The 54,252-nt window shown below is 59.7% G+C and carries 62 protein-coding genes, 3 tRNA genes and 1 pseudogene (1 of these 66 only partly in view); 36 read left to right on the forward strand and 30 right to left on the reverse strand.

From position 1 onward, the window contains the following. Positions 1-331: 331 nt before the first annotated feature. Positions 332-421: transfer RNA gene (locus tag AC1DYF_RS25805), tRNA-Ser, on the forward strand. A gap of 228 nt (positions 422-649) precedes the next feature. On the opposite strand, the gene AC1DYF_RS25810 is transcribed toward AC1DYF_RS25805, so the two are convergent. Then, complete coding sequence (locus tag AC1DYF_RS25810; RefSeq protein WP_477879808.1) at positions 650-853, reverse strand: hypothetical protein; 204 nt, start codon at positions 851-853, stop codon at positions 650-652. A gap of 181 nt (positions 854-1,034) precedes the next feature. On the opposite strand from AC1DYF_RS25810, the gene AC1DYF_RS25815 reads away from it, so the two are divergent. From AC1DYF_RS25815 to AC1DYF_RS25830, 4 genes are all read left to right on the forward strand, one after another. Beyond that, positions 1,035-1,760: a helix-turn-helix transcriptional regulator gene (locus AC1DYF_RS25815; protein WP_477879810.1), complete on the forward strand. Its 726-nt coding sequence runs from the start codon at positions 1,035-1,037 to the stop codon at positions 1,758-1,760. Between the two features lie 107 nt (positions 1,761-1,867). Continuing rightward, positions 1,868-2,533 (forward strand): acyl-homoserine-lactone synthase, encoded by a 666-nt coding sequence (locus AC1DYF_RS25820; protein WP_477879812.1) that lies wholly within the window; start codon positions 1,868-1,870, stop codon positions 2,531-2,533. A 21-nt stretch (positions 2,534-2,554) separates the two neighbouring features. Then, entirely contained in the window at positions 2,555-2,740 is a 186-nt protein-coding gene (locus AC1DYF_RS25825; protein ID WP_477879813.1) for a hypothetical protein, read from the forward strand. A 106-nt stretch (positions 2,741-2,846) separates the two neighbouring features. Next, on the forward strand, positions 2,847-3,248 hold the full coding sequence (locus tag AC1DYF_RS25830; RefSeq protein ID WP_477879814.1) for a helix-turn-helix domain-containing protein: 402 nt from the start codon (positions 2,847-2,849) through the stop codon (positions 3,246-3,248). A 55-nt stretch (positions 3,249-3,303) separates the two neighbouring features. Here AC1DYF_RS25830 and AC1DYF_RS25835 read toward each other — a convergent pair whose 3' ends face one another. From AC1DYF_RS25835 to AC1DYF_RS25865, 7 genes are all read right to left on the reverse strand, one after another. Then, positions 3,304-4,983, reverse strand: coding sequence for an ABC transporter ATP-binding protein (locus tag AC1DYF_RS25835; protein WP_477879816.1), 1,680 nt, complete (start codon positions 4,981-4,983; stop codon positions 3,304-3,306). Further along, positions 4,980-5,924 (reverse strand): acetamidase/formamidase family protein, encoded by a 945-nt coding sequence (locus AC1DYF_RS25840; RefSeq protein ID WP_477879817.1) that lies wholly within the window; start codon positions 5,922-5,924, stop codon positions 4,980-4,982. Before AC1DYF_RS25840 ends, AC1DYF_RS25835 begins: the two co-directional genes overlap by 4 nt. A gap of 229 nt (positions 5,925-6,153) precedes the next feature. Beyond that, entirely contained in the window at positions 6,154-7,782 is a 1,629-nt protein-coding gene (locus AC1DYF_RS25845; protein ID WP_477879819.1) for an ABC transporter substrate-binding protein, read from the reverse strand. 17 nt (positions 7,783-7,799) lie between these two features. Beyond that, a complete protein-coding gene (locus AC1DYF_RS25850) occupies positions 7,800-8,720 on the reverse strand; it encodes an ABC transporter permease (RefSeq protein WP_477879821.1) in 921 nt (306 codons plus the stop codon). Beyond that, a complete protein-coding gene (locus AC1DYF_RS25855) occupies positions 8,720-9,568 on the reverse strand; it encodes an ABC transporter permease (protein ID WP_477879823.1) in 849 nt (282 codons plus the stop codon). The genes AC1DYF_RS25850 and AC1DYF_RS25855 overlap by 1 nt, the downstream gene beginning before the upstream one ends. After that, positions 9,568-10,149: an ANTAR domain-containing response regulator gene (locus AC1DYF_RS25860; protein WP_477879968.1), complete on the reverse strand. Its 582-nt coding sequence runs from the start codon at positions 10,147-10,149 to the stop codon at positions 9,568-9,570. Before AC1DYF_RS25860 ends, AC1DYF_RS25855 begins: the two co-directional genes overlap by 1 nt. Further along, complete coding sequence (locus tag AC1DYF_RS25865; RefSeq protein ID WP_477879825.1) at positions 10,149-11,285, reverse strand: transporter substrate-binding protein; 1,137 nt, start codon at positions 11,283-11,285, stop codon at positions 10,149-10,151. Before AC1DYF_RS25865 ends, AC1DYF_RS25860 begins: the two co-directional genes overlap by 1 nt. 445 nt (positions 11,286-11,730) lie before the next feature. On the opposite strand from AC1DYF_RS25865, the gene AC1DYF_RS25870 reads away from it, so the two are divergent. From AC1DYF_RS25870 to AC1DYF_RS25885, 4 genes are all read left to right on the forward strand, one after another. Continuing rightward, positions 11,731-12,744, forward strand: coding sequence for a septal ring lytic transglycosylase RlpA family protein (locus AC1DYF_RS25870; protein ID WP_477879970.1), 1,014 nt, complete (start codon positions 11,731-11,733; stop codon positions 12,742-12,744). Positions 12,745-12,845: 101 nt separating this feature from the next. After that, a complete protein-coding gene (locus tag AC1DYF_RS25875) occupies positions 12,846-14,018 on the forward strand; it encodes a D-alanyl-D-alanine carboxypeptidase family protein (protein ID WP_477879827.1) in 1,173 nt (390 codons plus the stop codon). 48 nt (positions 14,019-14,066) lie between these two features. Further along, the gene (gene tmk, locus AC1DYF_RS25880; RefSeq protein WP_477879828.1) at positions 14,067-14,753 is read left to right on the forward strand and encodes a dTMP kinase; all 687 of its coding nucleotides are present in this window, start codon (positions 14,067-14,069) and stop codon (positions 14,751-14,753) included. Next, on the forward strand, positions 14,750-15,784 hold the full coding sequence (locus AC1DYF_RS25885; RefSeq protein ID WP_477879830.1) for a DNA polymerase III subunit delta': 1,035 nt from the start codon (positions 14,750-14,752) through the stop codon (positions 15,782-15,784). Before tmk ends, AC1DYF_RS25885 begins: the two co-directional genes overlap by 4 nt. 6 nt (positions 15,785-15,790) lie before the next feature. Here the strand turns inward: AC1DYF_RS25885 and AC1DYF_RS25890 are convergent, their stop codons facing one another. Further along, positions 15,791-16,588 carry a sulfite exporter TauE/SafE family protein gene (locus AC1DYF_RS25890; RefSeq protein WP_477879832.1) on the reverse strand — a complete coding sequence of 266 codons (798 nt, stop codon included), beginning with the start codon at positions 16,586-16,588 and terminating at the stop codon, positions 15,791-15,793. Between the two features lie 258 nt (positions 16,589-16,846). Between AC1DYF_RS25890 and metG the strand changes: the two genes are divergently transcribed. The 3 genes from metG to AC1DYF_RS25905 are packed head-to-tail and all read left to right on the forward strand — an operon-like array spanning position 16,847 to position 19,993. Further along, a complete protein-coding gene (gene metG, locus AC1DYF_RS25895; protein WP_477879833.1) occupies positions 16,847-18,394 on the forward strand; it encodes a methionine--tRNA ligase in 1,548 nt (515 codons plus the stop codon). A 4-nt stretch (positions 18,395-18,398) separates the two neighbouring features. Beyond that, positions 18,399-19,184, forward strand: a complete 786-nt coding sequence (locus AC1DYF_RS25900) for a TatD family hydrolase (RefSeq protein ID WP_477879834.1) — start codon at positions 18,399-18,401, stop codon at positions 19,182-19,184. After that, positions 19,184-19,993: an MBL fold metallo-hydrolase gene (locus tag AC1DYF_RS25905; protein ID WP_477879835.1), complete on the forward strand. Its 810-nt coding sequence runs from the start codon at positions 19,184-19,186 to the stop codon at positions 19,991-19,993. The genes AC1DYF_RS25900 and AC1DYF_RS25905 overlap by 1 nt, the downstream gene beginning before the upstream one ends. 96 nt (positions 19,994-20,089) lie before the next feature. Here the strand turns inward: AC1DYF_RS25905 and AC1DYF_RS25910 are convergent, their stop codons facing one another. Continuing rightward, complete coding sequence (locus AC1DYF_RS25910) at positions 20,090-20,731, reverse strand: KTSC domain-containing protein (protein ID WP_477879836.1); 642 nt, start codon at positions 20,729-20,731, stop codon at positions 20,090-20,092. A gap of 214 nt (positions 20,732-20,945) precedes the next feature. Then, complete coding sequence (locus AC1DYF_RS25915) at positions 20,946-21,239, reverse strand: hypothetical protein (protein WP_477879837.1); 294 nt, start codon at positions 21,237-21,239, stop codon at positions 20,946-20,948. Between the two features lie 257 nt (positions 21,240-21,496). Here AC1DYF_RS25915 and AC1DYF_RS25920 point away from each other — a divergent pair, with 257 nt between their 5' ends. After that, a complete protein-coding gene (locus AC1DYF_RS25920) occupies positions 21,497-21,745 on the forward strand; it encodes a hypothetical protein (protein WP_477879838.1) in 249 nt (82 codons plus the stop codon). A gap of 92 nt (positions 21,746-21,837) precedes the next feature. Here the strand turns inward: AC1DYF_RS25920 and AC1DYF_RS25925 are convergent, their stop codons facing one another. From AC1DYF_RS25925 to AC1DYF_RS25950, 6 genes are all read right to left on the reverse strand, one after another. Then, positions 21,838-22,056: a hypothetical protein gene (locus tag AC1DYF_RS25925; protein WP_477879839.1), complete on the reverse strand. Its 219-nt coding sequence runs from the start codon at positions 22,054-22,056 to the stop codon at positions 21,838-21,840. 170 nt (positions 22,057-22,226) lie between these two features. Continuing rightward, the gene (locus tag AC1DYF_RS25930; protein WP_477879840.1) at positions 22,227-22,448 is read right to left on the reverse strand and encodes a hypothetical protein; all 222 of its coding nucleotides are present in this window, start codon (positions 22,446-22,448) and stop codon (positions 22,227-22,229) included. Positions 22,449-22,771: 323 nt separating this feature from the next. Beyond that, the gene (locus AC1DYF_RS25935; RefSeq protein WP_477879841.1) at positions 22,772-25,423 is read right to left on the reverse strand and encodes an FtsX-like permease family protein; all 2,652 of its coding nucleotides are present in this window, start codon (positions 25,421-25,423) and stop codon (positions 22,772-22,774) included. Then, entirely contained in the window at positions 25,420-26,100 is a 681-nt protein-coding gene (locus AC1DYF_RS25940) for an ABC transporter ATP-binding protein (RefSeq protein WP_477879842.1), read from the reverse strand. The genes AC1DYF_RS25935 and AC1DYF_RS25940 overlap by 4 nt, the downstream gene beginning before the upstream one ends. After that, the gene (locus tag AC1DYF_RS25945; protein ID WP_477879844.1) at positions 26,093-26,752 is read right to left on the reverse strand and encodes an ABC transporter ATP-binding protein; all 660 of its coding nucleotides are present in this window, start codon (positions 26,750-26,752) and stop codon (positions 26,093-26,095) included. Before AC1DYF_RS25945 ends, AC1DYF_RS25940 begins: the two co-directional genes overlap by 8 nt. 3 nt (positions 26,753-26,755) lie before the next feature. Then, positions 26,756-27,358 carry a hypothetical protein gene (locus AC1DYF_RS25950; RefSeq protein WP_477879846.1) on the reverse strand — a complete coding sequence of 201 codons (603 nt, stop codon included), beginning with the start codon at positions 27,356-27,358 and terminating at the stop codon, positions 26,756-26,758. 425 nt (positions 27,359-27,783) lie between these two features. Here AC1DYF_RS25950 and AC1DYF_RS25955 point away from each other — a divergent pair, with 425 nt between their 5' ends. Continuing rightward, the gene (locus tag AC1DYF_RS25955; protein ID WP_477879848.1) at positions 27,784-28,038 is read left to right on the forward strand and encodes a DUF1344 domain-containing protein; all 255 of its coding nucleotides are present in this window, start codon (positions 27,784-27,786) and stop codon (positions 28,036-28,038) included. Positions 28,039-28,084: 46 nt separating this feature from the next. On the opposite strand, the gene AC1DYF_RS25960 is transcribed toward AC1DYF_RS25955, so the two are convergent. Further along, positions 28,085-28,663 (reverse strand): GNAT family N-acetyltransferase, encoded by a 579-nt coding sequence (locus tag AC1DYF_RS25960; protein ID WP_477879850.1) that lies wholly within the window; start codon positions 28,661-28,663, stop codon positions 28,085-28,087. 167 nt (positions 28,664-28,830) lie between these two features. Here AC1DYF_RS25960 and AC1DYF_RS25965 point away from each other — a divergent pair, with 167 nt between their 5' ends. Further along, a complete protein-coding gene (locus AC1DYF_RS25965) occupies positions 28,831-29,787 on the forward strand; it encodes a hypothetical protein (protein WP_477879852.1) in 957 nt (318 codons plus the stop codon). Between the two features lie 307 nt (positions 29,788-30,094). Here the strand turns inward: AC1DYF_RS25965 and AC1DYF_RS25970 are convergent, their stop codons facing one another. From AC1DYF_RS25970 to AC1DYF_RS25995, 6 genes are all read right to left on the reverse strand, one after another. Then, positions 30,095-30,406, reverse strand: a complete 312-nt coding sequence (locus tag AC1DYF_RS25970; RefSeq protein ID WP_477879854.1) for a YrhB domain-containing protein — start codon at positions 30,404-30,406, stop codon at positions 30,095-30,097. A gap of 114 nt (positions 30,407-30,520) precedes the next feature. Next, a tRNA-Arg gene (locus AC1DYF_RS25975) sits at positions 30,521-30,597 on the reverse strand. Between the two features lie 42 nt (positions 30,598-30,639). Further along, the gene (locus AC1DYF_RS25980; protein ID WP_477879972.1) at positions 30,640-30,945 is read right to left on the reverse strand and encodes an ETC complex I subunit; all 306 of its coding nucleotides are present in this window, start codon (positions 30,943-30,945) and stop codon (positions 30,640-30,642) included. A gap of 300 nt (positions 30,946-31,245) precedes the next feature. Beyond that, positions 31,246-31,908, reverse strand: a complete 663-nt coding sequence (locus tag AC1DYF_RS25985) for a protein-L-isoaspartate(D-aspartate) O-methyltransferase (RefSeq protein ID WP_477879856.1) — start codon at positions 31,906-31,908, stop codon at positions 31,246-31,248. A gap of 130 nt (positions 31,909-32,038) precedes the next feature. Continuing rightward, entirely contained in the window at positions 32,039-33,892 is a 1,854-nt protein-coding gene (locus tag AC1DYF_RS25990; protein WP_477879858.1) for a hybrid sensor histidine kinase/response regulator, read from the reverse strand. Between the two features lie 501 nt (positions 33,893-34,393). Beyond that, the gene (locus AC1DYF_RS25995) at positions 34,394-34,726 is read right to left on the reverse strand and encodes a hypothetical protein (RefSeq protein WP_477879860.1); all 333 of its coding nucleotides are present in this window, start codon (positions 34,724-34,726) and stop codon (positions 34,394-34,396) included. A gap of 651 nt (positions 34,727-35,377) precedes the next feature. Here AC1DYF_RS25995 and AC1DYF_RS26000 point away from each other — a divergent pair. Together AC1DYF_RS26000 and AC1DYF_RS26005 are read left to right on the forward strand one after the other, a co-directional pair. After that, positions 35,378-35,770 (forward strand): OmpA family protein, encoded by a 393-nt coding sequence (locus AC1DYF_RS26000; protein ID WP_477879862.1) that lies wholly within the window; start codon positions 35,378-35,380, stop codon positions 35,768-35,770. Positions 35,771-35,802: 32 nt separating this feature from the next. Beyond that, the gene (locus tag AC1DYF_RS26005; RefSeq protein ID WP_477879864.1) at positions 35,803-37,389 is read left to right on the forward strand and encodes a caspase family protein; all 1,587 of its coding nucleotides are present in this window, start codon (positions 35,803-35,805) and stop codon (positions 37,387-37,389) included. Between the two features lie 285 nt (positions 37,390-37,674). Here the strand turns inward: AC1DYF_RS26005 and AC1DYF_RS26010 are convergent. Beyond that, positions 37,675-37,998, reverse strand: a pseudogene (locus AC1DYF_RS26010) (IS701 family transposase); the annotation flags it as partial. Between the two features lie 459 nt (positions 37,999-38,457). Between AC1DYF_RS26010 and AC1DYF_RS26015 the strand changes: the two are divergent. The 16 genes from AC1DYF_RS26015 to AC1DYF_RS26090 all read left to right on the forward strand — a co-directional run bounded on the left by AC1DYF_RS26015 (position 38,458) and on the right by AC1DYF_RS26090 (position 49,320). Further along, the gene (locus AC1DYF_RS26015) at positions 38,458-39,699 is read left to right on the forward strand and encodes a tyrosine-type recombinase/integrase (protein WP_477879866.1); all 1,242 of its coding nucleotides are present in this window, start codon (positions 38,458-38,460) and stop codon (positions 39,697-39,699) included. A gap of 3 nt (positions 39,700-39,702) precedes the next feature. Continuing rightward, complete coding sequence (locus tag AC1DYF_RS26020) at positions 39,703-40,254, forward strand: hypothetical protein (protein ID WP_477879868.1); 552 nt, start codon at positions 39,703-39,705, stop codon at positions 40,252-40,254. 99 nt (positions 40,255-40,353) lie between these two features. Continuing rightward, complete coding sequence (locus AC1DYF_RS26025; protein WP_477879870.1) at positions 40,354-40,560, forward strand: helix-turn-helix domain-containing protein; 207 nt, start codon at positions 40,354-40,356, stop codon at positions 40,558-40,560. Continuing rightward, complete coding sequence (locus tag AC1DYF_RS26030; protein ID WP_477879872.1) at positions 40,560-40,760, forward strand: hypothetical protein; 201 nt, start codon at positions 40,560-40,562, stop codon at positions 40,758-40,760. Before AC1DYF_RS26025 ends, AC1DYF_RS26030 begins: the two co-directional genes overlap by 1 nt. Beyond that, positions 40,757-41,701, forward strand: a complete 945-nt coding sequence (locus tag AC1DYF_RS26035) for a hypothetical protein (RefSeq protein WP_477879873.1) — start codon at positions 40,757-40,759, stop codon at positions 41,699-41,701. Before AC1DYF_RS26030 ends, AC1DYF_RS26035 begins: the two co-directional genes overlap by 4 nt. Beyond that, positions 41,698-42,378 (forward strand): YdaU family protein, encoded by a 681-nt coding sequence (locus tag AC1DYF_RS26040; RefSeq protein ID WP_477879875.1) that lies wholly within the window; start codon positions 41,698-41,700, stop codon positions 42,376-42,378. The genes AC1DYF_RS26035 and AC1DYF_RS26040 overlap by 4 nt, the downstream gene beginning before the upstream one ends. Further along, positions 42,375-42,635, forward strand: a complete 261-nt coding sequence (locus AC1DYF_RS26045; protein ID WP_477879877.1) for a hypothetical protein — start codon at positions 42,375-42,377, stop codon at positions 42,633-42,635. The genes AC1DYF_RS26040 and AC1DYF_RS26045 overlap by 4 nt, the downstream gene beginning before the upstream one ends. Before the next feature lie 121 nt (positions 42,636-42,756). Further along, positions 42,757-43,146, forward strand: a complete 390-nt coding sequence (locus AC1DYF_RS26050; protein WP_477879879.1) for a hypothetical protein — start codon at positions 42,757-42,759, stop codon at positions 43,144-43,146. After that, positions 43,143-43,388, forward strand: coding sequence for a hypothetical protein (locus tag AC1DYF_RS26055; RefSeq protein ID WP_477879881.1), 246 nt, complete (start codon positions 43,143-43,145; stop codon positions 43,386-43,388). The genes AC1DYF_RS26050 and AC1DYF_RS26055 overlap by 4 nt, the downstream gene beginning before the upstream one ends. Next, positions 43,385-44,857, forward strand: coding sequence for a terminase large subunit domain-containing protein (locus tag AC1DYF_RS26060; RefSeq protein ID WP_477879974.1), 1,473 nt, complete (start codon positions 43,385-43,387; stop codon positions 44,855-44,857). Before AC1DYF_RS26055 ends, AC1DYF_RS26060 begins: the two co-directional genes overlap by 4 nt. Before the next feature lie 16 nt (positions 44,858-44,873). After that, complete coding sequence (locus AC1DYF_RS26065) at positions 44,874-45,629, forward strand: hypothetical protein (protein ID WP_477879883.1); 756 nt, start codon at positions 44,874-44,876, stop codon at positions 45,627-45,629. A gap of 26 nt (positions 45,630-45,655) precedes the next feature. Beyond that, positions 45,656-46,312: a hypothetical protein gene (locus tag AC1DYF_RS26070; protein ID WP_477879885.1), complete on the forward strand. Its 657-nt coding sequence runs from the start codon at positions 45,656-45,658 to the stop codon at positions 46,310-46,312. A 121-nt stretch (positions 46,313-46,433) separates the two neighbouring features. Next, entirely contained in the window at positions 46,434-47,003 is a 570-nt protein-coding gene (locus AC1DYF_RS26075; protein WP_477879887.1) for an HK97 gp10 family phage protein, read from the forward strand. 1 nt (position 47,004) lies between these two features. After that, positions 47,005-48,024 (forward strand): hypothetical protein, encoded by a 1,020-nt coding sequence (locus tag AC1DYF_RS26080; RefSeq protein WP_477879889.1) that lies wholly within the window; start codon positions 47,005-47,007, stop codon positions 48,022-48,024. Between the two features lies 1 nt (position 48,025). After that, entirely contained in the window at positions 48,026-48,742 is a 717-nt protein-coding gene (locus AC1DYF_RS26085; protein WP_477879891.1) for a hypothetical protein, read from the forward strand. A gap of 59 nt (positions 48,743-48,801) precedes the next feature. Then, a complete protein-coding gene (locus AC1DYF_RS26090; RefSeq protein WP_477879893.1) occupies positions 48,802-49,320 on the forward strand; it encodes a DUF3102 domain-containing protein in 519 nt (172 codons plus the stop codon). A 58-nt stretch (positions 49,321-49,378) separates the two neighbouring features. Here AC1DYF_RS26090 and AC1DYF_RS26095 read toward each other — a convergent pair whose 3' ends face one another. The 4 genes from AC1DYF_RS26095 to AC1DYF_RS26110 all read right to left on the reverse strand — a co-directional run bounded on the left by AC1DYF_RS26095 (position 49,379) and on the right by AC1DYF_RS26110 (position 51,682). Beyond that, positions 49,379-49,714, reverse strand: coding sequence for a hypothetical protein (locus tag AC1DYF_RS26095; RefSeq protein WP_477879895.1), 336 nt, complete (start codon positions 49,712-49,714; stop codon positions 49,379-49,381). 222 nt (positions 49,715-49,936) lie between these two features. After that, positions 49,937-50,683, reverse strand: coding sequence for a calcium-binding protein (locus AC1DYF_RS26100; RefSeq protein WP_477879897.1), 747 nt, complete (start codon positions 50,681-50,683; stop codon positions 49,937-49,939). A gap of 13 nt (positions 50,684-50,696) precedes the next feature. After that, on the reverse strand, positions 50,697-51,062 hold the full coding sequence (locus tag AC1DYF_RS26105; RefSeq protein WP_477879899.1) for a hypothetical protein: 366 nt from the start codon (positions 51,060-51,062) through the stop codon (positions 50,697-50,699). Next, positions 51,059-51,682: a hypothetical protein gene (locus tag AC1DYF_RS26110; protein WP_477879901.1), complete on the reverse strand. Its 624-nt coding sequence runs from the start codon at positions 51,680-51,682 to the stop codon at positions 51,059-51,061. Before AC1DYF_RS26110 ends, AC1DYF_RS26105 begins: the two co-directional genes overlap by 4 nt. 449 nt (positions 51,683-52,131) lie before the next feature. Here AC1DYF_RS26110 and AC1DYF_RS26115 point away from each other — a divergent pair, with 449 nt between their 5' ends. Together AC1DYF_RS26115 and AC1DYF_RS26120 are read left to right on the forward strand one after the other, a co-directional pair. After that, positions 52,132-52,467, forward strand: a complete 336-nt coding sequence (locus tag AC1DYF_RS26115) for a hypothetical protein (RefSeq protein ID WP_477879903.1) — start codon at positions 52,132-52,134, stop codon at positions 52,465-52,467. Continuing rightward, the gene (locus tag AC1DYF_RS26120; RefSeq protein WP_477879905.1) at positions 52,467-53,231 is read left to right on the forward strand and encodes a hypothetical protein; all 765 of its coding nucleotides are present in this window, start codon (positions 52,467-52,469) and stop codon (positions 53,229-53,231) included. The genes AC1DYF_RS26115 and AC1DYF_RS26120 overlap by 1 nt, the downstream gene beginning before the upstream one ends. A 178-nt stretch (positions 53,232-53,409) precedes the next feature. On the opposite strand, the gene AC1DYF_RS26125 is transcribed toward AC1DYF_RS26120, so the two are convergent. Beyond that, positions 53,410-53,485 (reverse strand) — tRNA-Lys (locus tag AC1DYF_RS26125). A 183-nt stretch (positions 53,486-53,668) separates the two neighbouring features. On the opposite strand from AC1DYF_RS26125, the gene AC1DYF_RS26130 reads away from it, so the two are divergent. Continuing rightward, a protein-coding gene (locus AC1DYF_RS26130) for a cytochrome c biogenesis CcdA family protein (RefSeq protein WP_477879976.1) crosses the window boundary here: on the forward strand, positions 53,669-54,252 show its 5' portion. 166 nt of this gene lie beyond the right edge of the window; the window shows 584 of its 750 coding nt (coding positions 1-584); the start codon lies at positions 53,669-53,671; the stop codon falls past the right edge of the window.

Raw genomic sequence — 54,252 nt, forward strand, 5'->3', positions numbered from 1 at the left:
CTTATTATTCGGCAACAAAGGCGCGATAATATTCCATTCCAAATCAGTCAGCTCATGGCGGCGACGGGTCATCATTAGGCTCCCAAATCAATGGCAGCCTTGAATCACCGTCAAACCCAAAGGGGAAGCCCGTTTATGAGTTTACGGCCTAGCCCGAACGAGTATCCGAACGTTCGGACCGCCGCGCTGCCAACCTAGACCGCCGCGCCATTCGTGGCAGGCGTATTGACGCCACAATCAAAGCTGCTAAGAAGCCGGTAGTGAATTCGGTAGCAAACGCCAACTTTCGGCTTTTGCTTTACGTCTAAAATGCCAACGAATTCAACTGTTTGGATGGGTGTCCGAGTGGTTTAAGGAACCGGTCTTGAAAACCGGCGTGCGGGAAACTGTACCGTGGGTTCGAATCCCACCCCATCCGCCAAGTATTTGATATTGTTTTTGTAATTTACGGCGCCTCATTGTTTTCTGCATGATGTCTGCAGAGCTGTAATCACGGTTATCGCTAAACAACGCGGCAAGACAAAAATACCCACAGACTCCACCGCTACCGAGTCGTTCTCCGTGATCGATGGATGTCGCGACCGGACTGGTTTTGTTACCCGAAGCCATGCGCAGCGTCGCAGGGATCACGGATAGGAGCAAGACGGCATCAAATCCTGACGATCTCGGCTGGAATGCCTTCTTCGTACCGGCAGATGCGGACATACACCTCGCACCACATCTGCGCTTCCTCGCGTTCGCCGGCGCGCTCCTTGATCATCGCGCGCGTCAATGCCTCAGCGGCTGCCATGTCGCTGTAAATCTCGATCAGAGTGTCACAGGCCTGATTTCTCAGTTCGTCGGCAACATCCATGTCGGCAACACGTCCACGATTTGATTCCGCTGCTCTCACTGGGATTTCACTCGGAGCAGCAGTTCATCTCCCCAGCCTACCAGCCATCGCAATTCCGGTCGATACCCTCTAAAGGGGGTATCGGCACTTGCAAAGTTGAGAAAAAAAGCGTCTGATAACTTGCAATCGTCTGGGGGCATCGATGGTTGACGATATAGGGATTGAAGTGTTTCGGCAGGCTTTCAAGTTGATTGAAGCCAGCGCTAATGTTGATAAGGCAATACATCTATTTAAGGAAAAGTATGGTGTTGCCAACGTTACCTATCATCTGGCGCAAACGATTTCAGGCAATGTCGACGCACCGTTCGTTCGCACGACCTACCGCGATGAATGGGTGGCGCGATACTTGCTCCGGGACTATGTGAAGATTGATCCCATTGTAAAAGAAGGTTTTGCGCGCCAGCTTCCTTTCGATTGGTCGGAGGTCGAGGTATCGCCCGCTGCCTACGAATTGATGGTTGACGCAATCCAGCACGGCGTTGGACCGGCGGGATATTCCATTCCGGTGACCGACCGCCATGGCAGACGGGCGCTGTTTTCCATCAACAGCGCAGTTGCCGGCGACGATTGGAACCGCGTGGTGCAGGCGCATCGCGAGAATTGGGCGGAACTGGCCAATCTCATTCATCGCAAGGCAATCTACGAATTGCACGGTGAGAACGATCCGTTGCCGCAACTCGGCCGCCGTGAACTCGAATGCCTCACCTGGACGGCGCGGGGCAAGGAGGCGAAGGAGATTGCCCGGCTCCTCGATCTCTCCGAACATACGACAAAGGCTTACCTAAAGTCTGCGCGGCACAAGCTCGTCTGCAGCACCATTGCGGAAGCCGTGACCAAGGCGATCAAGCTCAGGATGATCAATCCGTGATACCCACTTAAGAGGGTACCCAAAAGGGCTAGCCAATCGTGGGGAATTTCAGAAAGCACTAAAAAAGCGCATGTTTTCCTCGGCAACCAGAGCCGAGGGGAACGAAAATGTTTATTACGATTCAATCACATGAGTATGCCAAGCATGCGGGGCTGATCGATCAATTGTTCCGTCTTCGCAAGCGCGTCTTCGCCGACCAGCTTCAGTGGAATGTCCCTGTCGTCGGCGATTACGAGCGCGACGCATATGATGAGTACAGGCCGGTCTACCTGGTCTGGTGCGACGAAAAGGCGGAGGTGCTCTACGGCGGCCTGCGTCTCATGCCGACCACCGGACCAACGCTGCTTTATGACGTGTTTCGGCGCACCTTCTCCGACGACGTCAATCTGATCGCGCCGGGGATCTGGGAAGGAACGCGCATGTGCGTGGACGAGGCGCTTGTCGCGCGGACCTTTCCATCGATCGATGCGGGTCGGGCTTTCTGTCTGATGCTTCTCGCGCTCTGCGAATGCGCGCTTGCCCATGGCATCCACACGATGATTTCCAACTATGAACCCCAGCTCAAGCGCGTCTATCGCCGGGCCGGCGCCGACGTCGAAGAGCTCGGCCGCGCCGATGGATACGGCAAGCATCCTGTTTGCTGCGGGGCTTTCGAGGTGTCTGACAGAGTGCTGGTCAGGATGCGTGCCGCTCTCGGTGTCGATCTGCCGCTCTATCGCAGGATGATGCCGGCCGTCTCGGTCACGACACACATGGTCGCGGAAGCAGCATAAGCAGAAGGGAGAGATGAATCCATGTCCGGGGAAATCGAAGACTACAAGTTGGTTTATTCTCATACGCTCCTGGCCTTTCAACTGGCCCAGCAGACTGGTGACGAGTTCGTGGAGTACCTGCTGAGTGTCGTGCTGCAGGAGCTCAGCGAGAAGCTGGATTCCAAGCGTGGCGGAAGGGCGAGAAAAAAGCTGGCAGCGACAGCGTAGCGCACGCCAATCAGTTGCTTGAATGCGGTCGCTCCGCTATAGGTTGATGCGTGCAGGACTGTATCTTGCAAGTGCAGCCGTGGTGTTTCTAGAGGAGCGACCGCCTATGCCCGAACCCGTCGATATTCTTGTTGGCCAGAAAATTCGCAGCCTCCGGATCGAGCGAGACATTTCACAAAGCCAACTGGCGACAGGTATCGGGGTGACGTTTCAGCAGGTTCAAAAATACGAAAAGGGAACCAACCGCGTCAGCGCAAGCCGTTTGGTGCAGATCGCCAACATTCTCGGCGCCGACGTCCGCATCTTCTTCGATGGCACCCAGTCTCCCGCATCAATCAACGACAATTTTCAACCGAAGATATTGATGACCCGTCAGGGTCACGCGCTCTCGAAAGCGTTTCACTCTATTCCAGATGCTAAAATTCGTGGGCATTTACTCAGCCTTGTCCAATCCATCGCCAGGCGCGAGGCAAATGTCGAATTTGAAGAAGACCGAGAGGCGGATTGAACCTCCACGGCATCGCTACGCCCGGCTCGATCGACAGCTGGCCCGTTCCGGGCGTTCACGCCGTAGCGCGTAGACGATAGCGGCGAGGATCGGGGATTGGCACCGCCTGCATCAGGTCCTTGGTGTAGCTATCCCCCGGCTGTTCGAAGACCTCCCGGCGTGTGCCCATTTCGACGATCTGGCCGCTGCGCATCACCGCCACGTGATGGGACATTTTCTCGATCACCGCCATGTCGTGCGAGATGAACAGGTAGGAGAGCCCCATCTGCTCCTGCAGTTCCAGCATCAGGTCGAGCACCCGGGCGCGGACGGAGACGTCGAGGGCCGCAACGCTTTCATCGGCGACGATCAGCTTCGGTTCGAGCGTTAGTGCGCGGGCAATGCAAATGCGCTGCCGTTGGCCGCCGGAGAATTCGTGCGGGTAACGGCTGGCGGCATCGGCGGTCAGCCCGACACGCTGGAGAAGGGCTGCCACGCGATCCTGCCGTTCCCCGGCATTGCCGATGCCATGGATGACCATGGGTTCGGCGATCGCCTTGCCGACGCTCATGCGCGGATCGAGCGAGGCATAGGGATCCTGGAAGATCATCTGTGCAGAACGGCGGATCGGCCGCATGGCTGTCTGGCCGAGCCCGCCGATCTCGGCGCCATCAAGCCTGACGCTGCCGGAGAAGGGGATGAGATTGAGCACGGCCTTGCCGGTCGTCGACTTGCCGGAGCCGCTTTCACCGACCAAGCCGAGAGTCTGCCCCGCCTGGATCGAGAAGGAAATGGACTTGACTGTCGGCTGCGCCGTCTTCGACATTCCGAACCAGCCGGATTTTGTGCCATAGGTGACGGTCAGATCCTTGACTTCGAGCACCGATTTCGGCTCCCGCGGCTCTGCCGGCTTGGCGCAAACCGTCGGCGGGCCATCGGTGCCGGCATAGGCGCCGAGCCTCGGCACGGCCGCCAGCAATTGGCGTGTGTAGAGCTCCCTCGGGTGCTCGAAAATATCGATGACATTGCCGAGTTCGACAATACGGCCGTTTTGCATGATGGCGACCCGGTCGGCCATTTCGGCGACCACGCCCATGTCATGGGTGATCATCAGGATCGACGTGCCGAATTCGCGGCGCAACTCGCGCATCAGCRTCAGGATCTGCGCCTGGACGGTGACGTCGAGCGCCGTGGTCGGTTCGTCGGCGATCAGCACTTTCGGCCGGCAGGAAAGCGCCATGGCGATCATCACGCGCTGGCGCATGCCGCCCGAAAGCTCATGCGGATATTGGGTCAGGCGCCGCGCCGGTTCGGTCATATGTACCGCTTCCAGCATCTGCCGTGCGATCGCCTCGGCATTGCTGGCATCTTGGTGCTCGCGGATCGCCTCGGTCAGTTGCTTGCCGATCGTCATCACCGGGTTGAGCGACGTCATTGGCTCCTGGAAGACCATGGCGATGTCGCCGCCACGAACATGCCGCATGGCGCGGTTGGAGAGTTTTGTCAGTTCGCGCTCGCCCAGCTTGATGCTGCCGGCGGTGACCCTGAGCGAGGTCTTGGGGAGGAGGCCCATGATCGACAGCGAGGTCACCGACTTGCCCGAGCCGGATTCGCCGGCCAGGCACAGAGTCTCGCCGGCGTCGAGCGAAAAGCTCACGTCCTGGAGCACGGGCTTCAGCCCTTGCGGCGTGCGGGCGTCGACGCTGAGATTTTCAACGCTCAGCACCGGCGCGCCGGCATTCTTGGCTTCAATCACGCGAACACGATCCTCGGGAAGTAGAACGAGACGACCCAATTGGGCATGTCGACGATTTCGCTGATCCTGAGATCGCCGCAGACCGAGCAGAGCAGATAAGCGTCGACGGCGCTATAGCCGTGCTCGGCGGTGAGCAGGTCGATCATGCGGGCCACTGCTTCCTTGGCGCCTGTCATCAGGTCGGGGCCGACACCGGTGGTCACCTCGTAGCCGGCAGCATCGAGATGGCGAGTGACCGGCTCGGTGGTGGTGAAGCGCGGGCTCTTGAGGCGCGCATCCTTGACCAGCTCGATCGTCGCCTCGACCTCCATCTGGCTTTCGATGGCCGTGCCGCAGACCTCGCCGTCGCCCTGGGCGGCGTGGGTGTCGCCGATCGAAAACAGTGCGCCCTCGACTTCGACCGGCAGGTAGAGCGAGACACCGGCGGTAAGGTCGCGAATATCGAGATTGCCGCCGACATTGCGCGGCGGCACGACGGAATGCAGGCCCGGTTCAGCCGGGGCATTGCCGATCGTCCCGGCAAACGGCTTCAGCGGCACCTTGCCGCCCGGGCCGTAGAGGGCTGGCGCCATGGAATTGCTGTCATAGGTCCAAATGTGCAGCGCCGGCTCCTTGAACTGGTCGGCAAGTAGGCCGAAGCCGGGAATATTGGCCGTCCAGCCGACGCCCGATGGGATGAATTTTCGAAGCGTCACCTTCAGCGCGTCGCCGGGCTGAGCACCCTCGACATAGACCGGGCCGGTGACCGGATTGATCTTGCCGAAGTCGAGCGTGTTGAGCGTCTCGACATTCGAATCCCGCCCGAGCTGGCCGCCGGACGAATCAAGACATTCGAAATGGATCGTCTCGCCGGGCTTGGCGACGAGCGCCGGCTCGAAGTCGCGGTTCCAGCCGAAATGATGCTTGGCGCGGTGAATGGTGTGGTTGCAGGCGATGCACATGGGAATTCTCCGTGAAACGTCGTGGCTTGCCCCCTCATCCGGCTGCCACCACCTTCTCCCCGCAGGCGGGGAGAGGGGATTTGCGGCGCCGTTCCACGCTACGTTGAACCTCGGCGGAGGCTTTCAGCGCGGCATATTGGGAGCGGATTCCCTCTCCCCGTCACTACGGGGAGAGGGCTAGGGTGAGGGGCGGGGCACCCCGCTTTGATAAGGGGCACAGGCACCCCGCTTATTGCTTCACGAACACCGCTTCGTAATCGATGACGCGGGTCGGATCGATGTAGATCTCGTCCGGGCCGCCCATGCGCTTGGCCTTGGCGACGACGCGGCGTTCGTTGAACACGGGAATCCACGGTGCATCCTTGGACTGGATCTCGGTAAAGATCTTCGCCCAGGCCTCGTTGCGCTCTTTCGCCTTGGCCGGCACCGGCAGGGCGTCCGCCGCCTTGGCCTTCGGCTCGATGTCCTTGTTGCAATACCACGACCAGTTCCAGCCGCCGGCCGAAGCGCTGCCGCAGGAGAGGATCGGTCCGTAGAAGTCGGACGGATCCGGGAAGTCAGCGATCCAGCCGAGCCCGCCCGACCAGGTGAGCGGCGCCTGGCCCTGCGTGCCGCCGGCGGCGATCACGTTCGGATTTGCGAGCGCCTTGAGCTCGACCTTGACGCCGATCGCGGCCAGGTCCTGCTGGATCGCCTGGGCGATGCGCGGCTGCGGGTCGGTGTTGGAGGTGTAGAGCGTGGTCGAGAAGCCGTCCTTCAGGCCGGCCTCGGCGAGCAGCGCCTTGGCCTTCTTCACATCGAAGGCATAGCCCTTGTAGGACTTGTCATAGCCCGGCATCAGCGGCGGCAATACCTGGTTGGCAGGAATGGCGCGGCCATTGATGATGCGGACTATGCGGTCCTTGTTGATCGCCATGTTGAGCGCCTGGCGAACCTTGGTATTGTCGAGCGGCTTGACCTGGGTGTTGATCGTCACATAGCTGGTTTCGAGCTGCTGGCGGTCGACTATCATCCCCTTGAAGTCGGGCGACTTCTTCATTTCCAGATATTTGGCTGGCGGAATGCCGTCGCCGGCAATGTCGACCTCGCCCTTCTGCAGGCGCAGCAGCGCCACCAGCGGCTCCTGGCCGATCTCGATCGTATAGCCGTCGATCTTCGGCCGGTCCTTGACGAAATAATCCGGGTTGCGGGCAAAGACCAGACGTTGGCCGACGGTCCATTCCTTGAGGGTGAAGGCGCCTGAGCCGATCGGCTTCTTGCCGAAATCGCCGGCGGCGTCGACGGCTTCCTTCGGCACGACCGAGGCGAAATTCAGCGCCAGGCAGTTGAGGAAAGTCGCGTCCGGCTGGCTGAGCGTGAACTCCACCGTGTCGTCATCGACCACCTTGAGGCCCGAAAGGTCAGTCTTCTTGCCGCCCGCCACATCGTCGTAGCCGACGATCGAATGGTAGAAGCTGGCGCCCGGGCTCTGGGTCTTCGGATTGACGGTACGCTCAAGCGAATATTTCACGTCGGCGGCCTTCACTTCGCGGCCATTGGTGAATTTCACGCCCTTGTGCAGCTTGAACGTATAGACCTTGCCGTCGTCGGAGACGGTGAAACTTTCGGCCAGCGACGGCTTCACCACCGTACCGCCCGGATCATAATCGACCAGACGCGAGAACATCGCGTTGATCATCGACCAGTTCTGCCAGTCGTAGCCGATGGCGGGGTCGAGCGTCGCAATGTCGTCCTTATAGGTCACCGTGATGGTGGCGCCCTTGAGCGGCTTTTCGGCCGCCTGGACCATCGCCGGCACGAGCGCGCTCGTCGCCAGCATGGCGGCCAAAGCCGCTTGCGTCAGAAAGGGTCTGGTCATGACGTTCTCCTCTTTGCTTATTGCGCGCGGATGCGCGGATCGATGACGGGGGCGACGATGTCGGCCAGCAGGTTGCCGATGACGATGGCGAGCGCCGACATGATGGTGACGCCCATGATGATTGGAATGTCGACCTGCTGGATGGCCTGCCAGGCGAGCTGACCGATCCCCGGCCAGCCATAGACCGCCTCGACAACCACGACACCGCCCATGAACTGGCCGATATCGATGCCGATCATGGCGATGATCGGCAGGATGCCGTTGGGCAATGCATGGCGCAGGATGACACGCGCCGACGACAGGCCTTTGGCGCGGGCAGTGCGGACATAATCCTGGTTCAGCACCTCGATCATCGAGGAGCGCACCATGCGCGCATACCAGCCGGCGCCGCAAAGGCCGAGCGTGACCGCGGGCAGCACCAGATGCGAGAAGCCGCCATAGCCTGACATCGGGAACCAGTTCAGCGTCGCTGCGAACAGATAGAGTATGAGCAGTGCTACGATGAATTGCGGCGCAGAGGTTCCGGCGAACGAGGCGACCATCACCACCCGGTCGACAAATCCACCGCGGCGGACGGCTGCGATCGTGCCGAATGTCACGCCGATCACCACTTCCATGAAGATGCCAGCCACCATCAGCGTTAATGTTGCCGGCAGACGGGCGATGATCAGCGGCAGCACGTCGGTGCGCTGGGTGTAGGAGCGCCCGAGATCGCCATGCAGCAGGTTGCCGAGATAATGCAGGAACTGCATGACCAAGGGCTGGTCGAGGCCGAGTTCGTGGCGCACGTTGGCCACCATCTGCGGTGTGGCGCTGCGACCGGCGATCAGCACGGCGGGATCGGCCGGCAGCGCATAGAGCAGCAGGAAGGTGATGGCTGCGACGCCGAGCAGGATGAGGATCGACTGGCCGAGACGGCGAAGGATGATCAGACCCATCAGCCCCTCCCGCGCTGGGTGGGATCGAGGATGTCGCGTAGCGCATCCCCCACCAGATTGAAAGCGAGTGCGGTCAAGAGAATGATCGCGCCGGGAATGAAGACAAGCCAGGGCGCATCCTGGAAATAGCTCTGGCTCTCGAAGATGATATTGCCCCAGGACGGTTCCGGCGGCTGCACGCCGACGCCGAGGAAGGACAAGGTGGCTTCGAGCAAGACGGTGGTGGCAATGCCGAGCGTGCCCCAGACGATCGCTGTCGGAAAAAGATGCGGCAGGATATGCAGGAAGAGAATGCGGCCATGGCCGGCGCCGAGCGAACGCTCGGCCATGATGAAGTCCCGCTCCACCAGTCCGCGCGTCTCGGTATAGACGATGCGTGCCACCTGCACCCAGTTGACCAGGGCGATCACCATGGCGACGATCCATAGGCTGGGTTTCAGCAGGGCCGCCAGCACAATGGCGAGCAGCAGCGCCGGAAAGGCCATCATCAGGTCGGTAAAACGCATCAGGATGGTGCCGAAAAGGCCGCGCATATAGCCGGCGACAATGCCGACGAGCAGACCGATGGCGACAGCGACGCCATTGGCGACCAGGCCGATGATCAGCGAGGTGCGGGCGCCGAACAGGAGCCGCGAGAACAGGTCACGGCCGAGCGTATCGGTGCCGAACAGGAATTTGGCGCCCGGCGGTATCGGTGCGCCTTCTTCCGTCAGGCCATCGAACATCTGGTTGTTGGGATCGAAAGGCGCGAGCCAGGGTGCGGCGATCGCCAGGACCAGCACGGCGATCACGATGATCAGGCCGAAAAGCGCGGTCGGTTGGCGAAAGATTTCCTTGAAAACCCGCATCAGCCGACCTCGCGCAAGGGTTCGGAACCGCCGAGGAAGGAGGCGGCGATCTGCTCGATGGTCAGCCGCCGGCGCATGGCGCAGTCGCGCAGGATGGCATAGGCGCGCTCATCGTCGATGCGGCGTTCGGCCTTCAGCCTGGTGACAGCCGCATGGACGATGGGCCTCAGCCGCAGCCGTTCCTCGAGATGGGCAATGCGCCGCTCCGCCTCTATCCTTTCCTGGTGTACGGAAACCGCAAGCACCAGGGCCGGATAGACCGCCGAGGCCGCGACCGGTTTGGGGATGATCGCGCCGGCGCCCTGGCGCAGCGCCCAGGCAATGCGCCCCGGCGCTTCGGATCCGAGCAAGGCGACGACTGGGCATGATGGGCGGTCGCCGCTCCAGGGCAGCAATTCGTCCCAACCCTGGTCGGCATCGACGAAGACAAGGTCGAGCGCCTCGGCATTCGTCAGCGGCTTCCACTGGCATTCGACCTTGAGGCCAAGCAGGCCAAGCTGGCGGCGCAGACGATCGGTATTGCCATCCTCTTCGGCAAGGATGACGGCGTGCCAGCCGGTGAAATTGGGCGTGTTGGCGATCATGACACCACCCTCAGCCGCGGCAAGGGCTTTTGACCGGCGCCGGTCAGGTAGGGATCCGCCGCCAAAGCAGGCCGCGATGCTATCACATCGAAGCCTGGTCCGTCATTGATGCGGCCGAGATGGAAGGGCAGGGCCGCATGATTGGTCGCCGGGTCGACGACGATATTGCCGAGCACGGACGGCCAGGGTCGCGCCACGATTTCCCGGCGCACCAAAGCCGGCTCATCGCTATCGCCGGCTTCGATGGCCTCGATGCAGAGCGTCACGGCTGCGTAAGCACTGGCGAACATGCTCGACACCCGGCGTGGCTCCGCGCTCCAGGCGTTGAGGCGGGCCTTGAACGCCCGGTTCTCTTGCGTGTCGAGGCTGTCGACATATGGGAGAGCGCACAATTGACCTGTGGCTGCACCGGTTTCAATGTTGTCGAGTTCGCATTCGGTCAGGTCGCAGCTGGCGATCGGGCAATTTTCCGGCAGGAATGCGGGATCGCGCTGCCCCAGCGCATGCATGGCGGCCAGGAAGGCGTAGCTCGATGGGCCGATCAGGTTGTTGAGGATGAAGCTCGGGCGTTTCTCTTCTATATCGGCGACAATGCGCTCCACCATGGTTTCCTCGAGCGGCAGGTAGCGTTCGCCGAGCACCGAACCACCGGCATTGGTGACCAGTTCACGCGCCAGCCGGTTCATCTCCCAGCCCCAGACATAATTGGCGCCAACCAGATAGGGATGCGCGCCATAGCGCGGGATCAGATGATCGAACAGCGGGATCAGATGCTGGTTGGGCGTGCCGCCGATATAGATGATGTTCTCGTTGGCCTCGAAACCCTCATAGGGGCACATATACCAGAGCAGGCCGTCATATTTCTCGACCAGCGGAATGACTTCCTTGCGGGCCGCGGAGGTGATCGTGCCGATGATATGCCGGCAGCCATGTTCGCGGATCAGCCTGCGCGCTCCCTCGACGTAAGCCGCGAGATCGGCATGCGGATCGAAGAACACCGGCTCGATCGCGCCGCCGCCCCGCAGACGATAGTCGCTGAAGGCAAACTCCGCGCCGTCGCGCGCATCCCGCCCCAGCGAGCCGTAAGGCCCGGTGGTTGAATAGAGGATACCCAGTTTTACCGCTTCCCGCATGCGCAAATCCAAAACAAAAAGCCCCATAACGCCGATCCAGCAAGCTGGGGCATTATGGGGCGGTGTTGCCCTTTGACGATCAAAGTCATGTATGGCGGCGGCTAGGATGCCTAAAACGCTGGCATGATTAAAGTACCGTCATTTCTCATTTGTCAAGGCAGTCTCCGCGCCGTGGATGCCGTCGGAGTGTCGACGCGTTGGCGAGGATTGCCAGGCTTCTGGAATATAGTTAGTCGGCTTAATGATATTCACTTGAACTTCTCTCATTAACCCTTTGAAAACCATAATTTTCGAAATGTCCCGCAGTGTGACATTTCTGTTCGCATTTAAGCCACGTTGTTGGCATGCTTTAGCCAAGTGTGATCAACGAGGGGCTGTCGCGTGGGACGATGGCGCCCCTCTTGTACTAAAACGAGACGAGCGGCGCGGGACGCGAATGAAGAGAATTAAGATTGATGCGCGATGGGGCAGAAGCGCGAAATGGCTTGCCCTCTGCATCCTGTCGGCGACCGTCGCTTCCTGTGGTACTACCCAGACGCGTCATGTCGTTCACAAACGTCACGGCAAGGAATATTTTTCCGAGAGCGAATACGGCGTCAAGGCCAGTCCGCGGCTCTATTACGGCCGTAACATTCCCAAGGGCGGCGGCCGTGATATTACCGGCGATCCTTATGTGGTGAAGGGCAAGTGGTATTATCCCAAGGAAGACAGGCGCTATGACAAGGTCGGCCTCGCCTCCTGGTACGGCTCGGCCTTCCATGGACGGCAGACGGCGAATGGCGAGATTTACGATCAATACTCGTTGACCGCCGCCCATCCCACCTTCCCTCTGCCGAGCTACGCCCGGGTGACCAATCTCACGACCGGCGATTCGGTTATCGTGCGCGTCAACGATCGCGGCCCCTACCACCCGGGCCGCATTATCGATCTGTCCAACAAGGCCGCGCAGATGCTTGAAGTCGACCGCGGCGGCACCGCCATGGTGCGCGTGCAATATGTCGGCCGCGCCCGGATGGATGGCCGCGACAGCGCCTATCTGATGGCATCTTACACCAAGCGCGGCGAGCACTTCCATCAGTTCAATCCAGGCGGGGATATCCCCGGCGTCATGGTCGCCTCCAACGAGAAAAAGTTCCGCCCGTCGGTGTCGACGACTTACACGCGGGATCTCGACGTGACGTCTACTGCAACAGCGTTGCAGTCCTCCAAGGATCCAGCCGGCTTCACCGCCATCCAGGAGGTCACCGAATTCGCCGTCCTGCCGGAAATCGGCCCCGTGCCGATGGAGCGGCCTCAGGTTTACGACAGAAGCCTCGGCACGCTCGCGGCCTATGCCGATGAGCCGGCAACGGCTTCTGACGCGCCGTTCAAGGCAATCCTGAAGCCGCACCGGAAGCTCAATGCCAAGGCGATCATCGCCGCCGCTTATCGCAAATATCCGGGCCTCAGCGACAACTGATCCCAGGACATTAACCGACATCGGGATATATTCATTCCGATGTCTTGTTGCGGCAATAGTTTCCGTTCATTATCCCGAAATAAGACTTTCGGGAAAAACTCTTGGCGGATCGTGTGAAGAGGCTTCTGTTGGCCGTCGGCCTCCTGGTCGGTGTGTTCTGCGCAGCCGAAAGTGTTGCGCAGCCTGCACCGGCAGCCTTCGATACCAAGGCGAAACAGGCGCTGCTGATCGAGGCCAGCACCGGTACCGTTCTGTTCTCCCGGGATCCGGACACACCGTTTCCGCCAGCCTCGCTGCAGAAGCTGGCGACGGCCGAATATGTGTTCAACGAGTTGAAGCTTGGCCATGTCACAGAAGATACCGAATACAAGGTATCTGAATATGCCTGGCGCACCGGCGGCGCATTGTCGCGCACCTCGGCGATGTTCGCCGCGCTCAATTCGCATATCCGTGTCATCGATCTGCTGCAAGGCGTCGTCGTTCAACTCGCCAATGACGGCTGCATCATCCTGGCGGAGGGGCTCGCCGGTTCGGAAAGCGCTTTTGCGGATCTGCTCAACAAGCGCGCCAAGGTTCTTGGCCTGAAGAATTCCGTCTTCGGCAATTCCAACGGCTTGCCGAACCCGGCCAACAAGATGACGGCGCGCGACCTGATGCTGCTGGCGCGGCACATCCAGTCGACCTATCCCGACTATTTCAAGCTCTATTCGCAAAAAGAGTTCGAGTGGAACAAGATCGATCAGCGCAACCGCAATCCACTGATTTCGCAGAATATCGGCGTCGACGGCTTCGCCACCGGCTTCGCGGAAGGGGCTGGCTACGCCATCGTCGCCACTGCCGAGCGCAATGGCACGCGCCTGTTCATGGTGCTCGGCGGGCTTTCGAGCGACAAGGAGCGGACCGAAGAATCCCGCAAGATGCTGGACTGGGGTTTTACCAGTTTCACCCGGCACACCGTGTTCAAGAAGGGCGAGGCGGTGGCCGAGGCGCCGGTCTTCGGCGGAGACCGTGGTGCGGTGCCGTTGAAGGCGCATGATGACGTCGATATTTATATTCCAGTGGACAACGCGGACAGAATTCGGGCAAGAATCGCCTATACATGGCCGCTGAAGGCGCCGGTGAGCAACGACCAGAAGATCGGCACCATGACGATTTCCTTGGGTGACCGCCCGTTGCGCGACGTCGATGTCTACGCGACCATGCCCATCGGAACTGGCACGCTGACGTCGAAGGCGTTTGACGGGCTAAAGGAGTTACTGTTCTTCTGGCTTTGACCGGAGAGCAGGCGCTATTGGGCGCGAGTAGTGGAACGGGATAGACTGGTGCGATCCAAGCAAGGGCTGTTTGTGACATTCGAAGGCGGGGAGGGTGCCGGCAAAAGCACCCAGATTCGGCTTCTTGCGGATCGCCTGCGCCGCATGGGTGTCGACGTGCTCACCACCCGCGAACCGGGCGGCTCGCCCGGCGGCGAAGCTGTGCGCCACCTGCTCCTGTCTGGCGCCGCCGAGGAATATGGCACGCGCGTCGAAGCCGTGCTGTTCGCCGCTGCCCGCAATGATCATGTCGAGGAGATCATCCGGCCGGCACTTGCCAGCGGTGCTGTCGTGCTTTGCGACCGTTTCCTCGATTCGACGCGCGTCTACCAGGGCATTACCGGCAATCTCGAGCCGGCCTTCATCCAGAACCTGGAGCGGGTGGCTGTCAACGGCGTCATGCCCGACTGTACGATCATTCTCGACCTGCCGGCGTCCGAAGGCCTGAAACGTGCCCGCAGCCGTGCAGAAGCCCAGCCGCAGGCGGCCGCTCCCGACCGGTTCGAGAAAGAAGAACTCGATACCCATGAGAAGCGCCGCGAGGCATTCCTCGATATCGCCGACCAGGAGCCGCTACGCTGCCGCGTCGTCGACGCATCGAACGCGCCGGAGGTAATCGCGGAAAAAGTATTCTCGATCGTCGAGCCGCTGCTGCCGATCCAATCGTCCCGGGTCAAGGAGACCGGCAGCGCGTGAGCACGGAAGCGGAGACGACGCTGCTTGATGGCGCCATCGCGCCCTCGGCCAACACGGTGCTGTTCGGCCACGACCAGGCGCAGGCTTTCCTGGCGCAGTCCTATGCCTCGGGCAAGGGACACCATGCCATCCTGATCGATGGGCCGGAAGGCATCGGCAAGGCGACGCTCGCCTTTCGCTTTGCCAACCATGTCCTCAACCATCCGGATTTCCGCACCGCGCCCGACACGCTCGCCGATCCGGACCCGAATTCCCCGGTCTACCGGCAGATCGCCGGCGGCGCCTCTCACAATCTGCTGTATCTCAMCCGCCCTACCGATCCCAAGACCGGCAAGCTCAAGACCACGACGACGATCGATGAAGTGCGCCGGGCCGGAAAATTCTTCTCGCAGACATCGGGAACCGGCAATTGGCGCATCGTCATCGTCGACACTGCCGACGAGCTCAATCGCAACGCCGCCAACGCCATCCTGAAAATGCTGGAAGAGCCGCCGAAGCGGGCCATGTTCCTTGTGCTCTCGCACGCGCCAGGGAAATTGCTGCCGACCATCCGATCGCGCTGCCTGCCGCTGGTGGTGCGGCCGCTTGCAGAGGATGATTTGCTGGCCGCACTCGGCCATCTTGGCGTTCAATTGCCGCAGAATGTTGCGGGCAGGGTGCTGGATCTCGCCGGCGGCAGCGTCGCGCAGGCGATCAAGCTCGTCAATTACGGTGGGCTCGACATCATCGATGCTTTCGATCAGGTGATATCGCAATCGGGGCCGACGCAGCGCCTGGCGATGCATCGGTTGGCCGACGCGGTGTCGCAGCGCGACAGCGACACGCTCTACAGCTTTTTCGTCGATCACGTCAGCGTATTTGTCGCGGAGCGGGCGCGCGAAGCGGCCTTTGCGGGCAAGGTCGGCCGCGCCTTCGACCTCTCACGCCTGCAAAGCGCGATCACCGAACGGTTTACCGTGGCCGATGCCTATAATCTCGAGCGCAAGCAGACGGTTCTGACGACGCTCGGCGAACTGGTCTTGCAGGTTTAGATTTGCTCAGTGATAGACCAGCTTCCAGGCGACCAGCGACAGGGTGATCGCAAGGATCGGGCGGATGACCTTGTCCGGCATGCGTGGCGACAGATAGCTGCCGATGATGATGCCCGGGATGGAGCCGATCAGTAGCGAGCCAAGCAGCACCCAGTCGATCTCGCCGATGTACCAATAGCCGAGCCCGCCAACCAGCGTTAGCGGCACCGCATGCACGATGTCGGAACCGACGACGTCGCGGATCTGCAGCCGCGGAAAGAGAACCAGCAGCACGGTGACGCCCAAAGCTCCTGCGCCGACTGATGTCAGCGTCACCAGCGTGCCGAGCGTGACGCCCAGCAGAAAGGTCAGCACCTTCACGGTATTCTCGCTGAGCGGCGGCCGGTGACTGCGCCATGCGGCAACCTTGTTGACGATCACATTGCGGAAGAGCAGAAGCACGGCCGTCAGCAGCAGCATCCAGCCGAGCGCATAGGTGATGAACGACACCGCCGCTATGCTTTTGCGGTCGACGCCGGACATGAGATAGAGCGTGATCAGCGCCGCAGGCACGCTGCCGAGCGCCAGGAACCGCACGATCATCCAGTTGACAGTCTTGTTGGTGCCGTGCACGGCAGTGCCCACCGACTTGGTGATCGCCGCATAGAGCAGATCGGTACCGACGGCCGTCGCAGGATGGATACCGAGCAGCACGAGCAGCGGCGTCATCAGCGATCCGCCACCAACCCCGGTCACACCGACGAGCGCACCAACAACCAGCCCCGAAATAGAGTAGATCGGGTTAAACGAAGTCAAAAACGCCAATTCAGCCCCTTTCAGGCATGACGAAACGCCATGCTTGGCCACCGCCGGACGATCATGTCCTGCCGCTGTGCCTCACCCACACGATAGCGGGATATACTTTGTGACAATTCGGTGTCAAGGCGCGGCAGCTTAACGATCCCCGGACATAGCGCCGCGATCGCAGGGCGGATTTCCTCTCCCGCGATGCAAACTTATTGTTTTCACGTCACTTCACATAGGCTAGAAGCCCTGCCAGACAGAAGAAAAAAGGCATAGCGAATGACCGACAATTCGCCATTTTACATCACCACCGCCATCTCCTACCCCAACGGCAAGCCGCATATCGGCCATGCTTATGAGCTGATCGCCACAGATGCACTGGCGCGCTTCCAGCGGCTCGACGGCCGGCCGGTCTACTTCCTGACGGGCACCGACGAACATGGCCAGAAGATGCAGCAGACGGCACGCAACGAGGGCATCGAGACGCGTGCGCTCGCCGATCGCAATTCGGCCGAGTTCCGCCGCATGGGTGAAGCGCTGAACAGTTCGAACGATGATTTCATCCGCACCACGGAAAAGCGCCACTATGAGTCGGTGCAGCATCTCTGGGTCAAGATGGCCGAGGCGGGCGATATCTACAAGGACAGCTATTCCGGCTGGTATTCGGTGCGCGACGAGGCCTATTACCAGGAAGAAGAGACCGAGGTGCGCGACGGCGTCCGTTATGGGCCGCAGGGCACGCCGGTCGAATGGGTCGAGGAGGAGAGCTATTTCTTCCGCCTCTCCGATTATCAGCAGAAACTGCTCGATTACTACGAGGCGCATCCGGATTTCATCGGCCCGGATGAGCGCCGCAATGAGATATTGTCTTTCGTCAAATCTGGTCTGAAGGACCTGTCGATCTCGCGCACCACCTTCGATTGGGGCATCCCGGTGCCGAACGACCCGAAGCACGTGATGTATGTCTGGGTCGATGCGCTGACCAACTACATCACCGGCATCGGTTATCCCGACACGACCGATCCGAAGTGGAATTTCTGGCCGGCGATCCACATTATCGGCAAGGATATCATCCGCTTCCACGCCGTTTACTGGCCGGCCTTCCTGATGTCGGCAGGCATCGAAGTGCCGCGCCGCGTCTTTGCCCACGGTTTTTTGCTCAACAAGGGCGAGAAGATGTCGAAGTCGGTCGGCAATGTCGTCGATCCCTTTAATCTGGTCGAGCATTTCGGCGCCGACCAGGTGCGGCATTTTTTCTTGCGCGAAGTTTCCTTCGGCCAGGACGGCTCCTATTCGGAAGAGGCGATCGCCAACCGCATCAATGCCGATCTCGCCGACAATTTCGGCAATCTGGCGCAGCGCTCGCTGTCGATGATTGCCAAGAATTTCGAGGGCAAGCTGCCCGAGCCAGCGGCGTTCACCGCTGAGGATGAGGCATTGTTGACGCTGGCCGACAGGACGATCGAGGTCTGCCGCGCCGAAATGGCAACCCAGCAGATCCATAAGTCGATGAGCGCCGTGTTCTCGCTGAGTTCGGAAGCCAACGGCTATTTTGCCGCCCAGGCACCTTGGGCGCTCGCCAAGTCAGGCGACACCGTGCGGATGGCAACCGTGTTGTTCGTGACGGTGGAGGTGGTGCGGCAGATCGGCATCCTGTTACAGCCCTATGTGCCGGCTGCGACCGCAAAGCTGCTCGACCTGCTGGCGATCCCCGAGGTGGAGCGGAAGTTCAGTTTCCTGGGTGAGGTCGGCCGCTTGAAGAGTGGCGTGGACCTGCCAAAGCCCGAGCCGGTCTTCCCGAAATACTACCCGCCGAAGGAGTCGTGACGGCATGCTGATCGACACGCATTGCCATCTCGATTTTCCTGATTTCGATGCGGAACGGGATGAACTGCTGGCGCGCGCCGATGCGGCGGGCGTCAAGCAGATGATCACCATCTCGACGCAGGTGCATCGTTTCGAGCGCATCAAGGCGGTCGCCGAGACCTATGCGAATGTCTTCTGCTCGGTCGGCACCCATCCCAACCATGCTCAGGAAGAAGATATCGAGACCGAAGAACTGGTCCGCCTGTCCGAATACGAAAAATGCGTGGCGATCGGCGAAGTCGGCCTCGACTACCACTATGACTATGCGACACCCGAGCAGCAGTCCAAAGGGCTTCGCAAACATATCGCCGCCGCCCGCATCACCGGCCTGCCGATGATCATCCACGCGCGCAGCGCCGACGATGACATGGCCGCGATCCTGCGGGATGATCATGAGCGCAATGGCGCCTTTCCCTTCCTGCTGCATTGCTTCTCTTCCGGTCCTGCGCTCGCAGCGACCGGCGTCGAACTCGGCGGCTATGTGTCATTCTCCGGCATCCTGACCTTCCCTAAGTCCGAGGATATCCGCGCCATCGCCAAGGCCGTGCCGCGCGACCGGCTGCTGGTCGAGACCGACGCGCCCTACCTCGCGCCGAAGAAGTGGCGGGGCAAGCGCAACGAACCCTCCTACGTCGTCAATACCGCCGAGGTGCTGGCCGAGACGATCGGCGTGAGCGCGGAAGAGATTGCCGAGATCACCACGGAAAATGCTTTCCGCTGCTTCTCCAAGATGCCGAGGCTGGCCGACTGATGGGGACAAGGCGTTTTACCATTCTCGGATGCGGCTCGTCCCCCGGCGTGCCTCGCATAACCGGCGATTGGGGCGCCTGCGACCCGTCCAACCCGAAGAACCAACGGACCCGCGCGGCGATGCTGGTCGAGCAATTTGCCGACAACGGCGCAATGACCTCGATCGTCATCGACACAGGACCGGATTTCCGCAGCCAGATGATTGCCGTCGACGCCAGGGACCTGCATGCCGTCGTCCTGACGCACGCCCATGCCGACCACCTGCACGGCATCGACGATGTCCGCTCTTTCGTCTACAAGAACCAGCATCGCATGCCGGTCTGGGGCGATCCGATCACCATGCAGCGGGTGCTGGAAGGCTTCGGCTATTGCTTCGAGACGCCGGAGGGCAGCTCTTATCCGCCGATCGGGCGCTCGAAGATCATCTCTGACCTCGATGCCGTCTTCGAAGTGGAAGGCCCCGGCGGAAGTGTTCCTTTCCTGCCGCTCTGGCAACAGCATGGCGAGACGCATTCGCTCGGTTTCCGCATCGGCGACATCGCTTACTGCACCGATGTCAGCGACTTTCCGGAAGAATCCGTCGCCAAGCTCGCCGGGCTCGACATCCTGATCATCGATGCCCTGCAATACAAGCACCATCCAAGCCATCTGTCGCTCGAGCAGGCGCTTGGCTGGATCGAGAAGATCGCGCCGAAGCGGGCGATTCTGACGCATATGCACATCCCACTTGACTACGAGACCGTGATCCGCGAAACGCCCGCTCATGTCGAGCCGGCCTATGACGGCATGCGTTTCGAGGTTGCATTCTGAATTACATAAAGTGGTCTTGGGCTTGGCGCACGCCATCCGAGGTGGCGACGCCTGGGATTGTCCATGCCAGTGCGATCTTCAACAGGTGGCGCAGCATCAGGCTGCGCTGCGCCGAAATTTCGTGCGGATGTTGTCGATGTAATATTCGCCGGGCGAAGGAGCTGCGGCAAGGCTTTCCGCCTCTTCCTCGGGCACGTTTTCGAAGAAGCGCTCCTCGCCACTCTTGAAGCGGATGCGAAGCTTGCCGTCTTCGGGGCTGAAATAGACTGCCTGGATGATCTTCGACTGCACCGGCAGTTCCCGCATGTAGCTTTCCACCGAGATGCCGTCGGCAACCGCCAGCACCGGCTTGGTCCGGACGCGCCGGATCGATGTGGTCCAGGCTGAGATCTGGGAGGCGGCCATATTCATCGCCACAGCAAGACCCACGCCGATGAATGCGCCGCCGGCCTTGACGATCGCATCGTCGATCCGGGCATGCCGCGTCGGCGAGAGAAGCTGGAGCGCCTCAATTGCCGCGGCGCCCGCGACCATGATCAGGCCGATTAGCTTCCAATGCTTTGGGTAAGCCAGCACGAACAGACCTGCAAACACCGCACAAGCGAGCGCGCGATCCGCATCAACAGGCAAAACATCCCGCGGCCGCAGGTTCAGCGGCAATACGGTGACAACGACAACGGCAGCGAGGGCTAGCCAGGCTAAAATCTGAATGGGGCGTCTCATCATGGAGACGCACATTAATGATGCGGCCTTGCAAAATCATGTCCCGGAATCCGGAAACAGGAATCGGGGTTAATGAATTCAAACAGTTAGCGGTAGGCCGTTTCAACACGAAGCATCACGCCTTGCATTGCTTGGCGAGCCGGCGGATCCGCACTTTGGCGCCGAATGCTGAACAAATCCGCGCGGCCAGCGATGCCGCGTTCAATTCATGGGCCGTTTCTTGCCTTTGCTATTCGCAATCCCATTCACCGCGCAGGATGTAGATACCCTCGTTCACCACGCCGCCTCTTGGAGAGTAGAGATCGCCATGCAGATATTTGCCGGTGAGACCGTCACTCTCGGGCACGAAGCTCCAGCTCAGCCCGATCCTGCTGCTGCCCGCCCAATCCGGATGGATGTCGTTGGGCGAGGGCGATGCAAGAATCCGCGCTGCGTCGCTCTTGGGCGCGCAGCTGACATCGGCGAGGCAGGCGGTCGGCAGGATGATCGTGGCAAGTGCGAGCGGGACGAGATAGTGCTTCATGGGAATCCTCCGACGTTGCTTGGCCACACGGTGCCACGACCATATGACAAGTCAAGCAACGCTCAGGACACCATTTTTGGGAAGATCGGCCACGGAAGCGAGGGGCAATCCCGGTTGCCCACGGCATTCCCGCGAGACGACGCTGCGTCGCAGTGGATTTTGGCCGGATTTATGGTTTACGATAGCGGCAAGGCGTTGTGCTGCGCGAGCCCGAAACGGTGCCGACAGCTCTACAGCTATTGCAGGGAGGCAGGAAAATGGCTTCGGATCAACCTTTGAACTTTCTGGACGACGACCAGCTGACATCGGGGGAGGGACGTCCGCGCTATGCTCTTGTGGGCGAGGAAAACGGCACCTGGTCGGTCTATGATCGTATCACCGGCCTGCCGGCAATCCTTGATGAGGAGATGCTGGTGGAAATGACGTTCGACCAGGCCGACAATATGCTGGAACTGATGAACAACATCGCGGATGACCTCAAGCGCAAAGCGAACGCGCGAGACTGACCAGCGCGTTCGTCCGAATTGTCAGCAGCGGCCCCGCCAGGAGGCGGTCCGCCTGCTCGATTTGTCTTACCGATATTTCGTCTGCGATCCTCTCAGCGATTTTGCTGGTTGTCCCGCCCGGTGCAGTTGGCGCCCGGAGGCGGGTCGTTGCCGACCGCGCAGCCATTCTCGTGGTCTTTCCAGATGAAAGTGTCGCCGTGGCTGCCGCCTTGGTCATTACCACCTCGGTCGCCACCCCTGGCATAGGCGGCGGATGACATGACCAGCAGGATTGCCGCGACAGGAGCAAGTCTCTTGGCAAAGGTGCGCATGGTTATCCTCTTTTTCTTCGTGCACGTCATTCAGACAAATGAACCTGGCTTTTCTATGTTCCCGGAATCATTAGTGAATTCGTTCACGTTATTGTGCTTTCGCGTGAGGTCAGGCCGCTGAGGTTCGCCCTCGCGCTTCAGCTTTTGTTCTGTGCATGGCAGCCAAAACCCTATTGGCGTTTTTGACGATTATCTCGGCCGGTACAGTTGGCGCCCGGCGGCGGATCGTTGCCGACGGCGCAGCCGTTTTCATGACGGCGCCAGATAAAATCCTTGTCGCTGTGGTTTCCCCGATCGCCACCCCGGCCACCTTTGTCAGCATAGGCGGCAGATGACATGACCAACAGGATGACAGCTGCGGGAGCAAGTTTCTTGGCAAGGGTGCGCATCATCGATCCTCTTCTTCTCATGCAGGGCACAGCAACAAGCGAACCTGGATCCATGTGCCTTAAATTATTCAAGCTTTCGACGGCGAAAATAGCTGTGTATCGAGATAAACCGCCGGAGCGGAATGCCTACTTCGAAAACGGAGACCATCTGGTCAGAAAGCCGTCTCGTAGATTGGTCTCGTACAATGACAGTTGGGGATAGCATCAAACCCTGTCAATAGCGCCTTTGCTCTCCATTTGCACGCAGCCGTGGAAGTGGCGCAAATGGCTCCAGGTGTCCTTCGTCAGGCAAGAGGGAGGATGCCGACCTTCGGCCTCCTCCCACTTTACAGGTCTCGTAGCGTCTCAAATGCGCAGGCTCTGGACCTTCTGGTCGCGATCATAACCGCGACGCCGATAGACAGAGCGATCAGGAGAAGGACGATGAGCAGGTATCCCCAGGGTATCGCGATCGTCTCCGGTGGCGGGTCGAAGACTCCGGTCAGGAGCTTGACCAGCATCCAGGCGGTGATCACGCCCGACGTCAACCCGAAGACGACGCCTCCGACCAGGACCAGGACGCCTTCCGACCATAGGAAGCTCGCCAGTTGCGGCGGCTTCGCGCCGATCAAGGTCAGGATCGCGAAATTGCGGCGGCGGTCGACGAAGCCCAAAGCCAGCATGAGCCCCGCCGCGGCGACGGCCATGACTGCTCCGAACAGGAGCTCGATGACCGTGAGCCGTCCCAGGTTCACGGCGGTCAGACTTGTGCCGATGATGCGGGACGCATCGCCGATATGCTTGACGTCAAGGCCCGAAGCCGGCCCCAGGGCCTTGCGGATGGCCCCAGCCAAAGCGGCAGGATCGGTCGCAGCCCGCACGAGCACATATTCCTCGGCCGGCATCCCGGTCATCCTGGCCACGTAGTCGGCATTGGCGACGAGGAAGGAATCCCTCGGAGCCGTCGGAAACTCACGCGCGACGCCGATGAACTTGAACGGTATCGCGTGGTACTGATTGTCCGCGGCGCTCACCAGCCGAAGATTGATCGTGTCGCCCTCCTGCAGTTGGAAGTCGCTGACCGTCTCCTCCGACACCAGGACGCCGTTCGGCGTATCGGTGAGCCTTTTGAGGATTTCACGCGTCGATCCGCCGCCGAAATAGGCGTCGGACAGGGTCGTCGCGGCGCCGATCAATCTCGGATCGATGCCATAAAGGTCCTGCAGGTCGGCTCCGACATAGGCGAAGCGATGTTGCATGGTTCTCACGGCCTCAACGCCCGGCACGCTCCTGATCACGTCCAGTCTGTCACCCGCCGGGCGGGCGGTCGTGCCGAAGACCGTGACGTCTGCGCCGTTGGTCAGTTCCGCATCGATCCGTGCCTGCGCTTCATAGGTCAGGTTGAAGATAGAAGTGGACGTCACGAAGGAGATGGCGAGCGCGGTCATGACGATCCCCTGGGTCAGCCGCCGTTTCTGAAAGCCGAGCGATGCCGCGACCGCGCCTGACAGATTTCCGGCGATCGGTCTGAGCGCGACAGCAAAAACCGGATTGCGCGTCGAAACGAAATACATCGAAAGCCGGACGGCAAGGAGACCGCCCCCGATCCAGAACAGTGCGGGCGACAGGAAGGCGTTGTAATCGACGGCGGCGGCGGGCACGCCTTCCGGCGCCAGCACGATCTCATAGCCCGTACTGGCGGACTGCCAGAAGAGGAGGCCTGCAATCGCCAGCAAGGCCATGTCGAGCCACAGTCTCTGCCATAGCGGCACATGATCCCGGCCGACCGCCCGGCGGGCAGCCGTCACTGTCAGGGACCGTGACGTCCTCAAGGCCGAGATCGCGATCGCGGCAACCACGACCAGACTGCCGGTCGTGGCCGCGCCGATGACGGGAAGCAGCGTCGCGGCGTCGAAAACGGGCGACCCGGAATATGCGGCGATTGCGAGCGCGCCTCCCAGCCCGAGGATGGTCGAAACCACGCTCACCGCAAGCGGCTCCGACAACCACAGCAGCATGGCTTTGCGATCCGCAGCACCGTGAATGCGCAGCAGCGACTGCTCCTGGATCCGCAAGCCCGATCCCGCATTGGCGAAGGACACGGTCAGCATCACGGCGAGCGCGACACCCGGCGTACCCAGGAACAGGAAAAGCACCGTGGCGTAGAGCGCGTCGCTTCTCACTGCGTCCAAACGGGAGCCGAGGTTGTTTGACACCAAAGCCTGCCCGGCGACACGTGCCTCGAGATTGCGCGATTGCCCCTCCACGACGGTATAGGCCCGTGTCGGATCGGACGGCAGCCCGTCATGGCCGAGCCTGACATGAAACTGCATCCGCGTCGTGTCGGGTCGCTTGACCTGCTGCGGATCGAAGATGTCGTGCCAAGCCGCGACCGGCAGGATAATGACATTGTCCGGCGGAGCTTGGGGCGCGGCCTGCGCGGGCAAGCCCACCCCCTGGAACAGGGCGTCGGCGTCGGGAAGATCGACGACCCCGTCGACAATGACATCCAGGGGCGGCAGTCCGATGCGACGGATGGACACCTTGTCGCCTGGACCGACATGCAGGTTGGCGGCGGTCTGCTGGGCAATGAGAACGCCCGTCCGCTTTCCCTCAAGCCATCTCAATTCCTTGGGAAAATCGGCTTGGTAGTTTTGATCGAAGGCGATTGCCTTGCCCGGACCGGTCTGCTGGGTCGTATCCTCTGTTTGCGCCTCGAAGCCGTCGACCGCAGCATATTGGACCTGGTGCATGCTGGAAACCGGGGCGGCCTGTCGGATCGCTTCGGCGATAGCCGGCCGATCGGCCGATGGCACTGCCTCGACCTGCCAGTCGATCGGAACGTCGCTGATCGCGCGTCGGGTCATCGACGCGCCGCTCTCCGCCAGAAAAAGCGCAAGCGTCGACAGAAGTGCTGTGGTCAATGTGGCGCCTGCAGCCAGGCCTGCGAGCCTGGCGGTTCGTCTCTTCAACAGGCCGGATAACCAAAGACCGATCATCGGTTCTCTCCAACCTCCGAACTGGTCCAAAGGTGGCCGTGATCCATGCGCCATCGCGTCTGCATCCGTCCGGCCACTTTTGTGTCATGCGTGGCCATGAGAAAGGCCGCCGGCGTGTCGGCGAGCTGTTCCAGCACCGTATCGAGAAATGCGGTCGCGGTTTGGGTGTCGAGCTGTCCGGTCGGTTCGTCGGCGATCAGCAGCTTTGGGCGTGCCAGAAGCGCGCGCACCATCGCGACCCGCTGCGCCTGACCGCCGGAAAGTTCTTCCGGAAGTTTGTTGGCGAGGTCCGCAAGCCCGAAAAGGTCGAGCAGGTGTTCGGCTCGCTCCGTGGAATGTAACACTTTCCCTGCCAAGACGAGGGGCAGAGTGACGTTCTGCAGAACCGTCATGGGAGGAAAGAGGCTCGGGGTCTGGAAGACGAATGCGACTTGCAGGGGCTGGAGGTCGCGACGGTCTCCAAGCGCCGGCCAGGTGACATCGCCGGATGTCGGGACTATGAGCCCGCCCAATATGGCGAGCAGGGTGGATTTTCCGCTCCCGGAGGGGCCGACCACTGCGATGCGATCCCCAAGGCTGATCGTGCAGCTGGCGTCGCGAAGCACCTCCAGGGGCTCGCCGTGGCGTGACGCGAAGTGCTTGGAAAGACCCTGTGCCTCGACGACGTGCTCAGCCATGATCGATCCTGCCGTCCTTGAGCCGGACGATGCGGTCGGCGCGCTCGGCGAGCGCTTCGCTATGGGTGGCGATCAGGGTCGTTTTCTTGGCTGTCCGTCTCGCTTCGAAATGGGCGATCAGGGATTGTTCCGTGGCGCGATCAATCTCGGCTGTCGGTTCATCGGCCAATAGAAGGGGTGGATCGACCGCGAGCGCCACGGCAAGTCCGGCGCGGGCGGTTTCTCCGCCAGACAAGTGGACGGGGTAACTGTCCTTGCGGGGTGTCAGCTCGACGATCGAAAGCACCGCCGCCAAACGTGTTTCGTTCCGCCTTCCGGCGAGCATCATTCGCAGACGAATGTTCTCCGCGACGGTGAGATGTTGAAACAGGTTGCCTGTCTGCATCATCACGCCCAGGTGCCGGGCGCGGAGGCCCGCGCGGACCTTTTCGGATTTCCGGCTCATGCGTTCGCCGTTAATCTCGACAAAGCCTCCGTCCGGCTCGTCGAGACCAGCGATGCAAGTCAGGAGGGTGGATTTGCCGCTGCCGGAAGGACCCACGAGGGCGACGAGTTCGCCCGCAGCCACGTCGAGGCTTAGGCCTCGCAGCGCCGCWGTCTCTTCATCTCCGACATGATAGAACCGATAGAGCTCGGCGACCCGCAGCAGCATCGATCATTTCCACGCGAACGAACGTGACATCAGCCGCCATTGGTCGACATTATCAGCCCCTTTCGGCGCATAGAGTTCCAGGGTCGCCAGTTTGCCGTCCCTGTAGAAGAGATAGCGCTCGTTCTCGAGCCGGACCTGCTTGTTGGTGACTGGGTTCGGTTCCGAATTGGATGTGTAGACGATCCGGATCGCCTCGCCGGACGGCAGTTTCACCGCTTTGACCGCGCTCACCTTGACGGCGCGGGAGGTCTTCTTGAGCTCAGCGAGATAGTCCGATTTCGTCGACGCCACGTCCGGCTTCTGCTTGGCGTCCGTCACGGTGACCACGACGCCATCGAGCTTGTCGACGAAGCTCGCGCCATCGGTCTTGTCTTTGCGTGCCCACCCTTCAGGCACCTTTATCGTGAAACCGAGCTTTGAGGTGTAGTCGATGAAGACCTGGCTGTCGGGAATGTCGCCGGGCGGATTTTTCTCGGCAGCAATGGGTGCTTCAGCGGCGTAGGCAGGTGCTGCGAGCGGGAACCGGGTCACCGGCATCGTCAGGATTGCCGTGGCGACGACAGCGGCGGAAATGAAACGAAGGGCGCGGTCGGAACGAACCTCCACGGAAGGGTCTCCTTGATGCCTGCGGCGATCGATGCCCTTTCCGTGAGAAAGGCCATTCCGATGCCGGATGACAGAAAGGTTAGGCGTGGCGACATACGGAATTATGTCCGGGAATTTACTGATTTGTAAGGTTGGCGAAAACTTACAGGTTCGTAAGGTGTCCGATTGGCAGTTGCGTCGGATTTTGCCGACCAGGCCATTTGAAACGTAAGTCCGTCAATTGCTTGGTTTTTCTCGAAGTTTTCCGGCGATGCGATTTGCGCGGGTGCGGTGCCTGTTCTCCGATCGGCCGGCCGGCAGCTTCTCATCTGCCGCGATTGCACTGCAGTCGTTGACTTTTTTGTATATTAGAGAGCGCTTTATTGCCGATTTTCGAACCGAGTTCTCCGTTACCCCGGTGGTCCGGGAAAACTTGGAGAAACGAAATGAAACAGGCAATGACTCTCGCCATTATGACGGCGATCGCATTCACCGCAGTTTCCGCAGACGCCGCGACAATGTCCGGGGTCGTTAGGAGTGTCGACACGGCAGGCGATTCACTGCGATTGACCGATGGCAGCGTGTTCACGCTGGCGGAGGGAACCGAAGCGGAAGACTTCAAGCCAGGCACGAAAGTCGCCATTACCTATGCCAGGAAACACGGCAAGAACATCGCCTCGTCGATCAAGATAGCGAAGTGATCAGGTAAGAGGGCGCGCCGCTTGTCTGTGGGCGGCGCGCGATCGTCTAAACCGCTTCAGTGGACGGCCCGACAGCAAGCCAGAAATAATGCTTCATCTGTTGCGGCCTGTCGGACGAATGGGGAGCGGTCATGAACAGTCTACCGCCATTCCCCTCGATCACTCGCCTCGACGCATGATTGTCCGCGTTGCACAGGATCAGCAGTCGCTCGAGCCCTTCCTCTCTCGCGACCTCTGTCAGTAGCCGCAGAGCGGATTTCGCATATCCCCGGCCTTGCTTCCACGGCACAACGGAATATCCCACGTGCCCGGCAACGCTCGACGGCAATTCCTCTGTGCCGGGCCGGAATCGCAGGACGATGTTGCCACAGAATTCCGCGTCCCAAATCCAGAACAACTGGTTGACGAAGCCGGGTTCCGTCGGCCGCGTTAGATTGGCCAAGAACTCCAATCTGTCTTCACGCAATTCCTCGAGCCTCGAACGAATGTAGATCTCATCTTGTGCTCTTCTGGGGTTCGGAGACCAGCCAGCCGCAAGGGCCGCTTCAAAGCCCGCGAGGTTTTGCTCATCCGGTACGACAAGCGCGACATTGTGATCATGAGGTGCCATTCGTGCTGATTTCATTTGCCCTCGCAGGACCATTCGGCGCCACCACCATTGCGTTCCCCAAGGTGGCTGAACACCTAATAATCGAGAAAATTCAAAGAGTTCGTTTTGGAATAAGCTGGACGTCGCCGTCGATTGCCGATATGGTTCGAGTTTAACGGAAAGCGCGACTCTGGGGGGAGTGTGTGACCGAGTTCATTCTGCATATTGGAACCCATAAGACGGGAACGACGGCTATCCAGGCCTATCTATCCGAGAACCGCGAGCGATTGCTGGAGCAAGGCGTGGATTTTCCCATCGTCGGCCGTACCCCAGCGGGCGCACAGGCGCATCGACACTTCTCGGCGCTGTTCAGGAATACCGTCAATGAAATCCCTCCGGAGTTCAAGCAAGCTATCTCGGGCGGATTCACGTCCTCTGAAAAATGTATTCTGTCATCGGAAGATTTCTGGTTCTGCGCGGATCGTGAAGCCGTTGATCGAGCTTTCAGTGTCATTGGCACAAACGCCAAGGTGGTCTGCTATCTCAGGGAGCCAGTATCGCACATTTTCTCAATGTATCGAGAAGCGATAAAGGGCGGCGAAACAGCCCCCTGTGGTGAATTCGTCAGCCGATTTCGAAGGGGATTAACCGAGGGCAACAAATACGGCTACTACCGCTATCAGGAGCGGCTGGGAAACTGGCGGGAGCGCTGGCCTGTCGTTGTCGTTCACTATCACGCGTGTGACGATGCCGTGGGCACTTTCCTGGCTCAAAGCGGGATTGCGGTACAAACGGATGGATGGCCGGATCCTGGCCGCAGGAACGAGGCGATGTCGGATGTGGCTGCCATGATGGTGCTCCGATGCAATCGCATGGTTGCATCAGGAGCAATGACCCCAGTCGAGCGGAGGTCATACAGGATTGCGGCTCAGAGGATGTCCAAGCCCCTGCAGACAAAATATGTCTCTCTCTTGATTTCGGAAGCGGTGGACATGAACCCCTTGAAGGATTCTTTCGCCAAGCAAAATCCTGATTTTGCCGCGATGAGGGACGCGACGGGGGACACCATCTCGCGACCGGTGGATATTGATCTGTCTGATGATCGCGTCCGCAAAATTCTGAGAACACCGGGCCGATTTTCTGAATCCGTAGGGATTTGAATTGGCTGAAGTTGTGCTTCAACGAAGCAGAAGGTCTGGCCCTTATGTTCCGTGTCTCCAGTCATGACGATTGTTCGGCAGTAAAAGATATTGCATAAAATCAGTAATTTAATGAGCGTCGCCACGACGGGACGGATTCGGTTTCGGTGAATGTCCTAGAAAATCATCGCTGCCGATGCAGCGGGTTTCGGACTCGTCGCCACACAAGAGCGGATTCCCGCGCCGTTCGCCACGAGACAGCAGATTCAACGTTCAGCTTATCTCTTGTTCGGCCAGCTCATGATTAGCTTGTCAACGACGATTTCGCTTAGCCACGCTCGCTGGCACAATCGGACCGCGATACACCGAACCTCTCCAACACCATATCGACGCTTTCCGCAGAACCTCCCGCAAGTAAACGTCCATCGGCTAGCACAATCGTCGGTCCTTGTCCGACTATCAGGTACTCAAAACGCTCGGTTTCCACGAATTTCTGGGTATTGTAATAAAATACCCAGCCTTCGGGATCAGCCAATTCTTCGGCAGAGCCGATCGCCAGCGGTACAAGTTCAGGCTCCATGCCGGTCTCGGCGTCTTTTAGAAACCGGCGCATGATTTCCAGCGCTTCCGACTTTCCCATTCCAACTCCGTGTCAGACTTAAACGGCCACTGAACTAGCCGAGAAATAACTCTGGGCAGGCGAGTCCGGATTTCGTGGCGATAGTCCGGGGATATCAGGCGAGGCATATTTAACTGGCGACCCCTGCAGGAATCGAACCTGCGACAACCTGCTTAGAAGGCAGGTGCTCTATCCAGCTGAGCTAAGGGGCCGCTCGCCGCCCGGAGGCGGATATTGATGTTCCTGCCGGACCGTCAGTGGGTCCAGGGCTGGACGCGGGTATAGCGGAAGTTATCCGAATAGGAAACGGCCTTACGCGTCGGATCCTTGGGTTCGATGACCCGGTATTCGATGCCCTCGCGTTTCGCATAGGCTTCGGCTTCTTCCTGCGTGGCGAAGGTCAGCTTCAGCTGCTGGCGCATGTCGCCGGAGCCGGTATAGGCCGTGACCGAATCGATGACGGGCGGCTTCTCCTGATCATATTCCAGGACCCAAAGATGGGTCTTGGCCTTGCCCGACTGCATAGCGGTCTTGGCGGGACGGTAAATCTTGGCCGGCATGCTCGAAATCACCCCGTGAATCTGGCTTCGGTTGGCATTGTCATTGCTCATGCCACAAAATCGTGAACAGGAAAATGACTGCACCGGTTTTGGAGCCGCATGGCGCGAAGAATTTTTCGCGTAAGCGCACAATTCCAGCCCGGCACTCTCGCCCGAATACAGCGACTGCCGATTGTTTTCAATATGCACCAACGCCTGCAATGCTTTTCCTCCGATCATTGGGGCAAATGAGCGCGACGGTGACGAGCCCATGCCTGCGCGGGCTTTGTGAATTTCCCGTCGCCCTGTCCGATGAGCGTGTCAGCTGTTCTTGAGACTCTGCTGAGGAGCATGGGCGCTGACAAGCGGCACGAAGACGACGCCGCCCAGATCCTCTTCCTCGAATGTCGTGGTGTCGGTACGTGTCACCTTCAGCAGACGCTGCGGTTCCGCCGTGCCAATGGGAATGACCAGCCTGCCGCCGATATCGAGCTGCTCGGTCAGCGCTACGGGAATGTCGCCGCCTGCGGCCGCGACGAGGATTGCACTGAATGGTCCGGCCTCCGGCCAGCCCTTCGTCCCGTCACCAGTCCTGGCGGTGATATTGCCGTAATCCAGCGTTCGGAAGCGGGATGTCGCGCTTTCGGTCAGGCGGGCATGTCGCTCAATGGTGAAGACGTGCTTCGCCAAGCGGCTCATCACGGCGGCGGCATAGCCGAAGCCGGTTCCAATCTCAAGCACGATATCGTCATGTTGGATCGCCGCATGCTGCAGCATCAAGGCGACGATATAGGGCTGTGAGATCGTCTGCCCTTCACCGATCAGGAGGGGTGAATCCTCGTAGGCGAATTCCTCGGAGCCGGGCTCGACGAACCGCTCGCGCGGCACAGCCTCCATCGCAGACAGCACGGACGCCGCGCTTATGCCCCGGCGCCGCAGCTGAGCGTCGATCATCCGGCTCCTGGCCTGTGCGATGTCGAGCATGGCTTTGTCTCCGCCTCGTTTCCATCCGTCGAGCGGTCTCAATGAGCAACGCCGGCTGCGTTTGATATCGCCACCCATGAGCGGCCGGATTATGGCGCCGGCGCGCTCCCGTCATGTTGTCGTCGATCGCCTATGTAGATCCGGATTCTACGCTCAGGGCTTTCTGAACGGCGTCGAGGAGCTGGCGTTCCATAAACGGTTTGGAGAGCTTGACGAGATCATGGCCGGCGCCGACCGGAAGTTCCGCATAGCCGGTAGCGATGATCACCGGGATTTCCGGCCAGCGTTGGCGTACGGCCTTGGCGAGTTCCAGACCCGTCATGTGCGGCATCGCCTGGTCGGTGATAACCATGTCGACAGGCTGCTCCTCAAGCATTGAGAGAGCCTGATTGCCCGAATTGGCCTCGATGACGGCGTGCCCCACGTCTTCAAGCATGAACACCGTGTTCATGAGCACCAGCGGATCGTCGTCGACGGCGAGAATCGTGAGCCGCTTCTGCTCGGGGACGGTTTCGATTACCGGCTCGGGCGGCGCCGGCATGTGCTCCGGCGTGCCGATCGGCAGCCACAGCTCGGCGGTCGTGCCTTTGCCGACCTTCGAGCGGAGCACGAGCTTGCCGCGGGACTGACCCATCAGCCCCTGCACCATGGGAAGGCCGAGGCCTGTCCCCTTGCCGATGCCTTTCGTGGTGAAGAAGGGCGTGGTGGCATTGGCAAGCGTCTGCTCGTCCATGCCTTCGCCGCTGTCCTCGACGTAGAGACAGACGAATTCGCCGGAGTCCAGATCGGAACAAATCTGCTTCGTGTCCGCCACGACCCGCGCCCCTATGGCGAGTGTTCCTCCGTGCGGCATGGCATCGCGGGCATTGATCGCGAGATTGAGGAGCGCATTCGCGAGTTGGTTGGGATCAGTGCATACCTTGGGCAGTTGCAGCGGAAAATGCGTCTCCACGATGATCGCCGGCCCAATGGAGCGTTGCAGCATATCGGTCATCCCGCGGATCAACTCCACAATGTCGACCGCCTCGAGTTGCAGTTCCTGCCGCCGCGAGAAAGCCAGCATGCGTTGTGTCAGCGACGCGCCACGCTGCGTCGCCTGCAGTGCGTTCCCGATCAAAGATGCGCTTTCCGCGGAATGGGGGATGCGCTTCTTGAGAAGCTCCAGGCTGCCCTGGATCGCCATGAGCAGATTGTTGAAATCGTGGGCCACACCGCCGGTCAGTTGTCCCACCGCTTCCATTTTCTGCGCCTGGAACAGTTCTTCGCGCGCAAGATCGAGTGCCTGCTGGGCGTCACGCTTTTCGGTGACGTCGCGGGTAATTTTGGCAAAGCCAATGAGCTTGCCGCTCTCATCCCTGAGCGCATCGAGCACTGCATTCGCCCAGAAGCGTGTGCCATCCTTGCGTATGCGCCAGCCCTCGGATTCGAACCGGCCGACCCGGGTCGCTTCCTCCAGGGCTTTTAGCGGAACGCCTTTCTGCCTGTCCTCAGCCAGGAAAAACCTTGAGAAATGCTCGCCGATGATCTCCTCTTCACTATATCCTTTGATCCGCTCGGCACCGGCATTCCAACTGGAGACATGTCCTTCAGGGTCCATCATATAGATCGCGTAATCGGTGACCCCTCGCACGAGCAGGCGAAACTGCTGCTCGCTCTTGCGCAATTCCTCGTCGGCGGCTCTGCGTTCGCTGAGATCGCGGATGATCTCGGCGAAACCGACAAGCTTGCCGGAGGAATCGAAGATAGGATCGATGACATCATGCGCCCAGTAGTGGGAACCGCCCTTGCGCAGGCGCCAACCTTCTGCCTCGAAGCGGCCTTGTTCTGTTGCGGTTGCAAGCGCACGACGCGGCAAATCGGCCTGCCTGTCCTCGGGGAGATAGAAGCGCGAGAAATGCCGACCGACGATCTCCGCCTCCGCATAACCATTGATCCGCTCGGCGCCGGCGTTCCAACTGGTGATGTTTCCTTCCTTATCCAGCATCAAAATCGCATAATCGACAATTGAATCGATCAGAAGCCGGTATCTGTCATCCGCGTTCGACCACGCTTCCGATATCTTTAACAACGAATTTCCCCTGATATGTCCAAGTCGATTGAAACGTATTTCGCGATGAAGAGTTCCGCATGGTTCGGCCGACGTTGGAACTGCGCGCGGAACAAAGTTCTTCTTCCATCTCGATGCGCAAAATAATTGCCTGCTTTGCTGCTCCCGGAACGTCTTCGACACTGACCCGCTTGACTGGGCGTTACCTCCGAGTCTGCCCATGCTGCATTTCGGACATCAGCGCGATCGCCTTCCTGACTGTGAGCGGCTGCGGTCGGATTGTTGCTCCCGGACGGTTGGAAAAGCCCCAAATGCAGGGGCCTTTACCGCACGCGCTCGATCAATCCCATTGAAGGGCATGGCGATCGCTCTCGGACCCAACCTCCACGTCCCGCCGCTGCAGGAGAAGGGCATGTGGGGCGTCACGCTTGTCCGATTCTAGGGGCGCAACCAAGGCGGCAAATTCGCTTCACAGACCTGCGAGGAGAATAATGCGGTTCCATCGCGAACCCTGACAATTGCGCGAAGCGAACCATTGCGGGCACTTCGAATGCGCATGAGACTATGGAGCCGGTACGCCCGAACAAGCCCATCGATTTCGTTTTGAAGCGAAGCAAGCTCGCCGGTCGGAAGGCCGCGCGGCGCCGCAAACGAATCCGCGCGTTCTATGAACTCAGCCGCCATCTCTGCCAGGCGACTGATGGTGCCTTCAGTGCTGAATTTCACACCGGCTTCCAACATGGACAAGGAGTCATCGAGAGATTTCGCCATGACGCTACCTCAAGCTAAGACGTCCGGATCTTGTGTCGACACCGAACACAACGCCGCCAACGATCACGGTGGGAAACACAGGGCTGCGTGGCCACCGCAAAAGCAGTGCCAGCACACAAAACACGGCAAGTGCCTGGATGGCAGCGATAACAGGATCAACAGAGTGGGATGCCAACACCAACATCACTCGCAAACTCCACGCCGACGCGGCAAATGCACTCAACCGAAAATCATGTCTTTCTTGGACGATTTGAAGGGCAAACATGCTCCCCCATGCCACGACCGCAATGAGCCGGGCAGAAACTCTTTGGATGGCTGCTTTCGCCGCCATCATATATACATGCACTTAGACATAAATCTTGCAAGCGAGAATTCCATTTAGGAACAGAAATCTTGGAGTATGAAGTAGAGGCGGCACCCTAAGCTCGCTTCGGCGAAAGGCTTACTCAAATCGAACTAGAATTGGTGTTGGAGGCGCGGCCGCTGCTTGTCTTCTCTGCCGTGACCAGGCCGGCAGCTGGCAGCAGTGTTCCTTATAAAATCGGGTTCTGACGTAAACTTCACCGATTCCAGTATTGCGTGTAGTTGAAAAATCGTCTATTATTTGCCAAGTTGAGATGGATATATTTGCCGGAATCCAGGGAAGCGAAGATGATGGCAGACTTTTGCCGGTCCGTTCGCGCGTTCTTGCACCTGATTTTGTTTTTCTTTGCTTGTTTTTCTTCGGCAAACGCCGCTGAGCGGCCAATTTTGGAATTCAAACAGCGGCCACGGGCCTATCGAATCCAAAACCGCGAAGGTCTGGCCGGCATGATTTTCCAGGTCGCAGGCCATACAGACGATGTCGGCACGCCGCTCTGCAATCAGCAATTTTCCCAGCACCGCGCCGAGGCCATCGTCAATCATCTCGCCGCCTTTTACGGCATTGCGCGCGGGTGCCTGAAGCCCGACGGCTACGGCCAGACACGCCTCGCGCTGCCCGGCGACCAGAAGAACGCAGCCAACTGCCGGGTAGAGATTATCAATCTCGCCCCCGTTTCGTGATCGAACAAGACGATATTCGAGGAGTTGCTCCGATGAATGGCATGAGAAAGATCCAGCTATTGTTCTTCGTCCTGCTTGCAGTTGCGTTTTCCTTCGGCACGTCCCATGCTGCCGTGGGCAAGCGCGTCGCGCTGGTTATCGGCAACAGCGCCTACCGCAATGTCGCGGCTCTGCCCAATCCGGAGCGTGACGGCAGGGCCGTGGCGGCGAAGCTCAAGGAACTCGGTTTCATCGTGGTCGAGGGATATGATCTCGATCAGGCGAGCTTCACCACCAAAATACGCGATTTCTCGGTGGCCGTCCGCAATGCGGATATCGGGCTGGTCTTCTATGCCGGCCATGGCATGCAGGTGAACGGCAAGAACTACCTGGTGCCGGTCGACGCTGCCTTTGCCGATGCGAGTTCGCTCGATTTCGAGGCCGTTCCGATGGATCTGGTGATGCGCCAGATGCAGAGTGACGTGGGCGTGAGCGTCGTCATCCTCGATGCGTGCCGCAACGATCCTTTTTCCCAGATCCTGGCGCGGTCGATGTCGTTGGCCACGCGTTCGACGGCACTGCATGAAGGCCTTGCCGAAGTGAAGGTCAGCGATGCCGGGCAAGGCACGGCGATCATTTTCGCCACCAGTCCCGACGAGGTCGCGCTGGACGGTGACGGAGGGCATTCGCCTTTCACCACCGCACTCCTCAACCGGATTGACGCGCCGGATACGGACCTGCAGGTCGTCATGGCGCGCATCACCGGCGATGTCTATTCGGCCACCAAGAAGACGCAGCGTCCGTGGATGAATGCCTCGCTCACAGGCGAGGTCGTTCTCAATCCAAGCAGTACCGCCAAGGTCGAAGCGAAGCCCAAGGATGCTGAAATCGTCACGCCCGCGCCAGCGACGGACGCGTCGAAAGAAGCCGATACGCTCAACCGCGAAACCATGCTCTACAATCTGGCCCGGGAGTCGGGTGCACGCGAAGACTACCTTGCTTACCTGGAGACATTCCCCAACGGCCTCTATGCCGCCAATGCCCGCAAGCAGGTCGAGCGTCTCGACGCCGAGGCGGCGACAAAGGCCCAGGAAACAAAGGTCGCTGCCGTCGATCGTGCCGGTGTTCCAGACACCACGCCCACCCTGGCGGCGACGGATGCCGTCAAATCCATGCCGGCCAACCAGGACACCGAGGCGGGACTGCGACTGGACAAGAGCAAGCTCAAGGAAATCCAGGCGAGATTGAATATTGCCGGCTTCGATACCGGCACGCCGGATGGCAATTTCGGTCGCCGAAGCCGAAATGCTGTCTCCAACTGGCAATTGTCGAAAGGATTGCCGGCTACCGGCTACCTCAATCAACCCCAGCTCGAAATGCTTTCATTGCAGACCGAAGCCGCGCTTTCTTCTTATGTGCCACGAAAGAAGGTGACCACTTATGTACCATCAAAGAAGGTGACAACGGGCCAGCCGGATACTCGCGTCAGGAAAGTTTACAAGAAGGGGGCACAGACACACGTCGTGGTCGCGAAAGACAATAACAATCAGCAGGATGTTCGGCGCCCGAGCCCTGATGCAGAAGCGGTCGGCCGGTTCCTGGGCGGGGTTCTTCGCGGCGTGAAGCGACTTCCCCAATAATCACCGTGGAGATAGCATATTTGGCTTGCGGCGTTTGTGTGGAGCAATGCTGTGCGGCGACGTCAGTGGGCTTCTCGAACCAGAGATGCCGACCGGCCTGATTGACTCTTGGACTGGTTGCTTGGATTTACGCTGGAAAAGTAGAGAAGCGGTTTCAAGCGCTTACAGAATGGATTGCGATTTTGTCGCGCTTGGCAGCAGGGACATTGGCTCAGTGACTTGGCGATGCCGACGGTAATCTTTCGTCGGACGGTAGCGATCGAGTATAATACACGACGCTCGGGCCGGATGGGGGGAGCCTCGGGGCTGAGGACGATCGGGTAAGGCAGGTGTTTGGCGCTTGCCGGCGGCTGAGGGGGAAATCGCCGCGCGCTCGTGGATCAGAAAGCTGTAGGCGGCGATGCACAGCGTCGCGTCGTGGTGGCAACCGATCCAGCCGCGACCTTCAAAAAGCGCCAGCCCGAGTTCCGACTTGAACTCCTCGTAATCCCGTTCGATCCGCCGGCGCAATTTGGTCACGTTGACGAGCGTGGCCAGGGTGGTATCTTCCGGCAGCGTCGAGAGCCAGCACTTTGCCGGCTCCGCTTTGCCGTTGCGCCATTCGATCAAAAATCATAGGACGGCGCGCTGTGGTCGGCATGCGACAGGCTGCCGCTTTTCATGCTGACATGCCATTCTTCCCCTCCAGATACGTGGAGCACTGCCAGAGCGAACAGTTGGCGCGCTGGTAGAGTCGGACCTTATCGCCGAGGATCATATAGGATGCCATTTTGCCCTCTAAATTGTCCGAGATGTATGTGAGGGTATTCTAGCCTGTTTTGCGGCGGAATTAATGCGCTAAGCTATTGAATTTGTTGGTGAGCGCGATGGGATTCGAACCCATGACCTACTGATTAAAAGTCACTTTAAAGACGCTTTTGCAAGTCTCGGAATTTCCTCAATAATGTCCATGTCCGCATTAAATTGTAATTGAAAACAGTAACTTAAATATTGACTTATCAGGACAGTGTGCGACATTGAACGTCATGCAGTTGACACTTTCAATGCGGACACAAAGCGGACACGAAAATGGCTGTAAAGCTCACTGATACGGCGATCAAGGCCCTTCCGATCCCTGCGACGGGCAACAAAATCCACTATGACACCGACGTCAAAGGCTTCGGCTGCCGGGTTACCGCGGCCGGCGCTCGGTCCTTCATTTTGAACTATCGAAACCAGTCGGGCCGGGAGCGCCGCATAACGATCGGCGATTGCCAGGATTGGAAGACTGTTGCGGCTCGGGAGGAAGCAAAGGCCCTCAAGCGTCGTGTCGACCGGGGCGAAGATCCTCTCAGCCAAATCGAAGAGGCGAAAGCGGCCAAGACCGTTGACGACCTCTGCAAGCGGTTCACCGAGGACCACATCCCGAAGAAGCGCGAGAGCACCGCTCGGGATTACAAGGCCTACATCAAAAACCACATCCTGCCGGCGATGAAAAACATGAAGGTGGCCGATGTCACCTATTCGGACGTTGACTCCCTTCATCGCAAGATCACGCGGGGAGGCGCGCCCTATGTTGCGAACCGGGTTCACTCCCTTTTGTCGAAGATGTTCACCGAATCCATCAAATGGAAATGGCGGACTGACAACCCGTGCAAGGGCATCGAGCGCAACGATGAGACAAAGCGGCAGCGCTACCTTTCCATCACAGAGCTTTCGGCCTTGGGAGCCGCGCTGACCGCGTTGGATGACAAGCAGGCTGCGAACATCATTCGGCTGCTCCTGCTCACCGGTGCCCGTCGCAACGAGGTTCAGTCGGCCCGGTGGGATCAGTTCGACCTGACAGAGGGTGTGTGGGAAAAGCCCGCCAGCACGACAAAGCAGAAGAAGCTCCATCGTATCCCTCTTTCGGCGCCGGCGCGCCAACTGCTTTCGGAGATCCACAAAGAGACGGGGAAGGGCGACTTCGTCTTTCCGGCCGGCTCCGAAGCCGGGCACCGGGTCGAGATCAAAAACGAATGGAAGGAGGTTTGCGTCGCCGGGGGCGTCGTCAAAACCGAAACCGTGAAGGGCGCCGACGGTAAAGAGAAGACCGTCATCGTGCCGTCGGCCCGCATCCACGATCTGCGCCACACATACGCCTCCGTGCTGGCGAGCGCCGGTCTCTCGCTTCCGGTCATAGGCGCGCTCCTCGGCCACTCTCAGCCCGCGACGACGGCGCGCTACGCCCATCTGATGGACGATCCGCTGAGGCAGGCGACAGAGCGCGTCGGTGCGATTGTGATGCCAGCTGCCGTGTCAGCCGAAGTCATTCCGCTGAGGGGGAAGTGAGCAATGTTTCGTCCAAAGTCGCTTCTGATCCGCCACGCAGCTAAGCTTGTTGCCGATCGCCTATCCCTTAAACCAGGCGCGCCTAATCCAATCTTTGACGCAGTTCGTGAGGATGCCCTTCCGCTGCTCGTCAAGTCTGGCGATGAGACCGCCACCCGAAACGGTGCCTGGTATTTCTCAACGGACGTTTGGTGGCCCCACAATTTGTCGTACTCGGAGCCGTCAGAGGGCCAGGTAAGTTGCGACGGTATTTTCGTGGAGACGGCCGCCCTTGACAATCTGTGGCCTGATCCATCGCTTGGCGCCGCGTTGCCTCAGACTATCCCAGAGGGGCTTTATTTGTCGCCTTTTATGGTCCTGATGATTGAGGCAATCAGGAAATTCGAAATCACAGGCGAGGTCGACCCGACGCTGAAGAAGGATGTCCTTGAGCAACATTTCATAGCTCAAAAGCTGCCGAAAGGTACGGCTATTTCAGAAAATCAAGCAAAGATGATGGCGACGTTTGTTCGCTCTCCGGAGGCCATGCGCGGCGGACAGAAACGAGCGGGTTGAACCCTTCAACCCTGAACGCCGGAACCCTTCCAACGTCGAGATTGGCGTTGTCGTGTTTTAGTTATCTGCCGTCACCAAAACCGAAAGGGATGACGGCAAATGACAAGCCTACTTGATGACTACCTCACTCGCGATCAGCTGGCGGCAGAACTCCGCGTCTCCGCTCGAACGATTATTCGTTGGCAGGATCAGGCCAACGGTTTGCCCTACACCGAAATGGGCGGCCGCATCCTCTACCGGCGCAAGAGCGTCCAGGAATGGCTTGAGAGCCTGGAGAAAAAGCCGAACCGGCGGAGGGCTGCATAATGCCCGATCTGACCGCTCCAGAGCACTGCCATTCCGCCCAGGTCGAACAGGCCGCAAGATGGCTTGCAGATCAGGCTCCCGGCGCCATCAAGCCGGTGGTGCCGACTTTGCAGCAGCGATTTGGCATCAGCCAAGCCGAGGCCTGCGAGACGATCGCGCTGGCCGGCCGCTACAGGATGCGGAGGGTGGCCGCGTCATGAGCAAAGCTGAAGCTCAATTTGCCGACATCGCCGGGCTTGCGATCGATCTGCTCTTCGGTGGCGCGGGCGATGAGCAAGTTTATCCGGCTAGCCAGATAAAACGGAAGCGGGCCACACGGTCGGACATGGAGGCGCGACGGCTCGCACTTCTCAATATCGTTGCCGAGATGCGACCGATGACCGTCCGACAGGTATTCTACCAGGCTACAGTGCGCGGCCTGGTCGAGAAATCCGAGGCCGGCTATTCGAAAGTCCAGACCGATCTTGTTCACATGCGCAGGTCGGGCATGCTGCCCTATGACTGGCTCGCCGACAATACGCGGTGGCAGCGAAAGCCGCGCACTTTCGACAGCATTCAGGAGGCGCTCAACGACACGGCTCGTTTCTACCGTAAGGCATTATGGACCGATGCCGGATCCTACGTTGAGATCTGGCTTGAGAAGGACGCACTCGCTGGCGTGATCCAACCGATCACCTCGCTTTATGACGTCCCGCTTATGGTCGCCCGCGGCTATGCAAGCCTGTCGTTTCTCCACTCGGCCGCCGAGTATATCGCGAGCCTGGATGTTCCGACGTTCATCTATCACCTGGGCGACTATGATCCCAGCGGCGTCAATGCCGGCGAGAAGATCGAACAAACCCTGAGGGAATTGGCCCCCGCTGCTGACATCCATTTTGAGCGGATCGCCGTTACCCGACCCCAAATCGCCGCGTGGTCGTTGCCTACGCGGCCGACAAAGACGACCGACAGCCGGTCAAAGGGGTTTGGCGATATCTCGGTCGAACTTGACGCGATCGACCCCCACCAACTGCGAATTCTCGTCGAGGGGATCATTCAGCGTCACCTTCCGGCCGACCAGCTGCGCGTGCTGCAGGTGGCAGAAGAGAGCGAGCGCCAACTGCTCACCAGCCTCGTGAATCTGATCGGAGACGCTGCATGACACACCTTCCTTGGATGCCGCTCTACATCGGCGACGAGCTCGCCAGAACCTCACATTTCACGGCAGAGGAGTTTGGCGCCTATGTCTCCCTGATCATGCACTATTGGCAGCACGGCGGCCTGCCCAGTGACGATGTTCGTCTTGCGCGGATCGCCCGCGCATCGTCGGATCGATGGCCCCTCCTGAGCGAGATGGTAGCCCCGTTATTCGAACCCGGCTGGCAACTTCCGAGGCTCGAAGAGCAGCGGATCGAAGCTGAAGAGACGCACAGAAAGCGGTCCGAAGCTGGCCGAAAAGGTGGCCGACCGAGGCGCGATGAAAAGCCGGGCAATAACCCGGGCTATAAGCCGGGCTTTAATAATGAGAAAGCCGGGCAATATGCCGGGCCTAAGCAACCACAACCACAACCACAACCACATCCATATTCAAATCCAGAATCAGATCCAGAAGCACAGTCACCATATTCGGCTCTGGAAAAGGAAAGAGAGGATGCGGATACGCGTAAGGGATCATTTCGGAAGTTCCCTGTTCCCCCTTCCGAGGCCGCCGGACGGAAGCTCCTCCGCGATCATGGTGTTCCGGAAAGCGAAATGATCCGGCTCCTCGTCGAGCTTATGGCCGGGCATCTCACCCCATATGACATCGAAGAATGGGACACCAGGGGAGCGGTCGCATGAAGGGGAAGAGCCATCCCGGCCAACTCGACCTTTTCGCATGGGCTGATAGTCAGCCGTCCAACGTCATCGATGCGAGGGAAGCGCTGTGGCGAAAGGCTGCCCTCCAGGTGATGTATCCACCGCCCCGCTTGATCAATGGCGGGAAGGTCATTCCGATCGAGAGGACGGCAGCAGAGACCCACCAGAGGAAAAGGCCGATTTCACGCTTTTTTGGTCTGTATCAAACGCCAGCCTTTCCGCCTGTCGCCTCGCGGTGACATGCTTTGACACTGATCTGTTATCAGTAGACAAGTTGCGACAAAATAACTGAAATCATTGACGATTTAATGCGACGCGAATTATCGTGTCCGCACAGTATCCGCATTGGAGCGTGAAAACATGCTTTCGACTACCACGAATCAACCAAGCGCCAACGCCGCAGATAAGCCTTCGGTAGGACGTGGAAAGATCGTGCCGAAGTTTGATCGTCGCTCAAAGGCATGGCGTCGTCGTTGCGAGCTTATCGACATGTTCACGGCAGCGATGGCCGGGCGCGAAATCGGCGACATCCTTGCGCTGAAGATTGTGACCGCCGCCGAGTTGGCAGTTGTCGCAGAGCTTACCAGGGCGGCTCATCTTCGCGGTGATGGCGTACCTGCGGATGACGTTGTCCGCACGGCCAACCAAGCGCAACGGGCACAGCGAGAGATTGCGATCAAAGATGCTTTCGCCAAGCCTCGGCAGTCGGTCAAGGAAAGGCTCATGGCGAAGCGCGAGGCAGCGGCATGAAGGACAGCCTTGCCGACCACGATGAGCCGATAGACGGGATCAAGCGCGACGCATTGGTGAGCGCCCTTATCCGGCTGCGCCCTCAGATCATCGAATGGCGGGACCGGGCGATTATCTCGGCCGTGCTGGATCCGATCAACTGGCAAATCAACATGGGCGTGCCGATCGGCGCCTATCTCGACAAGCTGGACAGGCTGGACGCCATCTGCGCCAAGGCCGAAGCCGAGAGGGCCGGTCAATGACGTCTCCGAGCATCATCGAAGCTCTGACCGATGACGACGCACTTGGGCCATGGTTCGAGGGTGATTCCTGGAACGCGTGGCGCGTCGTCCTGAAGGCGGCGTTCGGCCATGCCCTTGACGAAAGCGAGCTTGCCATCTTCCATCAGATTGCCGGGGATCGATCGCCGCCGGCCAAGCGCGTCCGGGAACTGTGGATCGTGGTGGGCAGGCGCGGCGGCAAGGACTCGATCGTGTCGGGCATTGCCACCTATGTCGCCGCGGTCGAGGAAGCCCACCTTGGCCGGCTGCGGCCTGGTGAAAAGGCCACGGTTGCGTGTCTAGCCAGCGATCGGGAGCAAGCCAAGATTGTCCTCTCCTACGTCAAGGCGATGTTTGCCGAGCATGACGACCTGAAACACATGCTTGTCGGCGATGGCCGCGAAACAGGGATTGACCTCAATAACCAAGTCGAGATCGTCGTCACGACCAACAATTTTCGCTCTGTCCGCGGCAAAACGATCCTGCTTGCGATCCTGGACGAATGTGCGTTCTACCGTGACGACAGTTCCGCGAGCCCTGACGTCGAAACCTATTCTGCGCTGCGCCCGGGCCTGAGCACCTTGGCGCCGGAAAGCATGATCATCGGTATCAGTAGCCCTTACAAGAAATCCGGCTTGCTATACCAGAAATACGCGAAACACTTCGGCAAGGATAGCGACCGCGTGCTTGTGATCCAGGCTCCGTCGATCCTGATGAACCCGACACTTGATGCTGCCGAAATTCAAGAGGCGATGGACGAAGACCCGGAAAAGGGCCGGGCGGAATGGCTAGGCGAATTTCGGAGCGACATCACAGATTTCTTGCCGCGTGAGCTGATCGAGGCCGTTGTCGACACAGGCGTTACGTCTAGGCCGCGCCTCAACCATGTCCGATATTTCGGGTTTGCGGACGTGGCCGGAGGCACCGGCAAGGACAGTTTCACGGCTGCAGTCAGTCATGAAGATGGGGACACCGCCGTCCTCGATGCGATCTATGAGCGCCGGCCGCCATTTAATCCGACCGAAGTAGCGACGGAGGTCGCGCAACTCTTCAAGGCTTACGGAATCCACGAAGTTGTCGCAGACCGGTATGCAGTCGGCTTCGTGATCGAGGCGTTCAAGGCCAATGGCATCGCCTACAAGGCCTCAGACTTGGACCGCTCGCAAATCTACCTTGAAACCCTCCCATTGTTCACAGCTGGAAGGCTTCGTCTTCTGGACAGCAAGCGTCTTTGTGGACAATTCGGCGCATTGGAGCGGCGCACGTTCTCAACTGGCAAGGACCGCGTCGACCATCCGGCGGGGCTTCACGACGACTTGGCAAATGCCGCAGCCGGAGCGGTTTGGCTATGCTCAAAGGCAAAGAACGAAGTCACGGCCCTATTCGGCACTTACGGCACCAGAATGGGCTCAATCCGCGTAGAGCATTTTGCCTTGCCGGGCAGACATTGAAAGAAAGGATATCACGATGGCTACAGGCGATAATTTTGTGACTGCCCGCGATGCGGCCGGATCCGCTTATGCAACGGCTATCGGCGCGATCCGCGCGGCCTACGTCGAGCTATTCGGTTATGACGTCGCGGTTCGTAACAACAACCTCGCATTGGCCAATACCGTCGACACCCGAGGCTTTGCCGGTGCGCTCACAGCGTTGCCGCACGTTTTGCTTCATCCAGTCTACGCCCCGAGCGTGTCGGGCGTCTGGCTCGATGCCGCCAAGACCCGCGCCGATCAGATCATTGCCTCGTATCCGGTGACGTCCGCGGCAACGATCGCGGCGGCGAGGGACACGGCCGGCGCCGCCTATTTCACGGTGATCAACGCCATCCGGGCCGCCTACATCGAAGTGGCGGCCTATGACAAGGTTGTCGCGAACAAGCGCATTACGATGACGAGCGTCCCTGACCTCAGAACATTCGGGGAAGGCGCTGCGGCGCTGCCCGGCTCTCTTGTGCATCCGGTTTACGCCAATTCGATCTCGCCGCGGTGGCTTGAGGCCATTCAGCCGAGAGCCGATCAAATTCTCGCCACCTATACCGGGACCGAGCGCAAGGCCGAACAGGCCAATCTCAACGGAGCGCCGGGCGACCCGTCACGGTACCCCGCACCGGTGCGATATTTTTGGTACACGCCGATTGGCGAAAGCCCTCGCTTCGGCCAGCCGGGCGGGCCTCAAGGTCCGGGGCCGACAGGGCCGGGCGTCCCGCTTTACGTTGAATCCTAAACGCGCGCACGAAAGGACACTTTGCCATGGACAAATATGACAACATTCGGGAACGGCTGCAGCGGCTTTCGCATGTCTCCGATTTCCTTTCGATCCAAAACGCTTTTGTCGGCGCCACCGGCGCTGGCATCCGGATCAGAAACCAGGGCGAGGCGCTCCGGAAAGAGGGCAAGCTCACGAAAGCCGGGATCTCCGAAAAGCTTCGGGAATTTGCCCGTACCGAGACGCTGCCGGCGCTCAATCAGGCTTCGGCCATGGTCAAGCGGATGCGAGACGACGTGAAATCCCGCCGCGCGGCACTCGGCCTCAAGCCGGTCGACAAAACCGACCTTGTCGCCGCGATGTTGCGCTCCGAAGTGCGGGCATGGATCAAGGGCATGGATCAGAGCGGCAAGGCTGCGGTGCTCTTTGACGACAGCATGCCCGACATCGTCATCCAGGCCGTTTTCGAGCTCCCGCCGCAGATGATCGGCGCGACGCCCCAGTTCCTCGCCGACGTGCAAAAGCGGATTGTCGAGCGGGATTTCGGGCCGACGCTCGCGGTGCTCGATGAGATCGAGGAGGCGGCCACCGTGCTCGACGTCGCGGTCAACTTCGCCACAGGCGACATGAAGGACGAAACCGGATTCCTCGACAGCCCGAACGCCGCCTATGAGGCGTGGGCAGGGCAGGCGGCGGCCTGATCATGGCGACGCTGAATTCAACCAAGCCGGCCGCCCATCCACGGTCAGGCCAGCGCGCCGGGGGAACGTTTATCCTTTCGGCTCTCCCGGCGCGCGACTTCAAGGAATAAGCGAGGGTCCAATGGCCAATCAATCTTTTGCCGCTCAAGTGGCCGCTTTCGCCGAAATGGCGAAAGAGCGCATCGATCAGGTCGTCAAGGAGTCCGCTCAGGAAGTCGTGCGACAGATGCAGACGGAGGGCCCTTCGATGGCGTCGACGGCAGATGCGATCAGCAAGGGCGCCGGCTTGGGTAAGGTCAAGGCGAATGGTGAGCGGGGCAATCTCAAGAAGGCTGTTGGCCCGGTGAATATGCGAGGCTTCGGCGCAGCTGGCAACATGCCCGTGGACACCGGATTTCTGAGATCTTCACTTCACGCTTCCACAACAGCGATGCCAGTCATTGACTCTTCCGCGGTGCCTAAGGAAGGCCAGACCTACAACTACGATGCTGGTGAGGTCGAGGCCATCATTGCCGGCGCGGAACCCGGCGCCACACTCTATTTCGGTTACGTCGCGGCATATGCCCGTGTCGCTGAATACGGCGGCGAGAACCGCGCGCCGCGCGCATTCGTCCGATCAGCCGCTCAGAACTGGCAACAGATCGTGGAACAAAAGGCCGCGGAAGCACAGGCAAAGGATAAGGGGAAATAACATGCTCTTCGATCCGAATACCGCGCTGGCGCCGACATTCCGCATCCAGGACAGTCAGGACGTCAACGGCGACGGCACGATCGACATCGCCACCACCGTGTCCTGGCTGCCCGTGAGCGGCACTGTCCGCTACGACGTTGAAGTCTCGCGATCAGATACGTCTGGCGGCCCGTGGACGGTCACCGGCCTTGGCGGCACCGCGCCGGCGGGCTTGGAAACCTTCACGTTTAGGGCCAATACCAGCAAGTTCTATCGGGCCCGTGTCAGGGCACGGAACTTTGCCGGCGCGCCTGGCAATTGGACGACCAACTGTGTCGTGCTGACCACATCGAACCCGTTTTCCAGCTATGCCGGGTTTCAGCCGGTGAAGAAATCAACCGCGCCCGCTGCTCCGTCCGTGGTCACGATGGGAACAGCGGCGTCACCGTTGGGCTTCCCCCTCTCATGGGCGCAAATCGACGACCCTGATTATGTCCGCACGGACATAGCATTGGGGACGAGCAGCACAGTCGGCCCGACAGATGATAGCTCGATATTTGCCAGCGCTGTATCGCGAGGGTACGGCGCGACCCCGCAAGTTTGGATTTTTCGCCCATGGGCTGCAGGCACAGGCGTCTATATCTGGCTGAGGCACGTCAACGCGAGCGGACAAGCCTCCAGTTGGGTATATGGCGGCCATTACGTCAGCCCAGGCATCACAAATGCCCATTTGGCCGACGACGCCTGCGACACCCGGAATTACATTGATGGATCGATTACCGTCGCAAAGATAGCCGATCCAACCACCCTGGTAGCGCAAGGATCGTCAGGCCTGTCGGTCGGAGGCAACGGCACCTATGCCACGATGAAAAATAGCTCTGGTGGCATCCTGAACGCGGGAGCGACCACTTCCGGCGCGAATTTGGCCTACAGCGACAGCGCAGGAACCGGCGGCGGCAGCTCTCCAGGATCCGGCACGACATGGCAGGCCATGTGCCGCGTCGCCAACGGCAACACCGGCATGTTTTTGAGGGTAAGCTGAAATGTCGACGTTCATTTCCTTCGCCTTCCCGCAGCAGCCTGCCTATCTCCTCACCGATGGCGCGGTCTGGGACGCGGCCGACCAGACGCTTGCCTTCGTGCGATGCAAGGCTTTCCGCGCCAAGCGCGCGCCGCTCGCTGTGACGGCGAGGGGGCATTTGGCCGTTGTCGAGAAGATCCAAGAAGAAATCTGCAATCGAGCTGACATTCTCGGCACCGCGGAGACGATCGCCACCCTTCAGGCCTTCGCCGACGGGCTACGAGATCGGCCGGGTATCTCTGCGGACCAGGGCGGCGCGCATTTCCTCGTCAGCGCCTTTATCGAGGGCAAGGGTGCCGTCGCTCGATCCTTTTCGACTTACCAGCGCGACCGACGACTTGCCACGGGCGAGGACGTCACGAAGCGCACTCCGTTTGAGGTTTGGGACCCTGGCATGGTCTATTGGTCAGGCACGCCCATGAGAACCGAGGACGTGGAGCGCGCCGGGCTATTCCCCAAGCCGAACGAGCCGATTCCCGCCTTCGTCCGCCGCGCTGGACTCGGGATGATGGAGATCATGCGCGGACGGCCGGGCACGATCGACGGCAAACCCGTGTGGTGTGTTGGCGGTCACGTCGACTTGACCACGATCGACGCCCGCGGCGCCCGAACCGAGACGCTGCGCACCTGGCCCGATGTCATCGGCGAGCCGATCGATCCGACCCGGAAGGCAGCGTGATGCCTTGATCGGTTCGCCGAAACCCATTCAATAGTTGAAGAGGTTTTACAGGAGGCGGCATGATCACCGAAATCGAAGTCGAAGGCATCGGCACGCTCCGGCACCTCAACAATTGGCAGCTTCACCGGCTACGGAACATCCACGGCCCGAACCGGTTCGTTGCTCCGATGGCCTTCGGGCTCGGGATGACCATTCCCCAATTCAAGAAGCTGTCAGACGATGAGCGGCAAGCGGTCATAGCCGCATTCTCGAAGTTGATGGCGCCGGAGGCAAATGGCCTTGTGGCTGTCCGGGAGGTTCGGCCGCAGTTGCCGGACAAAGGCCAGCATGTCCCAATCGCCCGGCAGGTCGAGCTCGGTCAAAAGCTGATTGCTATGAAAGCGCAGCTTCCCCGCGGCCATTTCCGTCGTTGGGTAGAGGACGAGAGCGGGATTTCATGGTCGCAGGCGAGCCGGTTCATCAAATTGGCGAATGCAAAGGCGAGGGAAGGCGCTCAGCGCGAGCAAGGGCAAAGCCGCACCATCGAGCCGGAAACGCTGGACGATCGCCAGCGGACAAATTTGGGGCGAGCAGCGTGAGAACTTCGTGCCGATTGGCGCGAAGTCCAGACCTCCGCCCAACCATGCGGATGTACCATTATGGATGTTGCCGCGCCGAGACGTAGCTTTGAACTTGGGTGTATGTAGTCACGGCGACCAAAGCAGTCGACAAGGCAATCGCGATAGCCGAAATCATTGTCCATTTTGCCGTCGCTCTTGCATGATCAGCGGCCGTTTTCGCATATTCGGAAGCTTTGATGCCGGCCTGCGCTGACGCCTCTGCCGATCGCGCGGCCGACAATTGAGCGACCGCGGCCCTTCTTTCGAATTCCATACGAATCGAAAACGCATGTTCGGAATTCGGGCTTGCCCCTGCGATCCGCTCGAGCAGTTGCTTTTCGTCCAAGTCGTATAGTTCCGTCGGATGTGTCATGGTGTCCCCCTGACAGGGAAATCTGCCACGGCGCCGGCCGGAGTCAAGGTATGGTCGTCATGACCATACCTTTCGGCCGCCACGGACGAGAGGCATTGCCCTCATGGCAATACCTGCAGGGTCTGCTTAAAATTCAGCAGACCTGGGTATGCGCAAAATTGCGCAGGGTATGTGTGTCATGCACATGCCTTCGTCACGGCTAAGCAGTCGCGAACATCCTCATCAGGCAAAGATAAAGTCATGCCCATCCAATTCTCGAATACTGATGCGAAGAAGATCGAAGCTTATGTGTCCGATGGTAAGCGTGGTGTCGCCACCGAACTCGGTCATGTGATGCCAGAGTTGGGAAAATTTATGAATGCTGTCGAAACTGCGTAGGTCGATTACATCATGATCTTTTCCGTTCGCATGGAAGTCATCTATCAGACTATAGCCGCTGGCATACCTAGCAAAAACGAACGTGTCTCGCCCATCTCCGCCGACAAGCGAGTTCGATCCCGCTCCCCCGTTCAGAGTATCGCGACCAAGCGCGCCGACAAGTGTGTCATCGCCTTTGCCGCCGGTTAGGACGTCGTCGCCGGAATAGCCATAAAGCGTTTCCTGGTTTGCGCCTCCGGTGATTGTATCGTCTCCGCTGAGGATTTTCTGCAAGAGGTGAATATCATCGGCCCATTTGTTGGTTTTGCCGACATAAGCGACATGAGCGGCAGAGACATTAACGCCTTCGATTTTGACGATCTCGCCCAAATAATTTTCGGTCCAGCCTGTAAGCGTACCGGATATTGGAACGCCTTTGTTGTCATATCGGAGATCGTGGCCTGTCGCTTCGTCGACTGTATTAAGCAGGCCGCCGGCCACCTTGTACTCGTTTGCGGTGTGGATCTCGACTTCACCCGGGTAGAGGCCGCTTAGAAGAAGCTGAAACTGGTCAAATTCGGAAGTGTTTCGGCTGATCGTAATGTCTACCATATTACATTCCCTATCAGATCTTCGCCGCGGCCTTGCCGAAGATGAAGTCGGCTTCAGTGCCGTCGGTCAGCCGCACGCGGCCTTGGCCTGAGAGTCCTGAGGCGTCTCTCGTGGCCATGACAATGCCTTTGCGCCCATCGGCGCAGTGAACCGCCATCGAGATCGTAACCGAAGTGTCCCATTGGTCATAGGTGCCCTCGCACGTCGTTTGTCGGCCGTGGATCTTGCCGGCGACACGGAACGATCCCTGCTTCATATCGGCCGTTGCAGTGCCGCGCATGACATCACCGTTTTGAGAAATCACCGCGACCGGCACCGTGACCGCACAAGATGACGCAAGCGCGCAAATCACCAGCGTGGCAAGTAGTCTGATTTTCATTGCATTCCCCCGAAAGGCGCCCCTCGCGTCTTATCGGTGCAGCCTGACACAGCACACGCAATAGTCAAGACGCAAGCAGTCACCCTTGGAAAGGCGGGGTGCTCACTGCTCTGGTAGATCGATGGAGCGAGGTTCGTCGCCGTAGCTCTTGCGCAGCGCATTGCGGTCGTTAAACCACCTATAGGGGTTCGGACGCGCTTCTCTGGCATCATCATGTAGGGGGCGCAAAGAGCTGGATACTCTGTGAAGAAATCACCGATTTTCAGCGCTGCTCGCTCTAGGGCTTCCGGGGCTGCTCCGGCGTCCGGGTGATCTGTGCCGTAAATGTTATTCCAATAGTCCAGTCTGACGACCACTTTCCACAAAACCTGCAGATAGTCGTTGACGTCGCTGCCGAACAAGAACTTGGAATTCTCGATCGCCGCCCTCAAATTGCGTCGTTCCTCGTCGGTCATTCTGAGGCTGACTATCGCAGGACGAACGGCTGTCACCACATCCGTGTAGGCCCTGTGACGTCGATCGAATAGGTCGAGGACGAACTTTTGCCGTGCGACGAGCCATTGCGCCAGCGCGATTGCCACAGCTACCGTACCCAAGAGAACTGTCAGCCAGCCGGTCATCCTCACCCCTCTCGCCTGGTTCTGAAACCCGCTGCGATTGAATTTGGCAGATGTCAGCCGCACGCACAAGGCTACCCCCGCGAACGGGGTGCTTGTGAAATTGAGCAAATCGTGAAATGCTCTCCGTGGGCTTGAACACCCGGACTAGCGATAACCGCTAAAATTCCCTGGCAGGAATTGCCTCGACGCCTGGCAGCGTTGGGCAGCGGTGAAATGTTTCTCAAATTGAGAAACAAACGGACGTGCTTGGCGGCACGGCTTCCGAACGGCGATTTTATACGCCGGGAGCTGTGCTGCTGTCCAGAGGGCTTGCCCTTAAAAAGCACAGGCCTGTCTCGCTGGCAGGTGTTCAACTCCCGGCTACCGGTCTGCCACCGGCATCGGCAAAAGTAGCAGCGTGCAACATTTGCCCCCGCCTTGAACAGCGGGTCCAACCAGCGAGTACGACAATGAACACCCAAACAGCAGAATCGCCCCAGGGCGAGCACCCATGGCTGAAGGCAAGGGGCCTAGGCCGCGAACTCTCCGAAGCCCTTGCGGCGTGCGACGACCCGAAGTGGGCAGCGCATATCATGCCTGCCAGCACAGAATACGCCGTTGGCTTTGCTGCGGTCGAAGGCGACGAGCATCCGGCCCAGAAGGTCGAACGCCTCTCAGCGGCCTTGTCTGAGGCGCTGAACGACTATTGCGGCGGGCGCTTTCATGTCCGCATCTATCCGGCTCAGGAAGGCGGGCACGGCTTCTATTTCGCCAGCACAGCGGCGCACGACAGGGAGGGCTTGTGATGAGGCCCTCAGCACTTGAACGCAAGCGGCGCGCCCTGGAAGCCCGCATAGAGGAAATGATCACGCTCCTCGACATCCTTGATGGCGACGTCGATCTTGAGCCAACTCTTGGCGCCCCCGAGAGTCGGGACTGGCGCTCTCAAGTCCGATGGGTGGACGGCGAGAACGCTGCCGTGTTCGACGACGCCGAAGACGATGGCGACGATCGTGAACCCGATGACAGCGGCTATGGCGATGCGGCAGGGCTTGTCGAAGGCGAGCAGGGTGAACCCTCACTCGGCTGGACATCGGACATCGACCAGGAGCAGGCGCTTGCCCCGTTGTCGACATGGCAGCTAGACGAAGGCGAGCCCCTGCTTGGGTGGCCGGAGCGCGGTATGCAAATCGGCAATCTTGGACGCGGCGACGAGGGTGAGGAGTTCTCGGCAGCCGGTCAAAATGGCATCTGGAGCAAGAGCAAATCCCAGGACGATGACGACGAGGACGGCGGCGATACCGAGCCCAATGGCGACGAGCTCGATCTCAACGGTGATGAGGCCGACTATTCCGGCTATGCCGACGAGTTCCTCGGATGCCTAAGCGACGACTTCGACGGCAGTGGCAACCGGCTGGCTGAACGCATGCTGAAGGAAGGCGGCGGCGTCTACCAGCCGGATGTGCCGGTAAAGGCGCTCCAGCAGGCCCACAGTGCGCTCGCCGGGACGGAGTGGCTTATTCCCGAGATCGATCCTCGCGGCGCCGTTCTGCGAATCGTGCGGCAATAACCCAACGGTTGTTGGGACTTTCGGCCCGGCTGCTTCGGTGGCCGGGTTTGTCATTTATGCCCACTGCGGACACAAAAAACGACACAAAGCGAAATTTCGGACATGCTGCGGACACGAAAATGACGTCCGTGTCTGTGGTTGAAAACCGTCTCGGAAATAGTTGATTTTGTTGGGTTTTTGGTGAGCGCGATGGGATTCGAACCCATGACCTACTGATTAAAAGTCAGTTGCTCTACCGGCTGAGCTACGCGCTCTCACGCGGGTGGCCATTTCCGGTCCCGCAGAGTCGGGCGATACATATGCGAAGCGGCTTTTGCCGGTCAAGTCTCCGTGCGACAAATTTTCTCTGTCGGCACAGACAAATCTCAAGAAAAGGTGACTGGCGCTTGCCGACAAGCTTCACTAAGTACGCCTGACGAAGATGAGTGGAGACGCCGTTGGCCGCCGCCGAGATTTCCTATGTGAGTGCCGTTGCAGCCGGCGCGCTGTCTTTCCTGTCTCCCTGCGTGCTGCCGCTCGTGCCACCCTATCTCTGTTACATGGCAGGCATTTCCATCGAGGAATTCCGCAACCCGACGGTGGCGGACAGTGAGCGGGCGCCGCGCCAGGCCGTCATGCTGTCGTCTTTGTTCTTCACGCTGGGCTTTGCCACCGTCTTCGTGGCGCTTGGCGCCAGCGCCACCTCGATCGGCATGCTGCTGAGGCAGCATCTCGATATTCTGGCGCAGATCGGTGGGGTGATCATCATCGTCATGGGGCTGAATTTTCTCGGCGTGCTGAAAATTCCGCTGCTGTCGCGCGAGGCGCGGTTCCAGGCCGGCGGCCAGCCGTCGACGCTGACCGGGGCCTATATTATGGGGCTCGCTTTTGCCTTCGGCTGGACACCCTGCATCGGGCCAATCCTGGGCGCCATCCTTGCCGTTGCCGCCTCGCAGCAGACGGTGGGGCAGGGGGCCGGGCTGTTGGGCATCTATTCGCTCGGGCTCGCCGTGCCATTCTGGCTGGCGGCTGCATTTTCCGG

The organism is Rhizobium sp. P2_G9 (genome assembly GCF_056403475.1).

What these genes read in the sequence shown, in the direction of transcription:
- AC1DYF_RS25810 (WP_477879808.1), bottom strand. Translation starts at nt 853, where the DNA reads ATGGATGTTGCCGACGAACTGAGAAATCAGGCCTGTGACACTCTGATC.
- AC1DYF_RS25815 (WP_477879810.1), top strand. Translation starts at nt 1,035, where the DNA reads ATGGTTGACGATATAGGGATTGAAGTGTTTCGGCAGGCTTTCAAGTTG.
- AC1DYF_RS25820 (WP_477879812.1), top strand. Translation starts at nt 1,868, where the DNA reads ATGTTTATTACGATTCAATCACATGAGTATGCCAAGCATGCGGGGCTG.
- AC1DYF_RS25825 (WP_477879813.1), top strand. Translation starts at nt 2,555, where the DNA reads ATGTCCGGGGAAATCGAAGACTACAAGTTGGTTTATTCTCATACGCTC.
- AC1DYF_RS25830 (WP_477879814.1), top strand. Translation starts at nt 2,847, where the DNA reads ATGCCCGAACCCGTCGATATTCTTGTTGGCCAGAAAATTCGCAGCCTC.
- AC1DYF_RS25840 (WP_477879817.1), bottom strand. Translation starts at nt 5,924, where the DNA reads ATGTGCATCGCCTGCAACCACACCATTCACCGCGCCAAGCATCATTTC.
- AC1DYF_RS25845 (WP_477879819.1), bottom strand. Translation starts at nt 7,782, where the DNA reads ATGACCAGACCCTTTCTGACGCAAGCGGCTTTGGCCGCCATGCTGGCG.
- AC1DYF_RS25850 (WP_477879821.1), bottom strand. Translation starts at nt 8,720, where the DNA reads ATGGGTCTGATCATCCTTCGCCGTCTCGGCCAGTCGATCCTCATCCTG.
- AC1DYF_RS25855 (WP_477879823.1), bottom strand. Translation starts at nt 9,568, where the DNA reads ATGCGGGTTTTCAAGGAAATCTTTCGCCAACCGACCGCGCTTTTCGGC.
- AC1DYF_RS25865 (WP_477879825.1), bottom strand. Translation starts at nt 11,285, where the DNA reads ATGCGGGAAGCGGTAAAACTGGGTATCCTCTATTCAACCACCGGGCCT.
- metG (WP_477879833.1), top strand. Translation starts at nt 16,847, where the DNA reads ATGACCGACAATTCGCCATTTTACATCACCACCGCCATCTCCTACCCC.
- AC1DYF_RS25900 (WP_477879834.1), top strand. Translation starts at nt 18,399, where the DNA reads ATGCTGATCGACACGCATTGCCATCTCGATTTTCCTGATTTCGATGCG.
- AC1DYF_RS25905 (WP_477879835.1), top strand. Translation starts at nt 19,184, where the DNA reads ATGGGGACAAGGCGTTTTACCATTCTCGGATGCGGCTCGTCCCCCGGC.
- AC1DYF_RS25910 (WP_477879836.1), bottom strand. Translation starts at nt 20,731, where the DNA reads ATGTGCGTCTCCATGATGAGACGCCCCATTCAGATTTTAGCCTGGCTA.
- AC1DYF_RS25915 (WP_477879837.1), bottom strand. Translation starts at nt 21,239, where the DNA reads ATGAAGCACTATCTCGTCCCGCTCGCACTTGCCACGATCATCCTGCCG.
- AC1DYF_RS25920 (WP_477879838.1), top strand. Translation starts at nt 21,497, where the DNA reads ATGGCTTCGGATCAACCTTTGAACTTTCTGGACGACGACCAGCTGACA.
- AC1DYF_RS25925 (WP_477879839.1), bottom strand. Translation starts at nt 22,056, where the DNA reads ATGCGCACCTTTGCCAAGAGACTTGCTCCTGTCGCGGCAATCCTGCTG.
- AC1DYF_RS25930 (WP_477879840.1), bottom strand. Translation starts at nt 22,448, where the DNA reads ATGATGCGCACCCTTGCCAAGAAACTTGCTCCCGCAGCTGTCATCCTG.
- AC1DYF_RS25935 (WP_477879841.1), bottom strand. Translation starts at nt 25,423, where the DNA reads ATGATCGGTCTTTGGTTATCCGGCCTGTTGAAGAGACGAACCGCCAGG.
- AC1DYF_RS25940 (WP_477879842.1), bottom strand. Translation starts at nt 26,100, where the DNA reads ATGGCTGAGCACGTCGTCGAGGCACAGGGTCTTTCCAAGCACTTCGCG.
- AC1DYF_RS25955 (WP_477879848.1), top strand. Translation starts at nt 27,784, where the DNA reads ATGAAACAGGCAATGACTCTCGCCATTATGACGGCGATCGCATTCACC.
- AC1DYF_RS25960 (WP_477879850.1), bottom strand. Translation starts at nt 28,663, where the DNA reads ATGAAATCAGCACGAATGGCACCTCATGATCACAATGTCGCGCTTGTC.
- AC1DYF_RS25970 (WP_477879854.1), bottom strand. Translation starts at nt 30,406, where the DNA reads ATGGGAAAGTCGGAAGCGCTGGAAATCATGCGCCGGTTTCTAAAAGAC.
- AC1DYF_RS25980 (WP_477879972.1), bottom strand. Translation starts at nt 30,945, where the DNA reads ATGCCGGCCAAGATTTACCGTCCCGCCAAGACCGCTATGCAGTCGGGC.
- AC1DYF_RS25985 (WP_477879856.1), bottom strand. Translation starts at nt 31,908, where the DNA reads ATGCTCGACATCGCACAGGCCAGGAGCCGGATGATCGACGCTCAGCTG.
- AC1DYF_RS25990 (WP_477879858.1), bottom strand. Translation starts at nt 33,892, where the DNA reads ATGCTGGATAAGGAAGGAAACATCACCAGTTGGAACGCCGGCGCCGAG.
- AC1DYF_RS25995 (WP_477879860.1), bottom strand. Translation starts at nt 34,726, where the DNA reads ATGGCGAAATCTCTCGATGACTCCTTGTCCATGTTGGAAGCCGGTGTG.
- AC1DYF_RS26000 (WP_477879862.1), top strand. Translation starts at nt 35,378, where the DNA reads ATGATGGCAGACTTTTGCCGGTCCGTTCGCGCGTTCTTGCACCTGATT.
- AC1DYF_RS26005 (WP_477879864.1), top strand. Translation starts at nt 35,803, where the DNA reads ATGAATGGCATGAGAAAGATCCAGCTATTGTTCTTCGTCCTGCTTGCA.
- AC1DYF_RS26015 (WP_477879866.1), top strand. Translation starts at nt 38,458, where the DNA reads ATGGCTGTAAAGCTCACTGATACGGCGATCAAGGCCCTTCCGATCCCT.
- AC1DYF_RS26020 (WP_477879868.1), top strand. Translation starts at nt 39,703, where the DNA reads ATGTTTCGTCCAAAGTCGCTTCTGATCCGCCACGCAGCTAAGCTTGTT.
- AC1DYF_RS26025 (WP_477879870.1), top strand. Translation starts at nt 40,354, where the DNA reads ATGACAAGCCTACTTGATGACTACCTCACTCGCGATCAGCTGGCGGCA.
- AC1DYF_RS26030 (WP_477879872.1), top strand. Translation starts at nt 40,560, where the DNA reads ATGCCCGATCTGACCGCTCCAGAGCACTGCCATTCCGCCCAGGTCGAA.
- AC1DYF_RS26035 (WP_477879873.1), top strand. Translation starts at nt 40,757, where the DNA reads ATGAGCAAAGCTGAAGCTCAATTTGCCGACATCGCCGGGCTTGCGATC.
- AC1DYF_RS26040 (WP_477879875.1), top strand. Translation starts at nt 41,698, where the DNA reads ATGACACACCTTCCTTGGATGCCGCTCTACATCGGCGACGAGCTCGCC.
- AC1DYF_RS26045 (WP_477879877.1), top strand. Translation starts at nt 42,375, where the DNA reads ATGAAGGGGAAGAGCCATCCCGGCCAACTCGACCTTTTCGCATGGGCT.
- AC1DYF_RS26050 (WP_477879879.1), top strand. Translation starts at nt 42,757, where the DNA reads ATGCTTTCGACTACCACGAATCAACCAAGCGCCAACGCCGCAGATAAG.
- AC1DYF_RS26055 (WP_477879881.1), top strand. Translation starts at nt 43,143, where the DNA reads ATGAAGGACAGCCTTGCCGACCACGATGAGCCGATAGACGGGATCAAG.
- AC1DYF_RS26060 (WP_477879974.1), top strand. Translation starts at nt 43,385, where the DNA reads ATGACGTCTCCGAGCATCATCGAAGCTCTGACCGATGACGACGCACTT.
- AC1DYF_RS26065 (WP_477879883.1), top strand. Translation starts at nt 44,874, where the DNA reads ATGGCTACAGGCGATAATTTTGTGACTGCCCGCGATGCGGCCGGATCC.
- AC1DYF_RS26070 (WP_477879885.1), top strand. Translation starts at nt 45,656, where the DNA reads ATGGACAAATATGACAACATTCGGGAACGGCTGCAGCGGCTTTCGCAT.
- AC1DYF_RS26075 (WP_477879887.1), top strand. Translation starts at nt 46,434, where the DNA reads ATGGCCAATCAATCTTTTGCCGCTCAAGTGGCCGCTTTCGCCGAAATG.
- AC1DYF_RS26080 (WP_477879889.1), top strand. Translation starts at nt 47,005, where the DNA reads ATGCTCTTCGATCCGAATACCGCGCTGGCGCCGACATTCCGCATCCAG.
- AC1DYF_RS26085 (WP_477879891.1), top strand. Translation starts at nt 48,026, where the DNA reads ATGTCGACGTTCATTTCCTTCGCCTTCCCGCAGCAGCCTGCCTATCTC.
- AC1DYF_RS26090 (WP_477879893.1), top strand. Translation starts at nt 48,802, where the DNA reads ATGATCACCGAAATCGAAGTCGAAGGCATCGGCACGCTCCGGCACCTC.
- AC1DYF_RS26095 (WP_477879895.1), bottom strand. Translation starts at nt 49,714, where the DNA reads ATGACACATCCGACGGAACTATACGACTTGGACGAAAAGCAACTGCTC.
- AC1DYF_RS26100 (WP_477879897.1), bottom strand. Translation starts at nt 50,683, where the DNA reads ATGGTAGACATTACGATCAGCCGAAACACTTCCGAATTTGACCAGTTT.
- AC1DYF_RS26105 (WP_477879899.1), bottom strand. Translation starts at nt 51,062, where the DNA reads ATGAAAATCAGACTACTTGCCACGCTGGTGATTTGCGCGCTTGCGTCA.
- AC1DYF_RS26110 (WP_477879901.1), bottom strand. Translation starts at nt 51,682, where the DNA reads ATGACCGGCTGGCTGACAGTTCTCTTGGGTACGGTAGCTGTGGCAATC.
- AC1DYF_RS26115 (WP_477879903.1), top strand. Translation starts at nt 52,132, where the DNA reads ATGAACACCCAAACAGCAGAATCGCCCCAGGGCGAGCACCCATGGCTG.
- AC1DYF_RS26120 (WP_477879905.1), top strand. Translation starts at nt 52,467, where the DNA reads ATGAGGCCCTCAGCACTTGAACGCAAGCGGCGCGCCCTGGAAGCCCGC.